Annotated in this window: 39 protein-coding genes (1 of these 39 cut by a window edge); 25 read left to right on the top strand and 14 right to left on the bottom strand. The window is 66.0% G+C overall.

The genetic code is table 11. The features are described 5' to 3' along the window. Both U5A58_RS28205 and U5A58_RS28200 read right to left on the bottom strand, forming a co-directional pair. On the bottom strand, nucleotides 1-845 hold the 5' portion of the coding sequence (locus tag U5A58_RS28205) for a CmpA/NrtA family ABC transporter substrate-binding protein (protein WP_321963864.1). Its footprint begins 277 nt before the window's first position; 845 of the gene's 1,122 nt are visible here — the first part of the coding sequence; its start codon is at nucleotides 843-845; the stop codon falls past the left edge of the window. Further along, the gene (locus U5A58_RS28200) at nucleotides 842-1,423 is read right to left on the bottom strand and encodes an ANTAR domain-containing response regulator (RefSeq protein WP_321914124.1); all 582 of its coding nucleotides are present in this window, start codon (nucleotides 1,421-1,423) and stop codon (nucleotides 842-844) included. Before U5A58_RS28200 ends, U5A58_RS28205 begins: the two co-directional genes overlap by 4 nt. 400 nt (nucleotides 1,424-1,823) lie before the next feature. On the opposite strand from U5A58_RS28200, the gene U5A58_RS28195 reads away from it, so the two are divergent. Beyond that, a complete protein-coding gene (locus tag U5A58_RS28195; protein ID WP_321963863.1) occupies nucleotides 1,824-3,590 on the top strand; it encodes a sulfate permease in 1,767 nt (588 codons plus the stop codon). A 36-nt stretch (nucleotides 3,591-3,626) separates the two neighbouring features. Here the strand turns inward: U5A58_RS28195 and U5A58_RS28190 are convergent, their stop codons facing one another. Beyond that, a complete protein-coding gene (locus U5A58_RS28190) occupies nucleotides 3,627-4,646 on the bottom strand; it encodes an alcohol dehydrogenase (RefSeq protein ID WP_321963862.1) in 1,020 nt (339 codons plus the stop codon). Nucleotides 4,647-4,862: 216 nt separating this feature from the next. Here U5A58_RS28190 and U5A58_RS28185 point away from each other — a divergent pair, with 216 nt between their 5' ends. Continuing rightward, entirely contained in the window at nucleotides 4,863-5,300 is a 438-nt protein-coding gene (locus U5A58_RS28185; RefSeq protein WP_321963861.1) for a GNAT family N-acetyltransferase, read from the top strand. A 13-nt stretch (nucleotides 5,301-5,313) separates the two neighbouring features. On the opposite strand, the gene U5A58_RS28180 is transcribed toward U5A58_RS28185, so the two are convergent. Together U5A58_RS28180 and U5A58_RS28175 are read right to left on the bottom strand one after the other, a co-directional pair. Then, on the bottom strand, nucleotides 5,314-8,124 hold the full coding sequence (locus U5A58_RS28180; RefSeq protein WP_321963860.1) for a helix-turn-helix transcriptional regulator: 2,811 nt from the start codon (nucleotides 8,122-8,124) through the stop codon (nucleotides 5,314-5,316). 143 nt (nucleotides 8,125-8,267) lie between these two features. Beyond that, nucleotides 8,268-10,145, bottom strand: coding sequence for an AMP-binding protein (locus U5A58_RS28175; protein WP_321963859.1), 1,878 nt, complete (start codon nucleotides 10,143-10,145; stop codon nucleotides 8,268-8,270). An 820-nt stretch (nucleotides 10,146-10,965) separates the two neighbouring features. Here U5A58_RS28175 and U5A58_RS28170 point away from each other — a divergent pair. The 6 genes from U5A58_RS28170 to U5A58_RS28145 all read left to right on the top strand — a co-directional run bounded on the left by U5A58_RS28170 (nucleotide 10,966) and on the right by U5A58_RS28145 (nucleotide 25,371). Beyond that, complete coding sequence (locus U5A58_RS28170) at nucleotides 10,966-20,943, top strand: hemagglutinin repeat-containing protein (protein WP_321963858.1); 9,978 nt, start codon at nucleotides 10,966-10,968, stop codon at nucleotides 20,941-20,943. A gap of 11 nt (nucleotides 20,944-20,954) precedes the next feature. Next, nucleotides 20,955-21,263, top strand: coding sequence for a hypothetical protein (locus tag U5A58_RS28165; RefSeq protein ID WP_321963857.1), 309 nt, complete (start codon nucleotides 20,955-20,957; stop codon nucleotides 21,261-21,263). Between the two features lie 246 nt (nucleotides 21,264-21,509). Then, nucleotides 21,510-23,282: a ShlB/FhaC/HecB family hemolysin secretion/activation protein gene (locus tag U5A58_RS28160; protein ID WP_321963856.1), complete on the top strand. Its 1,773-nt coding sequence runs from the start codon at nucleotides 21,510-21,512 to the stop codon at nucleotides 23,280-23,282. A gap of 259 nt (nucleotides 23,283-23,541) precedes the next feature. Continuing rightward, nucleotides 23,542-24,018 (top strand): carboxymuconolactone decarboxylase family protein, encoded by a 477-nt coding sequence (locus tag U5A58_RS28155; protein ID WP_321963855.1) that lies wholly within the window; start codon nucleotides 23,542-23,544, stop codon nucleotides 24,016-24,018. Continuing rightward, entirely contained in the window at nucleotides 24,015-24,872 is an 858-nt protein-coding gene (locus U5A58_RS28150) for a sigma-70 family RNA polymerase sigma factor (protein ID WP_321963854.1), read from the top strand. The genes U5A58_RS28155 and U5A58_RS28150 overlap by 4 nt, the downstream gene beginning before the upstream one ends. Before the next feature lie 91 nt (nucleotides 24,873-24,963). Then, nucleotides 24,964-25,371, top strand: coding sequence for a DUF2000 domain-containing protein (locus tag U5A58_RS28145; RefSeq protein ID WP_321963853.1), 408 nt, complete (start codon nucleotides 24,964-24,966; stop codon nucleotides 25,369-25,371). Nucleotides 25,372-25,494: 123 nt separating this feature from the next. Here U5A58_RS28145 and U5A58_RS28140 read toward each other — a convergent pair whose 3' ends face one another. The 4 genes from U5A58_RS28140 to U5A58_RS28125 all read right to left on the bottom strand — a co-directional run bounded on the left by U5A58_RS28140 (nucleotide 25,495) and on the right by U5A58_RS28125 (nucleotide 29,843). Further along, nucleotides 25,495-27,297: a chloride channel protein gene (locus tag U5A58_RS28140; protein ID WP_321963852.1), complete on the bottom strand. Its 1,803-nt coding sequence runs from the start codon at nucleotides 27,295-27,297 to the stop codon at nucleotides 25,495-25,497. Nucleotides 27,298-27,302: 5 nt separating this feature from the next. Next, nucleotides 27,303-27,716 (bottom strand): MarR family winged helix-turn-helix transcriptional regulator, encoded by a 414-nt coding sequence (locus U5A58_RS28135; protein ID WP_321914114.1) that lies wholly within the window; start codon nucleotides 27,714-27,716, stop codon nucleotides 27,303-27,305. Between the two features lie 121 nt (nucleotides 27,717-27,837). Then, the gene (locus U5A58_RS28130; protein ID WP_321963851.1) at nucleotides 27,838-28,995 is read right to left on the bottom strand and encodes an HPP family protein; all 1,158 of its coding nucleotides are present in this window, start codon (nucleotides 28,993-28,995) and stop codon (nucleotides 27,838-27,840) included. 263 nt (nucleotides 28,996-29,258) lie between these two features. Then, nucleotides 29,259-29,843, bottom strand: coding sequence for a hypothetical protein (locus tag U5A58_RS28125; RefSeq protein ID WP_321963850.1), 585 nt, complete (start codon nucleotides 29,841-29,843; stop codon nucleotides 29,259-29,261). A 314-nt stretch (nucleotides 29,844-30,157) separates the two neighbouring features. Here U5A58_RS28125 and U5A58_RS28120 point away from each other — a divergent pair, with 314 nt between their 5' ends. Next, nucleotides 30,158-33,748 carry an indolepyruvate ferredoxin oxidoreductase family protein gene (locus U5A58_RS28120; RefSeq protein ID WP_321963849.1) on the top strand — a complete coding sequence of 1,197 codons (3,591 nt, stop codon included), beginning with the start codon at nucleotides 30,158-30,160 and terminating at the stop codon, nucleotides 33,746-33,748. A 15-nt stretch (nucleotides 33,749-33,763) separates the two neighbouring features. Here U5A58_RS28120 and U5A58_RS28115 read toward each other — a convergent pair whose 3' ends face one another. From U5A58_RS28115 to U5A58_RS28105, 3 genes are all read right to left on the bottom strand, one after another. Beyond that, the gene (locus tag U5A58_RS28115) at nucleotides 33,764-34,522 is read right to left on the bottom strand and encodes a glycosyltransferase family 2 protein (RefSeq protein ID WP_321963848.1); all 759 of its coding nucleotides are present in this window, start codon (nucleotides 34,520-34,522) and stop codon (nucleotides 33,764-33,766) included. A gap of 240 nt (nucleotides 34,523-34,762) precedes the next feature. Then, complete coding sequence (gene fabG, locus U5A58_RS28110) at nucleotides 34,763-35,479, bottom strand: 3-oxoacyl-ACP reductase FabG (protein ID WP_321963847.1); 717 nt, start codon at nucleotides 35,477-35,479, stop codon at nucleotides 34,763-34,765. A 41-nt stretch (nucleotides 35,480-35,520) separates the two neighbouring features. Further along, on the bottom strand, nucleotides 35,521-35,781 hold the full coding sequence (locus U5A58_RS28105) for a phosphopantetheine-binding protein (protein ID WP_321914160.1): 261 nt from the start codon (nucleotides 35,779-35,781) through the stop codon (nucleotides 35,521-35,523). Nucleotides 35,782-36,297: 516 nt separating this feature from the next. On the opposite strand from U5A58_RS28105, the gene U5A58_RS28100 reads away from it, so the two are divergent. The 12 genes from U5A58_RS28100 to U5A58_RS28045 all read left to right on the top strand — a co-directional run bounded on the left by U5A58_RS28100 (nucleotide 36,298) and on the right by U5A58_RS28045 (nucleotide 50,594). Continuing rightward, on the top strand, nucleotides 36,298-36,966 hold the full coding sequence (locus tag U5A58_RS28100; protein WP_321963846.1) for a hypothetical protein: 669 nt from the start codon (nucleotides 36,298-36,300) through the stop codon (nucleotides 36,964-36,966). 92 nt (nucleotides 36,967-37,058) lie between these two features. Continuing rightward, nucleotides 37,059-38,861, top strand: a complete 1,803-nt coding sequence (locus tag U5A58_RS28095) for an AMP-binding protein (protein WP_321963889.1) — start codon at nucleotides 37,059-37,061, stop codon at nucleotides 38,859-38,861. After that, nucleotides 38,858-39,901, top strand: a complete 1,044-nt coding sequence (locus U5A58_RS28090) for an acyl-CoA synthetase (protein WP_415774303.1) — start codon at nucleotides 38,858-38,860, stop codon at nucleotides 39,899-39,901. The genes U5A58_RS28095 and U5A58_RS28090 overlap by 4 nt, the downstream gene beginning before the upstream one ends. After that, complete coding sequence (locus tag U5A58_RS28085; RefSeq protein WP_321963845.1) at nucleotides 39,898-40,551, top strand: outer membrane lipoprotein carrier protein LolA; 654 nt, start codon at nucleotides 39,898-39,900, stop codon at nucleotides 40,549-40,551. Before U5A58_RS28090 ends, U5A58_RS28085 begins: the two co-directional genes overlap by 4 nt. Beyond that, the gene (locus U5A58_RS28080) at nucleotides 40,551-43,112 is read left to right on the top strand and encodes an MMPL family transporter (protein ID WP_321963844.1); all 2,562 of its coding nucleotides are present in this window, start codon (nucleotides 40,551-40,553) and stop codon (nucleotides 43,110-43,112) included. Before U5A58_RS28085 ends, U5A58_RS28080 begins: the two co-directional genes overlap by 1 nt. After that, the gene (locus tag U5A58_RS28075) at nucleotides 43,109-44,005 is read left to right on the top strand and encodes a polysaccharide deacetylase family protein (RefSeq protein WP_321963843.1); all 897 of its coding nucleotides are present in this window, start codon (nucleotides 43,109-43,111) and stop codon (nucleotides 44,003-44,005) included. Before U5A58_RS28080 ends, U5A58_RS28075 begins: the two co-directional genes overlap by 4 nt. A 1-nt stretch (nucleotide 44,006) precedes the next feature. After that, the gene (locus U5A58_RS28070; RefSeq protein ID WP_321963842.1) at nucleotides 44,007-45,212 is read left to right on the top strand and encodes a beta-ketoacyl-[acyl-carrier-protein] synthase family protein; all 1,206 of its coding nucleotides are present in this window, start codon (nucleotides 44,007-44,009) and stop codon (nucleotides 45,210-45,212) included. Between the two features lie 5 nt (nucleotides 45,213-45,217). Then, nucleotides 45,218-46,045 carry a beta-ketoacyl synthase chain length factor gene (locus U5A58_RS28065; RefSeq protein ID WP_321963841.1) on the top strand — a complete coding sequence of 276 codons (828 nt, stop codon included), beginning with the start codon at nucleotides 45,218-45,220 and terminating at the stop codon, nucleotides 46,043-46,045. Continuing rightward, nucleotides 46,042-46,560, top strand: coding sequence for a hotdog family protein (locus tag U5A58_RS28060; protein WP_321963840.1), 519 nt, complete (start codon nucleotides 46,042-46,044; stop codon nucleotides 46,558-46,560). The genes U5A58_RS28065 and U5A58_RS28060 overlap by 4 nt, the downstream gene beginning before the upstream one ends. A 22-nt stretch (nucleotides 46,561-46,582) precedes the next feature. After that, nucleotides 46,583-46,876 (top strand): hypothetical protein, encoded by a 294-nt coding sequence (locus U5A58_RS28055; RefSeq protein WP_321963839.1) that lies wholly within the window; start codon nucleotides 46,583-46,585, stop codon nucleotides 46,874-46,876. Between the two features lie 265 nt (nucleotides 46,877-47,141). After that, the gene (locus U5A58_RS28050) at nucleotides 47,142-49,463 is read left to right on the top strand and encodes an EAL domain-containing protein (protein ID WP_321963838.1); all 2,322 of its coding nucleotides are present in this window, start codon (nucleotides 47,142-47,144) and stop codon (nucleotides 49,461-49,463) included. A gap of 165 nt (nucleotides 49,464-49,628) precedes the next feature. Next, nucleotides 49,629-50,594: a chemotaxis protein gene (locus U5A58_RS28045; protein WP_321914099.1), complete on the top strand. Its 966-nt coding sequence runs from the start codon at nucleotides 49,629-49,631 to the stop codon at nucleotides 50,592-50,594. Nucleotides 50,595-50,610: 16 nt separating this feature from the next. Here U5A58_RS28045 and U5A58_RS28040 read toward each other — a convergent pair whose 3' ends face one another. Together U5A58_RS28040 and U5A58_RS28035 are read right to left on the bottom strand one after the other, a co-directional pair. Beyond that, nucleotides 50,611-51,396: an aspartate/glutamate racemase family protein gene (locus U5A58_RS28040; protein ID WP_321963837.1), complete on the bottom strand. Its 786-nt coding sequence runs from the start codon at nucleotides 51,394-51,396 to the stop codon at nucleotides 50,611-50,613. Then, a complete protein-coding gene (locus U5A58_RS28035) occupies nucleotides 51,393-52,637 on the bottom strand; it encodes a D-amino acid dehydrogenase (protein ID WP_321963836.1) in 1,245 nt (414 codons plus the stop codon). Before U5A58_RS28035 ends, U5A58_RS28040 begins: the two co-directional genes overlap by 4 nt. Before the next feature lie 273 nt (nucleotides 52,638-52,910). Here U5A58_RS28035 and U5A58_RS28030 point away from each other — a divergent pair, with 273 nt between their 5' ends. The 4 genes from U5A58_RS28030 to U5A58_RS28015 are packed head-to-tail and all read left to right on the top strand — an operon-like array spanning nucleotide 52,911 to nucleotide 57,617. Next, nucleotides 52,911-54,077, top strand: coding sequence for a branched-chain amino acid ABC transporter substrate-binding protein (locus U5A58_RS28030; protein ID WP_321914096.1), 1,167 nt, complete (start codon nucleotides 52,911-52,913; stop codon nucleotides 54,075-54,077). Between the two features lie 16 nt (nucleotides 54,078-54,093). After that, on the top strand, nucleotides 54,094-54,993 hold the full coding sequence (locus U5A58_RS28025) for a branched-chain amino acid ABC transporter permease (RefSeq protein WP_321963835.1): 900 nt from the start codon (nucleotides 54,094-54,096) through the stop codon (nucleotides 54,991-54,993). Between the two features lie 3 nt (nucleotides 54,994-54,996). Then, nucleotides 54,997-56,865, top strand: a complete 1,869-nt coding sequence (locus tag U5A58_RS28020) for an ABC transporter permease subunit (protein WP_321963834.1) — start codon at nucleotides 54,997-54,999, stop codon at nucleotides 56,863-56,865. Beyond that, on the top strand, nucleotides 56,856-57,617 hold the full coding sequence (locus U5A58_RS28015; protein WP_321963833.1) for an ABC transporter ATP-binding protein: 762 nt from the start codon (nucleotides 56,856-56,858) through the stop codon (nucleotides 57,615-57,617). The genes U5A58_RS28020 and U5A58_RS28015 overlap by 10 nt, the downstream gene beginning before the upstream one ends. The last annotated feature ends 54 nt before the right edge of the window (nucleotides 57,618-57,671 follow it).

Genomic DNA, 57,671 nt, shown 5'->3' with positions numbered 1-57,671 from the left:
CCGGGCGCGTTCGAAGCCGCATCGGCCTCTAGCCGCGCCGCGATCAGCCTGGCGTCGACGCCCAGCATCTCCGGGCGCGCGAGCCACTGCGCAATCTCGCGCCGATTGCCTTCGCCGTCCAGCCAGCGGCACGCTTCGAGCATCGTCTGCACGAGCGCGCGCGCCGTATTCGGGTGGCGCGCCACGAAATCGCGCCGGCAGGCGAGCACTTTCTCGGGATGATCCGGCCAGATCGCCCCGCTCGCGATGATCGTGCGTCCCACGCCGCGCTGCTCGGCGAGCCCCGCCCACGGCTCGCCCACGCACAGGCCGTCGAGGCGATCTTCGGCCAGGGCGGCCACCATCTGCGGCGGCGGTATCACCACGCTCTCGACGTCGCGCAGCGGATGCACGCCCTGCGAAGCGAGCCAGTAATACAGCCACATCGCGTGCGTGCCGGTGGGAAAGGTCTGAGCGAACACGGGCTTGCGAGCGAGCGTCGCGAGCGCGCGCGGCAGCGAGCCGTGCTCGGCGAGCGCGTCCGCGAGACGGTTCGAAAGCGTGATCGCCTGACCGTTGCGATTGAGCACCATCAGCACGGCCATGTCGGTTTGCGGGCCGCCAAGGCCGAGTTGCACGCCATACACGAGCCCGTAGAGCGAATGCGCGGCGTCGAGTTCGCCGGACAGCAGCTTGTCGCGCAGCGCGGCCCACGAGGGCTGGCGCGAGAGTTCGAGCGTGAGGCCGTGCGCGTGGCCGAACTCGAGCAGCTTCGCGGCGACGAGCGGCGCGGCGTCGGCGAGCGGCACGAAGCCGATCTTCAGATGGGTTTTCTCGGGCGCGCCGAGCGTGGTGGTGGCGTTCATGGTCGGTCCTGCACGTCGCCCGCTGCGACGATCTGGCGGGCGACTTCGGCGAGCTTCACGCTCTGGTTCATCGCGCGCTTGCGCAGCGCCGCGTAGGCGGCGGGCTCGGTGAGCTTCTGTTGCTCCATCAGGATGCGTTTGGCGCGGTCGATCAGCTTGCGCTCGGCCAGCTCGTTCTCCGCCTGCGTGAGACGCTCGCGCAACTGCGCTTCCTGGGCAAAGCGCGCGAGCGCGACTTCGAGGATCGGCGCGAGGCGCTCGCTCGCGAGCCCTTCCACGAGATACGCGGTCACACCCGCGCTCACGGCCGAGCGGATGAGCTGCTGGTTGGCGTCGTGGCTGAACATCAGCACCGGACGCGGCGCGGTGGCGTTCATCACCGCGAGCTGTTCGAGCGTGTCGCGCGAGGGCGATTCGGTATCAATGATGATGACATCGGGCCGCTCGCGCTCGACGACGCGATGCAGCGCCTGCGGTGTCGCAGGCTCGGCGAGCATGTCGTAGCCGAGCTTGGCGAGCGCGTCGCGCAGGTCGCCGATAGGCTTGTCGGTGTCGGTTACGAGCAGTACGCGCAGCATGGGGATTCGGTGGTCGTCGGCATGACGTCTTCGACGGTTAATCGGTGCATTGTGCGCCATCGCTGGGCGCGCATGAGTGTTCAGCAAGGTATGTGCCAGTTGGTCCCCTGGCCGGAGAACCTTGCCGGACGGAACTTTGGGCGCGGCGCAACGCAACGCGGCGCATGATGCGTTGTGCACCGCAGCAGTGCGGACGCCGGTGGGGTGCACCCAGTTGGCGCAGTGGCCTCGGGCGATGCACGAAAAAGTGCGGTCCGCACGGGCGCTCAGGCTTGCGCAGTCAGTGCGGCCAAACTCGCCTTTTGTGACGAAGGCATTTCAACTATTCTTTTTAGCGCACGCAGTCGGCTCCACGATTCCCAGCGCCAGCATTCTCACGACAATTAACCGGCCAATGGAAATGGAAAGACCTGCTTCCACCGATGCACCGCCCGCAAGTGCGACCGCAAGCCGGTCATGGCTGCGCTGGCTACCCGGCGTCACGCTGTTCAAGACCTACCAACGCGCCTGGCTACTGAACGATCTCGCCGCAGGGCTCGTGCTGACCACGATGCTCGTGCCGGTCGGCATTGCCTACGCGGCGGCTTCCGGTGTGCCCGGCGTCTACGGTCTCTACGCGACGATCATTCCGCTGCTGGCGTACGCCATATTCGGGCCTAGCCGCATTCTCGTGCTCGGCCCCGATTCCGCGCTCGCTGCGCCCATACTCGCCGTGGTCGTTCAGGTGGCCGGCGGCGACCCCGCGCGCGCCATCGGCGTGGCGAGCATGATGGCGATCGTTTCCGGTCTCGTCTGCGTCGTCATGGGGCTCTTGCGCCTCGGCTTCATTACCGAGCTGCTGTCCAAGCCCATTCGGTACGGCTACATGAACGGCATCGCGCTGGCCGTGCTCATTAGCCAGTTGCCGAAACTCTTCGGCATCTCCATCGACGAGCAGGGCCCGATGCGCGACCTGCTTAGCCTCGTCCAGGGTGTCGCGCGCGGTGCGGCCAACTGGTACACCTTTGCCGTGGGCGCGGGAAGCCTCGTGTTGATCTTGCTGCTCAAGCGCTTCGACAAAGTGCCCGGCATTCTGATCGCCGTGATCGTGGCCACGCTCTCGGTGAGTCTTTTCCACCTCGACAGCCTCGGCGTTAAAGTGCTGGGCACGATTCCGCAGGGGTTGCCCGGGCTCTCGCTGCCGTGGGTCGCCAACGCGGACCTCGTCAAGATCGTCCTGGGCGGCGCGGCCGTCGCGTTGATCGCCTTCGCCGATACGAGCGTGCTCTCGCGCACCTATGCGGCGCGCTTTCATGCGCGCGTCGATCCCAATCAGGAGATGGTGGGCCTCGGCGTAGCCAACTTCGCGGCGGGCTTGTTCCAGGGCTTTCCGATCAGCAGCAGCGCGTCGCGCACGCCGGTTGCCGAGGCCGCGGGCGCCCGCACGCAGCTCACCGGCGTGGTGGGCGCGCTCGCGGTGGCGGCGCTGCTCATGGTCGCGCCCAATCTGTTGCGCTATTTGCCCAACAGCGCGCTGGCGGCCGTGGTGATCGCCGCCGCACTGGGGCTGTTCGAATTCGCGGATCTCAAGCGCATCTATCGCATTCAGCAATGGGAGTTCTGGCTATCCATTGGCTGCTTCGTGGCCGTCGCGGTGTTCGGGGCGATTCCCGGCATAGGCCTCGCCGTGTTGATCGCCGTGATCGAATTTCTCTGGGACGGCTGGCGGCCCCACTTCGCGGTGCTTGGCCGCGTGGAAGGATTGCGCGGCTATCACGATATCGAGCGCTATCCCGAAGCCGTGCGCACGCCTGGCCTCGTGCTGTTTCGCTGGGATGCGCCGTTGTTCTTCGCGAATGCCGAGCTGTTTGCGCAACGCCTGATGGAGGCGGTGGAGGCGTCGCCCACACCGGTGCGCCGGGTCGTGGTGGCGGCGGAGCCCGTGACGAGCGTGGACGTCACGTCCGCCGACATGCTGCGCGAGCTGACCCACGCGTTGCGCGAGCGCGGCGTCGCGCTGCATTTTGCGGAGATGAAAGATCCGGTGCGCGACAAGCTCAAGCGCTTCGATTTGCTCGAGGACATCGGGCCGGACCGTTTCGATCCGACCGTAAGCAGTGCTGTCGAACGCTATGTCGGCGAAGCCGGCCTCCCGAAGGACGAGGCCGGGCCGCAAGAGGGGCGCTAGTGTGACGGAAGTGCGCCGTTCGCAATGCTTGCCGACTCAGGCGCCGGGCTTGAGCACCACGCGAAAGCGCGCTTTGCCGCTTATCATCCGCTCATAGGCTTCTGCGGCGCGCGACAGCGGATATTCCTCGATCATCGGCTTCACGCCGGAGAGCGCACTGAACGCCAGGGTCTCCTGAGAGTCGGCAGCGGTGCCCGAGGGCCAGCCCTGCACCGAGTGGCGGCCCATGATGAACTGCGTGATCGGCACCTCCACGGGTTCCTGCGAGACGCCGACCATGATCATCTTGCCGTTCAGGCCAAGGCCGCCCAGCGCGGCGCTCATGGCCTTGCCGCTCGTGGCGGTGGCGAGGATCACGCGCGCGCCGCCTAGCGCGAGCAACGCCTGCGCGACGTCCTGCGAGGCGCTGTCGATATAGTGATGCGCGCCGAGCTGCTTCGCGAGCGGCGCCTTGTCCTGCCCGCGCGCGATGGCTACGGTGACGAAGCCCATTTTGCGCGCGTACTGCACGCCGAGATGGCCGAGCCCGCCGATGCCGAGGATCGCTACGACATCGCCCGCGCGCGCGCCGCTGTGGCGCAGCGCGTTGAAGGTGGTGATGCCGGCGCACAGAAGCGGCGCCGCTTCGACGTCGGAGAGGTCGTCGGGCATGCGCGCGAGCGCTTCCTGCGGCGCCACCATGTAATCGGCATAGCCGCCGTCATAGCTGATGCCGGGAATCTGCCCGTTCTTGCAAAGCACGAAGTCGCCGTGGCGGCAGTGTTCGCAATGGCCGCAATGGCCACCATGCCAGCCCACGCCGATGCGCTGCCCGACCTGCCAATCCTCGACGCGCGCGCCTAGCTTTGCGATCACGCCCGCGATCTCGTGGCCTGGCACGCGCGGAAACTGGAGGCCTGGCCAATGGCCTTCTTTCGTGAGCGAATCGCTATGGCAGATCCCGCAAGCGTGCACCTTGACGAGGACGTGTCCTTCGGGCGGCTCCGGAATATCGCGTTCAACCAGTTCGAGCGGGGCGCCCGGTTCTGCTACCTGTACTGCGTGCATCTTTGCCATCGTCTGCTCCTGGGAAAGTGGGGCTTCCGCCGGTGATGTCGTGGCGACGTACGACTACCGCGACATTGTAGGACGATGGCGTGAGCGCTTCGTGTTGCGCGGCGCGGGCGCTCGAGGGGGATGTTTGTTAGCGTTGCGGTTACGCGGGCAGTCGACAGCGTGCTGGCGACCATCAACAATTGCTGGAAGTGCCAAAGTTACGGATGACCGGGACGAATGAACAATCTTGAAGTTACGCTGCGCGCAGCGACGCCTGCCGACGAGCCATTTCTGTTCGATCTGCGTAGAGCGACGATGGACGAACACCTGGCACGCGCTGGCGAGCCGACCGACGAGCGCGCGCATTGGGCGCGTCTTCGTTACCGCTACAACGATGCCTATATCGTTTGCAGCGGGTCCGAAAGACTCGGCCTTTTCAAATTCTTTCGGGACGCGGATGAGTGGACCATCGTGCAAATCCAGATTCTCCCGACCTGGCAGGGTCGCGGCATCGCGGCCCATCTTCTCGATGAGTTTTTGAGGCAGGCGGACGGCGCTGGTGTGCCGGTCAAGCTAAGTGTTCTAAAAGGCAATCGAGCGATCGGCCTTTACCAGCGCTTTGGATTTCAGGTAGTCGATAGTACTGACACGTCATGGCAAATGAGGCGAGGGTGAGCGGCAGCATGCGCTAGGCCGGGCCGTCCGGTGACGGGCCTGCTGCGGCCGACCCAAGGTTGAGGTCTCTGAGCCGTGCGACGGCTTCATCGCGGCTCGACACGCCCAATTTGCCGTAGATGTTCTTCAAGTGCCACTTCACCGTTTCCGGCGAAATGGCGAGTGTGCGTGCTATCCGCTTATTGGGCATGGCCTGGGCGAGCAACTGCACGACGTCCGCTTCGCGCTCGCTCAGCATCATGGCGGGCTTTTGTTGCGCGCCAGTTCCACCATCAACTGACCGCTGTGCCGGATAGACCGAATCCGTCATGCTGTGCGCGGCCTGCAACCGGCCGACATAGAACGAGAGGACCGGGTCCGTCGGCTCGCTCTGCACGACGCGTGTGACTAGTTCCAGCACACCGGGGCCGGCATCCAGCACGCTGCGCACGAGACCGAGCCGGTGCCCGCGCCGCAGTGCTGCCGTCACCGCTGGCGCCACGGCATGAGTCCGTCCGAGGCTGGCATGCGCGAGCGCCCCGAGCAGCTGGAAGTGTGTGGCGTGGCGTTGCCAGCCGCGCGCTTCGCACGCCGGGACCAATCGGTCGATCTGCGCTGAGGCTGCCTCGTGATTCTCATGGGCGAAAGCCCAAAGCATGTTGGCGCGTGCCGCGTGCACCGCCACGTGCCCAAGCGGCCCCGGGCGCTCGACGGAAATGCCTTCGGCAATCCTGTCGAGGCGATCGAGCGCCGCTTGTGCGTCGCTGGTCCGGCCACGTTGCAAATGGCGCTGGACCTGATCGGCGAGGCTGTGCGCGACGAGCCGGTTCAAGCGATATTGCCTGCCGTACTCTTCGAGGCGCTCCAGCCACGCAAAGCTGTCCATCTCGTGTCCGGCGATCCAGTGCACGGACGACAGCGCCGTCAGCACACGCAACACCGCATCGGGAATCGACACGCGTTCGAGCACCTCGATCCGGTCTTCCAGAAGTCGCCGGCAGGCGTCCAGTTCATTGAACTCATAGAGCACTTCGCCGAGTAGCGCCGCCGCAAGCGACGCGGCCTCGGCGGCCTCCCGGCCGCGCCGGTCGGCTTCGGCCATCACGTCGCGGCAGATCCGCTCTGCCTGCAGAAAGCGCCCTTCGAGCGAAAAACTGAGGCCCATGACGCATCTGCCGTACAGCATGCCGGCCGGCGTGCCCATCAGCTCGACACCGTTGACGAGCAGGGCGGGCGAGTCTGTCTGGATGGCGCGCGCCCGCTCGTACTCGCCGGCATGCATATAGAGCCACGACAGGATGTTGTTGCGCCCACCGATGCCCACGCTGTCGATCTCGGCTGGCACGTGCAGCAAGCACGGCTCCACAGCGCTCACGCCGTCACTATCGTCACGCTGGACAGACAGTGTCGCCTGGGTGATCGCGAGCCGATAGCGCGCGCCGTGGTCGTCTGGCGCCACGTCGGCGAGCAGCCCGTCAAGGATGGCCTCGCACGCGTCGAAGTCTCGTGCATAGAGCTTCAAACGCGCATTCCATAGCCGCAGACCGAAGCGCGCTTCGATCTCGGACGCCGGCAGCATGCGAATAATCGCCGCGAGCTTGCGCAGGTCGCCCTGGATCTGCATCTGTTGCGCGACCTGCACGACCTCGTCGGCGGCCGTTGCGGTTTCTCCGGCAAGCAGCGCGTGGCGGATTGCTTCGTCGTGCCGATCGTGCTTGCGAAACCAGCGCCACGCCCTGTGATGCACCTCACGTTGCTGCTCGAGCGGCCATGAGCGAAAGCGCTGCAGCAGCGTCTCGCGAAAGAGCGGATTCAGGCGATACCATTTCTCGCTTCCCGACGACGCGATGGACTCGACAAAAAGGTTGTCGCATTCGAGTCGGCCAGGCATCCGGCCATGCAGCTCCGGATTCGCGCCGAGCGCGGCGCACAGTGAAGCGCAAAAGATCGTGCAGGGCGCGAGCCTGACGAGCAGGTCGAGTTCTTCGGCAGACAGTTGCGGCAGGACTTCGCGCTCGAAATAGTCGGCAACGCCGCGCGCGTCGAGGAAGTGGCTGCGGGTCACACGCCCCGCAAGCGGAGCGCCTTGCTCGCCCCGCTCGCCGCGCCGCAAATGCGCCGCGAGCAGCAGCAAGCCCGCCACCCAGCCATCCGTGAGCTCATGCATTTTTTGCGCGTCGCGCCGCTCCAGATGACTGACCTTCGCTTTCAGAAATGCTTCGGATTCCTCTGCGGTGAACCGCAGGTCGCGCATGCTGAGTTCGAGGGACTGGCCGGCATCGCGCAGCCTGCCAAGCGACACGGGAACGGCGCTGCGCGAGGCCATGACGATGTGCAGGTTGGGCGGCGCGTAGTCGAGCAGCCACTGCACGGTTTCGCGCACCTGAAGATCGACGACGTGGTGTGCGTCGTCGAGCATCAGCATCAAGTGGCGCGGGTGCCGGCCAATACCGCTTACGAGCGCGACGAGGGAGCGCTCGACGGCTTCGTCGTCGGTGCCGCGGCCCGAGAGCAGCGCGGCCTCGTGCGGTATGGCGGGATCGACCTGGGCGAGGCTCGAGGCGAGGTCGTCGAGCCAGCGCGACATGTCATTGTCTTCGGGGGCGAGCGTGAGCCACGCCACGTCGAAGCTGAGCGGCAACAACGCGCGGCGCAAGGCCAGCAAAAGCGCGGTCTTTCCGCAGCCCGCCGGCCCCTCGAGTATGAGGCAGCGGCGCCGGCGCGCTTCGGTCAACTGCGCGAGCAGGCGTTCGCGCGCCAGCACCCGTGCGTCCATACGCGGCGGCTGCAGTCGCGGTTCGGCTTCGCTCAACAGGGAGGCCAACTGTGACTGGGAAGATTCCATGGGGTCACATAAAGCAGAATGTTTGCCCGGCAAATGCCGCGGCGCAACGACGTGCCCGCATTCATGCGCTGGTCGATTGTACAGTGAGGGCCCTGAACGCGGCGTCCGGAAGGTCGGCAGACCTGACGACGCCGCAGCCGCCTTCAGGCCGTGGTTGCGACAAAGGCACGAGGCGTGGGGCGATAGACTTCGTCGATCAGATCGCCGCGCCGCGCGCGGCAGGCTGCCTGATTGACATAGCCCTTGTCGGTGGTCTCGTTCGCGTCGATCGAGGGCGGCTCGGCCATGAGCATCAGGCGCCTGACATGGAGGCTCGCGCCGGACGCCTTCTGCATGCGCAGCCGCGCGTTCAACGCGGCAATGACGACGGGATGCGCAATGAGCGCCTCGACTTCCAGCGCGGCGAGTTCCGGCGCGAGCCGCCGACAGGCCGCCACACTTGGCCACGCGAGCGCCGCCACATAGTCGCGGTCATGGCCGCAGATGACCGCATCGGTCAAGAGCGGGGCGCATTGCTCCAGCAGACCGAGCCTGACACTCCCGGTGCGGACCCACGTTCCATTGGTGAGCTTGAAATCTTCGGCTACACGCCCGGCGAAGCGCAGACCTTCCGAGGGCTTCTCCGCGTTCACGAGGCGAACCGCGTCGCCGAGACACAAATAGCCCTCCTCATCAAAGGCCTTCGCGCTTTGGGACGGGTCCTTCAGGTAGCCACCGAAGATCGCTGCGCCCCGCATGCGGATTTCAAAGCGCCCGTCACCGCCTTCGAGTGGCACCAGCTTGAGTTCCACACCGGGGCCCGGCACGCCGATGTTGCCGAGATCGTCGGACGGCATGGCGAACCAGGTGCCCGTGCCGTTGGTTTCGGTCGCGCCCAGCGAAGTGCAAAACGTCAGGTGCTCGCCGATGGTCTCTGCGGCAACCCGCTGGATGCGCTCCCAGGTGGCTCGCGGAAGGCTCGCGCCTCCGTAACCGAAATTGATAAGCCGTGCGAAGAGCTTTTGCGCCAGCTGCGCATCGTCTTCGAGCGCGTTTGCGAGCATCGTCAACGCTGAGGGGGCGCTGCTGAATGCGGTTGGCGAAACTTCACGCAGGTTGCGCAAGGTGCGCTCGAAGTGGCCCGGTACCGGTCGCCCATCGTCGATGTAATGGCTCGCGCCCGTCACCATCGTGCGACCAAATGCCAGCACCCCGCCCATGGTGTGATGCCACGGCATCCAGTCGAGAAATACCGGTTGCGGCTCGGACAGCGTGCCGTAGATCCGGACGAAATAACGCGTCGCCGCCTTGAAGTTGGCGTAAGTGGAGACGACCCCCTTGGGCGCGCCTGTCGAGCCGGATGTGAACAGGATGCGCAACACATCGGCGGGCTGGATGGCTGCGCGCGCGGAGGCAAGCGCGGCAATGCGCGCTGGCGTCAATTCGAGGCTGGCCAGTGCGTTGAATGCGCATGCTTCGTCCGTTGAACCGTGCACAGCGATGACAGGGACCTCGGGCAAGCCGAGCGCCGCAATCGCGCGCTCAAACGTTTCGCGATCCTGAACGAAGATGGCGGCGGGTTGAACCAGCGCGGCGATGCCCTTCAGACGGGCGAAGTCGCTGCTGATCGTCGAGTAGGCCGGCGACACCGGCGCCGTGGGCACGCCGGCATACTCCGCCGCGAGCAGCAGGATCGCCTGCTCGAGAGAGTTGCCGGACAGCAGCATCAGCGGCCGTTCTTGCCCCAGTCCGAGGTTGAGGAGGCCCGCAGCCACATGTCTGACCTGATTCCAGAGCCCGGACCAGGTGATCGAGCGCCATCCCCCTTGTGCCTCGCGCTCGCAGAATGCCGGCGAGTGAGCGCGGCGTTGCGCCCAGTACGGCAGAAAGTCGACGAAGCCGTTTTGCTCGATAGCAGGGGCTTGCGCAGACGAGAGAATCACAGTGCCGTCTGCGCGGTAAGTCGTGTGGACGTCCCAAGGGGAAATACGCGGGGAGCGATAGGGTAGCGCCTGCGAGCAAGCGGCGGCGGGGGCGGCCATGCGGGTGTCTCCAGAGGGGGCTTGTTATGAGAATGATCAGGCGGCGTGGCCCGAACCTGAGGGAGAAACGATCCGGGCAACGACGCCTGGTCGAGTTTAGGTTCCGTCAGATCAGTCTGACCCCCCCATCCAGGGTGGGTATTCGCTCGCACTTGTAAGGGCGATATACGGGGCAAGAACGGCCGGAGTTGGCAGCGCAAACCGAATGGAGCAATAGGTCGATGTGCCCCATTCGCTTGCGCAGCGATCCACCGTTCCCTCTTCCGGGTGATCGTTTAGCACCAGGATGGCGGGCAGACTCCCGAGCGACCTGCAATGTGAACTCGCTACGGTGCTGCTCATGTGGGTGGGGATTCAAGCACCCGTCGCAAGTGGTCGGAGTTGGCAACGGGCGTCTGCAGGTTCCACCGGCGGCTAGGCGTGGAAACCTGGACGCTGCTTGACCCCGAACGCCCGTACGGCTGCCTTTGTATGTCCGTTGCCTTCGTCAATGGGCGGTATTGTCGGGGTACGTCGTCGGACCTGCCGGTACTGATCCGGCAGCCGGTTTCCTAAACGCCGCAACACCTCCCTTCCGCGGCGATCGCTTATCTCCTTGATTCGTTACCCATAGCGCATCAACTGCGCCGCGTTTTCGCTTTTGTCTGATAGCGGAACGAAGTGGCACATCCGAAGATGGGCGCGATTCGCACGTACGAGTACCGAACGCGCGTGACGCCACATGTTGCGCGAGCGCAGAAACTGACAAAGTTTAAAAGACGTCGCTGATCGTTTCGGCGAGCATTCCGGTCGAGCCGATTTTTAGCAAGCCAAAAGAAGAATGAATAGGAATACATATCGACTGGTGTTCAGCCGTGTGCATCACATGCTGGTGGCTGTCGAGGAGACCGTAACGAGCAATGGGAAGCAGGGGTCGGGAGAGGTCGCAGTAGCCGCGACGATAGCAGCGGCGCTGCTCGTGCCGATGCTCGCCCATGCGCAGATCGTGCCTTCCGGCGCGCATGCGCCGAACGTCATTGCCACGCCAAATGGCCTGCCACAGGTCAACGTGAATCGTCCAAGCGGTGCGGGCGTGTCGGTCAATTCCTATTCGCAGTTTGATGTTCAAAAAAACGGGGTAATTCTTAATAATTCTCCGACGGTCACGAACACGCAACTCGCGGGCTATATCAATGGCAACCCGAACTATGCGCCGGGCCAGTCCGCGAAGATCATCGTCAACCAGGTTAATAGCGCGAACCCGTCGCAGTTCAACGGGCCCGCCGAGATCGCGGGCAATGCCGCGACGTTCGTCCTCGCGAACCCCTCGGGCATATCAGTCAATGGCGGCGCATTTATCAACACGAATCGCGCGGTGCTCACGACGGGCACGCCGAACTATGCACCGGACGGCTCGCTCGCGGGCTATAGCATCAACGGCGGCACCATCACCGTGCAAGGTGCGGGCTTTAACGCTGCGAATGTGGACCAGGTGGATATCCTCGCGAGAGCCGTTCAGGCGAATGCGGCGATCTATGCGGGCAAGAACCTGAACGTCATCGCGGGCGCGAACCAGATCGACCATAACACGCTCGCGGCGACGCCGATCGCTGGCAATGGCCCTGCGCCGTCCGTTGCGATTGACGTCAGCCAGCTGGGCGGGATGTACAGCGGGAAGATATTTTTAGCTTCCAACGAGTACGGGGTGGGTGTCAGCACCCAGGGCGTGATCGCGGCGCAGTCGGGTGATCTTGCGTTGCAGTCCAACGGACAACTCGTGCTGGCGGGCAGGCAGAGCGCGAGCGGCAACGTCGTGCTCAATGCGACGCAGGGCATTAACAATAGCGGCACCACCTACGCGCAGCAGGCGCTCTCGGCCAGCACCGCAGGCACGCTCGCCAATAGCGGCACGCTGGCGGCGCAAGGCGCGGTGAACGCGAGCGCGGGCGCTGTCGCTTCGACAGGCGCCCTTGCTGCGGGCGTGGACAACAACGGCAACGCCACGCAGCCCGGGAGCCTGAACGTCACCGCCTCGGGCGCGCTGAGCGCCACCGGCCAGAACGTCGCGGGCGGGCAGGTGTCGCTCGCCGGCAGCAGCGTCAACCTCGCAGGCAGCCAGACGGCTGCAAACGGCAACCTGACGCTCACAGCGAACGAGGGCGACCTGAACCTCGCAGGCGCGAGGTCGAGCGCGGGCGGTGCGGTCAACGCGAGCGCGACGGGCGCGCTGGTCAACGACCACGGCTCGATGACGGGCGGCAGCGGCGTCACGCTCAACGCAGGCAGTATCTCGAACCAGGCAGGCGCAGTCTCGGCACAGGGGCCACTCGTTGCACAGGCATCCGGCCAGATCGCGAACCAGGGCGGCTCGTTCGTCTCGCAGAACGCGATGCAGGTACGCGGTGGCGCCATAGCGAACAACGCCGGGACGATGCAGGCGGCGCTTGGCTTCCAGGTGTCGGGATCGTCGCTGGACAATACCGCCGGGCATCTTCTCTCGCTCAATGGCGACGGCCTGAACCTCGGCGTGACGGGCACGCTCGTGAACGGCCTGGGCGGCGTGATCGGCGGCAACGGCAACGTCAACGTGAGCGCCTATACGTTCACGAACGCGGGCCAGCTTACCGCAGCCGCAAATGCCGTCTTGCAGGCATGGGGCATCACGAACAGCGGGACGGTCAAGGCGGGCAGCGCGTTGACCGCCACGGCCAGCGGGGCGCTCTCGAACGCAGGCGGCTCGCTCTCGGGCGCGACGACAACGGTTTCGGGCGCGTCGATCGACAACACGAAGGGCGATATCGAGGGGACCACGGTCGCGGTCTCCACGCCGGGCGCGCTCGTCAACCAGGGCGGCTCGATCGAGCAGTCCGGCACGGCTGCGCAGGCGATCACGGCAGGCGGTACGCTCGACAATTCCAGCGGCGGCAAGATCGCGAGCAACGCGACGAGCCTGAGCATTGCCGGCGCTGCGCTCAACAACAATAGCGGCTCGATCCAGCACGCCGGGACGGGTACGCTCGACGTGGGCGCGAGCGGCGCGCTCACAAGTGTGGGCGGCAACATCGCGAGCAACGGCTCGGCGAACCTTCACGGCGCGAGCGTGGACAATACCGGCGGCAGTGCCACCGCGAGCCAGAACCTCTCGGTGCAGGCGCAGGCAATCTCGAACGAGTCCGGCAAGATGGGCGCGGGCAATGCCCTGAACGTGAACGCCACGAGCGCGCTCGACAACCGCAACGGCTCGATGGTCGCGGCGAACGTGACGGCGCAGACCGGCGGTGGATTCGACAACAGCAACGGCAACATCGAGGCGAACCAGCTATCGGTCAGCGCGGCGAACCTGCTCAACCGTGGCGGCTCGATCACGCAGTACGGCGCTTCGCCGATGGGGTTCAATGTCAGCGGCCTGTTCGATAACTCGGCGGGCGGCACCTTCCAGACGAACGCGACGAACGTCACGCTCGCACCGGGCGCACTGATCAACGATAACGGCACCATCACCCATGCCGGCACCGGCAAGCTGACGATCAATGCGGGCGATGGCGCAGGCTCGGCCTCGAACGCGGGCGGCAAGATCCAGGGCAACGGCGACGTCGAGATCGACGCGGGTGCATTGAGCAACACCGCCGGGACGGTCACCGGTCAGACCGGCGTGACGGCGACGGTTGCGGGCGCGCTCGACAACGAGAACGGCAACCTCGTCTCGAACAGGGATCTGAATGTCACGAGCGGCACGCTGAACAACAATGGCGGGCAGCTCGGTGCGGGCGCAAACGCGACGATCCAGAACGGATCGATGACCAACAGCGGCGGCACAGTCGTTGCTCCCAACCTCACGATCAGGACGAGCGGCACGCTCGACGACAGCAACGGCAACATTCAGGCGAACCAGCTATCGATCAGTGCGGCGAACCTGCTCAACCGTGGCGGCTCGATCACGCAATACAGCGCTTCGCCGATGGGATTCAATGTCAGCGGCCTGTTCGATAACTCGGCTGGCGGCACCTTCCAGACGAACGCGACAAACGTCACGCTCGCCCCCGGCGCGCTGGTCAACGATGGCGGGACAATCACCCATGCCGGCACCGGCAAGCTGACGATCAACGCGGGCAACGGCGCGGGCTCGGCCTCGAACTCGGGCGGCACGATCCAGGGCAACGGCGACGTCGAGATCGACGCGGGTGCATTGAACAACACCGCCGGCACGGTCACCGGTCAGACCGGCGTGACGGCGACGGTGGGAGGCGCGCTCGACAACGAGAACGGCAACCTCGTCTCGAACAGGGATCTGAGCGTCACGAGCGGCACGCTGAACAACAACGGCGGGCAGCTCGGCGCGGGCGCAAACGCGACGATCCAGAACGGATCGATGACCAACAGCGGCGGCACGATCGTTGCCCCCAACCTCACGATCAGGACGAGCGGCACGCTCGACGACAGCAACGGCAACATTCAGGCGAACCAGCTCGCGTTGAGCGCGACGGATCTTGTCAATCGCGCGGGGACGATCACGCAATTCGGGACTGGCCCGACCGGGTTTTATGTCAGCGGTACCTATGACAATACCCTGGGTACGTTCCAGACCAACGCGACCAATGTCACGTTCTCGCCCGGCACGCTGATCAATGACTACGGCAAGATCATCGACGCGGGAACGGGCACGCTGACGATTACCCCAGAGGGCGGCGCGGGTGCCTTCTCGAACGTGGGCGGTCAGGTCATCGCTGCTGGCGGCATCTACGCGCAGGCCGCAAGCATGAACAATACGGGCGGCGTGTTCGCGGCGCAGGGCAATATCACGGCGAACATCGCGGGCGACCTGCTCAACGAGGACGGGTCCGTCCGCTCGCTCTCGTCCCTCTCGCTTGCAAGCGGCGGAAAGATCGACAATACGCGCGGCCAGGTCCAGTCGGGCACCGGCACGGCAGGCGACGCAAGTATGCTCGCCATTCACGCCGCGTCGGTTGACGACACGAACGGCCTGATTGGCAACCTCGGCACCGGCGACACGACCGTCCGCGGCGACAGCCAGATCGTCAACAGCGGCGGCGTCGTGACGGGCAACGGCAAGGTGTCGGTTGACACATCGGCCCTCGTCAATACGCAGAACGCGCAATTGAGCGGCGCGAGTGTCGCGATCCAGGCCGATACGGTCGACAACAGCGACAGCAAGATCGGCAGTTTCGCGGGTTCGAACGGCGATGTCTCGATCACGACGACCGGCGCGGTCACGAACACGAGCGGCCAGATTGGCGCAACGCACAATCTGAGCGTGAACGCGGCGGCGCTGACGGGCGGCGGCGCATACAGCGCGACGAATGACGTCGCGGTCAGCGTGCAGGGCGACTTCGCGCCCACGCCGGATCTGCAGTTCGCCGCAGGCAATAACCTTTCCTTTACGCTACCCGGCACGTTCAGCAACAGTGCGCTGGTTGAAGCGGCGAACAACCTGGACGTCAATGCAGGCGCGATCGGGAACAGCGGCGTCATGATGGCGGGCGGCACGCTCACCACGCACTCGGACACGCTCGTCAATACGGGGACGATGGTCGGCGGCAGCGTGTCGCTGAACGCGAACAGCAAGATCGCGAATGTCGGGCCGACCGCGCTCATTGGCGCAACGGACAGCAACGGCACGCTCGAACTGCTTGCGCCCGAGATCGACAACGTCGACAGCACGACCGCGACCGATACGCAGGCGACGACCGCGATCTACGGCCTCGGAAAAGTCGTACTGGCGGGCGGCAAGGATGCGAACGGCAACTACACCAACGCAAACCTGATCTTCAACCAGTCGGGGTTGATCGAGTCGGCGGCAGACATGGAACTCCACGCCAGCCAGGTCACGAATACCCGTACGACGATGACGACGACCGGCCTGAACCAGCCGGTCTCCCAGGCGCTGCTGGACCAGCTCGGCCTCAGTCTGTCGGGGTGCACGGCCATCTACATGGACGCGTGCGGCCCGGGTAATCCGGTGGTCTGGGGCAACGGTGTGACGGGCGACCCTAACATGATCGGTGGCGTCTTCATCGATCCACCACACGGCGGATCGATGAACAGCACGTACCAGTACACGACCTATACGGGTACGGCGCTGGCGAACCTGGTCGCGGGCATCAGTCCGCAGGCGCAGATCATCTCGGGTGGCAACCTCGACGCGTCGAACGTGGGCACATTCCAGAACTACTGGAGCGCGGTCGCGGCGGTCGGCAACGTCGCCGCGCCTGTCTCGCTCGACCAGAACTCGTGGCAGGGGCAGGCGGCCCCGTCCGTCCAGATCACGTACTCGGGGCTTTACCACTATCGCACCTACGACGGCAAGTACTGGACCTACTCGTTCTGCGATGGATCGGGCTGTAACGCGCCTGCCGATATCAAGAGCTACGCGCTGCCTGCCTACGAATCGCCGTTCGTCGCGGGCGGCACGCTTTCGGGTACGGGTATCAGCATCGACAACACGGCGGGTAATGCGGGCATCCCGTCGCTCGGACTCGCGCCCGGCCAGGCGCTAACCGGCGTGACCATCGGCGGGATCAGCGGCAGCGCGGGCGCAAATGCGGGGGCCGCCTCGTCGGTCAGCGGCAGCGCGGGCGCGAATGCGGGGGGCGCCTCGTCGGTCAGCGGCAGCGCGGGCGGCACGAAGGGCGGCGCATCGTCGGTGAATGGCGGCACGATGATCAATCCGGCCATCGCCAGCGCGACCGCACAAACCGTGCTGCAAAACCTCACGATCCCGCAGGGCGGCCTGTTCAGTCCGGCGACCGCGCCGGGAGCCAGCTACCTGATCGAGACGAACCCGGCCTTCACGAACCAGAAGACGTTCATTTCGAGCGATTACTACCTGCAACAGCTTGGGCTGAATCCGCAGACGACCGAGAAGCGCCTTGGCGACGGCTTCTACGAGCAGCAGCTCGTGCGCAACCAGATCACGTCGCTCACCGGCAAGGCGGTACTCGGTCCGTACACGGATCTGCAATCGATGTACCAGTCGCTGCTGGCTGCTGGCGCGTCGCTCTCGAAGTCGCTCGATCTGCCGCTCGGCATGAGCCTCTCGCCCGAACAGGTCGAGCAACTCACGAGCAATGTGATCATCATGCAGACCGAGGTTGTCGACGGCCAGTCGGTGCTGGTGCCGGTCGTCTATCTCGCGAAGACAAGCCAGCAGAACATGAACGGCCCGCTCATTGCCGCGACCGATATCGATCTTCAGAACGCCCAGACCTTCACGAACAGCGGGACCGTGCAGGCCAGCAATACGATGTCGATCCAGGGGCAGCAGATCAACAACGCCTTCGGCGCGCTGCAAAGCGGCGGCCTGATGTCGCTGAATACCACCGGCAATATCGACCTGACTTCGGCCACTGTGAAGGCCGGCAGTCTCGCGCTGAACGCGGGCGGCGATCTGCTGCTCAATACGGCGGCAAAGACTGTCGACCAGATCGGCGCCAACGGTGCCACGCGCAGCACGACCACGCTCGGGCCAGTCGCAAGCGTGAACGTCGCGGATAATGCCGCCATCGTGACGGGGGGCAACTTCGAGCAGAACGGCGCCAACCTGAATGTCGGCGGCAACCTCGGCATGGCCATTGGCGGCAACTATGACATCGGCACGGTGCAGACCGGCGAGCACAAGGTCGTGGCGCGCGCGAACGGCGTATCCGATACGAACGTCAATCAGGCGAATGGCAGTACCGTGAACGTGGGTGGCGTCTCGCAGATCGGCGTCGGTGGCGACCTCACGGCGACGGGCGCGAACATCAACCTCGGCGGGGGCGGCGTCGTTGCGGCGAAAGGCAACGTGACGTTCCAGGCCGCGAAGGCAACCTCGACCGTCGACAGCAACAGTGCGGGCAGCGACAGTCACGGCAGTTATTCGGAATCGCTGCACAAATCCGACGACACGCTCACGGCGACGACGCTCAATGCGGGTAACTCGCTGACCATCGCATCAGGCAAGGATATCAACGTCACCGGCAGTGCGATCACGCTCGACAAGGGCACGGCGACGCTCGCCGCAGCGGGTAACGTGAACATCGGCGCGGCCACGGAAACGCACGTCGACAACTCGCAGGAGCAGCACAGCCACAGTAACGTGGTCAGCGGCAAGGAGGTCAGGAGTTCGAGCGATACGACCGTGACGCTTTCACAGGGTAGTCTTGTTTCTGGCGATGCCGTGCAGATCGCGAGCGGCAAGGATATCAACGTCGCGGGCAGCACGATCGTCGGCACGAACGATGTGGCGCTCAATGCCGCGCATGACGTGAACATCACGACGACGCAGGACGCGATGCAGTCCGCAACGAGCTACCAGGAGAAGCGTACGGGCCTGGGGACCAGCGGCCTGACGGTGACGGTCGGCACCAACAAACTCGCGACGACCGATCAGGAATCGAGCGTCACCAACAACGCGAGCACGGTCGGCTCGGTCAACGGGAACCTCTCGATCCAGGCGGGTAACACGCTGCACGTCACCGGCAGCGATCTCGTCGCGGGTGGCAACGTGACGGGCACGGCGGCGAACGTCGTCATCGACTCGGCGACCGATACCACGCATCAGGCGCAGACGCAAAAACAGAGCAGCAGCGGCCTCACGATCGGCCTCTCGGGTAGCGTGGGTGACGCGATCAACAACGCGTATGCCCAGGGCCAGGCTATCGGCCATTCGGCCAGCAGCGGCAACGACCGGGCTGCGGCGCTGCACGCCATCGCGACGGCGGGCGATGCGGCGATCGCGGGTATGGGCGGCGCGGCGCTCGCGGGCGATGCAGCCGGCCCGACCGCGCCGAGCATCAGCATTCAGGTGAGCGTAGGTTCGAGCAAGAGCCAGAGCCAGTCGTCGGAGGATCAGACGATCCAGCGCGGCTCGAACGTGCAGGCAGGCGGCACGGCAGCGTTCGTCGCGACCAACGGCGACCTGACCATCGCGGGCTCGAACGTGAGCGCGAATGATGTGGTGCTCGCCGCGAAGAATCAGGTGAACGTCATCAATACGACCAGCACCGATTCGACGCGCAGCTCGAACAGTTCGAGCAGCGCGAGCGCGGGCGTCTCGTTTGGCACGCAGGGCTGGGGCGTTTCGGCGTCAATGGCGAACGCGCACGGCGATGCGAACAGCGACGCGTCGATCCAGAACGCTTCGCACGTGACGGGCGGCAACAGCGTCACGGTGATCTCGGGCGGCGATACCAATATCACCGGTTCGCAGATCGCGGGCAAACAGGTGACTGCCGATGTGGGCGGCAACCTGAACGTTGCGAGCGTGCAGGACGTCACGAACAGCGCGGCGCATCAGAGCAGCGCGGGCGGTGGCTTCTCGATCAGCCAGGGCGGCGGCAGTGCGAGTTTCAGCGCACAGAACGGCCACGCCGATTCGAACTATGCGGGCGTGAACGAGCAGGCCGGGATCATGGCGGGCGATGGCGGGTTCAACGTCAACGTGAAGGGCAATACCGGGCTGACGGGCGCGGTGATTTCGAGTGCGGCGGACGCGTCGCAGAACAGCCTGACGACCGGCACGCTCACCTATAGCGATGTCGCGAACCACTCGCACTACGACGCAAACAGCAATGGCATTAGCACAGGTGTGGGTGTTGGCAATACGGGCAAGGCTGTTGGCCCTGGCTCGGTGAGCAATACGGCCAGCGTCGCGCCGATGATGTCGCAGAACGACAACGGCGATTCGAGCGCGACGACGCGCAGTGCAATCAGCGCGGGCACGATCAATATCACCAACCAGGGCGCGCAGACGCAGAACGTGGCGAGCCTGAGCCGCGACACGACGAACACGAACGGCACGGTTGCGAACACGCCGGACGTGAACAACATCCTGAACCAGCAGGCCGACACGATGCAGGCCGCGCAGGCGGCGGGACAGGTCGTGGCGCAGGGAATCGGTCAGTATGCGGATAACAAGCGCGAAGCAGCGGTCAAGGCTGGCGACCAGGCAACCGCTGCGGCATGGGATGAAGGCGGCGACAACCGCACGGCACTGCATATCGCGGGCGGCGCGCTCATTGGTGGTCTCGGCGGCGGAACCGCGTTCAGTACGATAGGCGGCGCGGCGGGTGCAGGTCTTGCCTCGCACTTCGCGAACCAGTTGGACAGCCTTTCGAAGGGGGTAGCATCCGAAACAGGTTCGGATCTGATTGGCAACCTGGCAGGAAACGTCGCGGCGGGCCTCGGTGGAGCGGTCGTAGGCGGCACGGCGGGCTCGGCGACGGGCTCGGCGGTAGAGTTGTATAACCAACAACTCGATCCGAAGAAGAAGGATATGGTGGCGAAGATTTGCGGAGCGGGAGCGCAATGCAGTGATGCGACACTGAATGCCGCAATTCAGGCACAAGGACAACTCAATGACGTTGCGCAGAACAATGTAGCGGATACTAGTTACGCGACAGCCGCTGCCGCTGGAGTTGTTGCTGGGACGGTGCTTGGGCCGGAGGCTTTCGCGGCCTACAAAGCAGCTCAGGCGGGATATTCATTGGTAACTGCGGCATTGACAGGATCAATAGGGTCGGGCGTGCTTTACACGGCTACCGCTGTGGGTCAAGCGGGCTTCCAATCGATGATGAACGGAGCGAATTTTGGAGAAGAATTCTCGAATCGCTTTTCCCTTGCTGGCTTGGCTGTGACCTCCGCATACGGCGCCGCCGGAAATATGTTCGGGACACAAATGTACAATTGGGCAGGTGTTCCTAATAGTCTTGCGAATATCATGACAACCCCCGGGATCGTCACGCGACTCAATACGCTTGCTCTAGGTCAGACTCTTGGGCGAGCAGTAAAAAGCACAAATTCAAATGCGAATGGCAACTGAGAGTTACAGCTATGGGAGATTTTCTTGGTGCGATGTTGATTGGATTGTTCGGCCCGACGGTCGCCGAGTATCTGTCCAAATATAAGTATCGCTACATATTTTCTGGAGTCGTGATTTCGTTTTACGTCGTCGTATTTATATCGATGTCGTACAAACTTGGCCTGCGTTTGGCATGTACTACGTTTGTCGATCGCCTCTGGACTCCGGTGGGCATCCTTGTTCCAGTTGGGCTCGGCTGTTCAGCCGTAGTCGTTGCATTCATCGGTTCAGTAAGTGTCGCGAATAATAAGGCTAAGAATGGCAAGCAGGGAGACGCATGAAAGAAGTTGCATTGTCCTGCGGTATCTGGCCATTGATCGAGCACGGCATCAGGCAGTACGAGCGCGAGCATGGGCGTAAGCCCGTCGCACTTGTACTGAATCCCGTGCGCATTGACGAATTCACTCGCGGCTCCGAGAGTAATCCGGCGGCTCAATGGTGTCTCTGTAATCGTGAACTCACTATTTGTAATGGCCGCTCTCATCGACGATAGCGGCACCCAACACGAGCCGTAATTCCTAACCAACATGAAAATCAGAAAGAGGCTGGCGGCGCTGCCGCTCACAGCCCTGGTCACGCTTGCTTCCAACGCGCAGCAGATACCTACACCTGCCGACGAAGCCGCCGCCGCGCGCGCGAACGCCGAGCAGCAACAGCAGCTTCAGCGCCAGCGCGAAGCGCAAGAGCGCGAGAATGCAGTCTCGACGCCCTCGGTGCGCTCGGAAGTGTCGAAGGTCGAGACATATCCCGAGTTACCGAACGAAACGCCGTGCTTTCGCATTGACCACTTTACGCTCGACGTACCGGCCACGCTTCCCGACGCAGTACGCGCGAAGGGTGCGTCCGCGCTGCCCCTTGATCCGTTCGCCTTTGCCCGCGAATGGCTCGACCACTACCGGGGCCAGTGCGTCGGCAAGACGGGCCTTGACGTGCTCACAAAGGGCTTGCAGCAGGCGATCCTCAGCCGCGGCTACGTCACCACGCGCGTACTCGTCGGCCAGCAGGACCTGTCGACCGGCACGCTCGCTTTCGCGCTCGTGCCGGGCGTCTTACGTCAGGTTCGCTTTGCTGATCCGGCAACATGGGGAACAGTGAAAACCGCGTTCCCGGTAAGCGGTGGCGATCTGCTGAACCTGCGCGATCTCGAACAGGGCCTCGAGCAGATGAAGCGCGTATCGAACCAGGACGCGGACATGCAGATCGTGCCGACTGACGTCCCCGGCGTGAGCGACGTAGTGGTCACGGTCAAGCGTTCAAAACCGTGGACGTTCGTCGTCTCGGCGGATAACTCGGGCACGGACGCCACCGGCAAGTGGCAAGGCAACGCAAGCCTTGGCCTGAACAACCCTCTCGGCCTGAACGATATCCTCTCGCTCGGTGCGAACCAGGATCTCTCATTTGGCAACAAGTCGCTCGGCTCGCACGGCTTCAATGGTTCGTACTCCGTGCCGTGGGGCTACTGGACGGCGACGCTCTCGGGCAACACGAACACCTACTATCAACCCATCGCGGGCACCGGCGGTCAGGTGTTCGTCTCAAGCGGCAACCAGCAGACGGCGGCGCTGCGCATCGCACGCGTACTCGCTCGCAGCCAGAATGACGTACTCGGCGCGTACGTCCAGCTATCGAAGCGCTTTGGCCAGAGCTTCATCGAAGATACGACGATCCCGATCCAGAGCCGCAACAATACGTTCCTCGAGATGGGCGCGACGGATCGTCATTACTTCGGCGGCGCGCAGTTCGACGGCTCACTCGCTTATCGTCAGGGCATCGGCGGTCTTGGTGCGAAACCGGACCCGGTGAACGACAACGGCACGCCAATGGCTGCCACCTACCGCTTTCACATGGCCGTGCTCGATGCGAACCTCTCGGTGCCGTTCGCAGTGGGTAACCAGCAATTCGCCTATGTCGGAACCGTTCACGGCCAGTTCACGGACAACACCCTGTTCTACATCGATGACCTGACCATCGGCAGCCGCTACACGGTGCGCGGCTTCGACGGCAACACGATGCTCGCAGGGGAGAAGGGTTTCTACTGGCGCAACGAATTGCAATGGCCGCTCTTCCAGACAGGCCAGATGCTTTACGTGGGCGTCGATTACGGCCATGTGTTCGGGCCGGGAACGACCGGTCAGGCGGGCACCCAGCTCGCGGGCGCGGTGATCGGTATCCGGGGTGGCGTACCGGCGAAGTATGTGGGCTTCAGTTACGACCTCTTCGTCGGGACGCCGATCTACAAACCGAGCGGATTTCCGACTGCGCGATTCACGGTCGGGGTGCAGGCCACCGCGCAGTTCTGATGCAGAGCAGTCTCTAGCGCAACAAAGAGAGGTGTTGTGGATGTACCGGGCGGCCCGAGCATCCTCGTCGGCCATAGCTATGGTGGCGCGGTAGTGACCGCCGATCTCGAACGCTTCATGACCGAGCGAGCGGGCAGCAATACGGTCGCCACCTTCGGCCGCGATACCGTTCGAGGCAGCAAAAATTTTCCCCCGATGTCACACACGGCCCAGGCTATCTCGTCATGTCATGGCAACCCAACCGAAAGGAGATGACACCATGACTGCCAAGCTCGACCTGTTTGCCGCTGCTCCGACCCTGATGAAGTCCTGGATGGGCACCTCGCTCGCCGTGTCCGGCAGCCTCGAACCGAGCCTCATTGCGCTGGTGGAGGTGCGCGCGTCGCAAATCAACGGCTGCGCGAATTGTCTTAACATGCATACCGCCCACGCACGCGAGGAAGGCGAGACCGAACAGCGTCTCTACCTGCTTTCGGCCTGGAAAGAGGCGCCGTGTTACACGGACCGCGAGCGCGCGGCACTCGGCTGGACCGACGCCCTCACGCGCCTTTCCGAAGGCCATTCGCTGGAGCAGGCGCGCACGGCGCTCGCCGACCACTTTACCGAGGAGGAGCAGGTGAAGCTCACGCTGATGATCAACGTGATCAACGGCTGGAACCGCCTTGCGGTCGGCTTTGGCCTGTGGGTCGATCCGGCGGCGGCCAAGGCTGTGGCCAGCAAGATGGTCGCCGCATGACGGACCCGGCACTCAAGGATGCCGCGGCGAGTTTCGACCCGTTGCGGCGCAAGCTGATCCGCGTGGCGTACCGCATGCTCGGCTCGGTCGCCGACGCCGAAGACATCGTGCAGGACGCATTTATCCGCTGGGCGGACGTGGAACGCGACGAGGTGCGCGTGCCCGAGGCCTTCCTGCGCCGCATGGTGATGCGCATGTGCCTGGACCAGCTCAAGTCGGCGCGGCATCAGCGTGAGACCTATATCGGCCCGTGGCTGCCGGACCCGGTCGTCGAAGAAGACGAGCAGGAGGACGTCACGCTGCCGCTCATGCTCGCGCTCGAACGCCTTTCGCCGCTCGAGCGCGCGGCGTTCCTGCTGCACGACGTGTTCGGACTGGAGTTCGACGAGGTCGCCGCCACGATCGGACGTGAAAGTGCCGCATGCCGCCAGCTCGCGGCGCGCGCCCGGAGTCACGTGAGGCAGGCGCGCCCGCGTTTTCACGTGGAGAAGGCGCGCGGCCTCGAACTGGCGCAGGCGTTTTTCGCGGCGTCGCGCAGCGGCGACATGAGCGCGCTCGGCGCCATGCTCGCCGACGATGTGAGCCTGCATGCGGACGGCGGCGGCAAGCGCCCGGCGATCGGTCACCCGGTGTTCGGCTTCGAGAGCGTGATGAAGCTGCACGCCCAGCTGGCCGACCTGTTCCGCAGGAATGGTTCGACGCTCGTGCGCGCGGGCTTCATCAACGGGCTGCCCGGCTTCGTCACGCGCGAGGCCGATGGCGAGTTGCAGACCACCGCGCTCGAGATCGAGGGCGGCAAGGTCACGGCCATTTACGTCATGCGCAATCCGGACAAGCTGCGGCATCTGCACTGAGTGTGCGGGGTGCGACGGCGTTGCACAAACGTTCCAGACTTGCCGCCGCGTCTCGCGGATCATGAGTGCCTCGAAAAAGGAGGCAGCAAGCATGTTCGATACGAAAGTGGCGCTGGTCGTGCGGGAGAATCTCGCGGTCTGGCAGAAGCTCAATGTGACCGCGTTTCTCGCAACGGGCATCGCGGCGGCGGTGCCCGAAGCGCTGGGCGAGCCCTACGAAGACGCGCGCGGGCAGCGTTACGGCAGGATGCTGGGCCAGCCGATGATGATCTATGGCGCGGATGTTGGCGGTTTGCAGGCGGCGCTGCGACGCGGCGTGTCGCGCGAGCTGACGATCGTGCCGTATGTGCACGCCATGTTTTCGACGGGGCACGACGCGGCCAACCGCGAGGTATTTCGCGCCGAGGACCCGGAAAATCCCGATCTGGTGGGAATCGCGCTATACGGCCCGAAGAACGCCGTGGACAAAGCCGTGAAGGGGCTGGCGCAGCATCAGTAAGCGTCCGGGCGTATCGCAACTAACTGCCGAGTCGGCAGAAGCACCGCGAGCGCAACGGCCTGCGGCACACGCGGCGATGGCGAGCGAACCAGGCGCCCGCCATCGCCGCAAGCATTGCTTTCTTTAGCTGGCCTTGCGCACCGGCGGAAAGCGCCGCTTGCTGTTCCCCATGGGAATACGGCGGAAGCGCTCCTTCTTGTGCTCTTCCTCGAAGTGCGAGAGCGAGAGCTTGACGAGGTCACTGCGCGAGACGATGCCCACGAGCCGCCGCGATTCGCGGTCGGCCACCACGGGCAGGCGTTCGAGCCCATGAATCGCGAGACGCGTGGCGATCTGGCGGCAGGTTTCCTCGGGTAGCGCCATGTCGGGAGAACGTTGCGTGAGCAACGAACCGAGTGGCGTATCCAGTGCTTCGGTTGCCGCGCTCGCGCGCACGGCGTCGAGCATCGAGCGATCCGCCACACCCAGAACCGCGCCGTCGCGCAGCACCGGGAAGGCGCGGCGCTGCTGCGTCGAACCGAAGTAACGGTCGAGGGCGTCGCGCACGGTAACGTTCGCGTCGATCGTATCGACATTGCGCGTCATCACTTCATCGACGTAATGGCGCTCGAGCGGATCGACGCCGTACTCGCGATAGATGTGATAGCCACGGCGCGCGATCTTCTCGGTCATGATCGAGCGCTTCATGACGACGGTTGCGAAGCCGTGCGCGACCAGCGTGGCCGTGAGGAGCGGCAACAGCGCGTTGGTGTCGTGCGTGAGGCCGAACGCGAACACGATGGCCGTGAGCGGCGCGCCGAGCGTGGCGCCGAGCGTCGCCGCCATGCACACGAGTGGCCACAGCGCCGGGTCGCTGCCGGGCAGCACATGGCTCAGTACCGAGCCAAGCCCCGCGCCAAGCATGAGCAGCGGCGCGAGCACGCCGCCCGAGGTGCCGGAGCCCAGCGCCACGACCCAGATCACGGCCTTGACCACCAGAATGGCAATGGCGACCTGAAGCACGATGTGCCGATGCAGCAGGTCGCCGATCACGTCGTAACCCACGCCAAGCGCGCGCGGCTCGATGAAGCCGCCAATGCCCACCACGAGCCCGCCGATCGCCGGCCACCACGACCAGTGCAGCGGCAGATGGCCGAACAGGTCCTCGACCTTGTAGAGCGCCGCGGATAGCCCCGATGCGAGCGCGCCCGCCAGCAGCCCGGCAACGACGCACGAGAAGAGCGCCATGGCGTGCGGCGGCAGCGTCTGCATGGGAAAGAGCGGCGCCGTGCCGAAGAACACGGAGCGCGCGAAGCCCGCCACCGCGCACGCAAGCGCCACGGGCAGGAAGCTGCGCGGCCGCCATTCGAACAGCAGCAATTCCACGGCGAGCAGCACGGCGGCAACCGGCGTGCCGAACACGGCCGTCATGCCCGCGGCCGCGCCCGCCACGAGCAGCGTCTTGCGCTCGGCAGAGGTGACGCGCACGCACTGCGCGAGCAGCGACCCGAGCGCGCCGCCCGTCATGATGATCGGGCCTTCCGCGCCAAACGGGCCGCCGCTGCCGATCACGATGCCCGACGAGAGCGGCTTGAGCACGGCCACCTTGGGCGACATCTTACTCTTGCCGAAGAGAATGGCTTCGATGGCCTCGGGAATGCCGTGGCCGCGAATCTTCTCGGAGCCGAAGCGCGCCATCATCCCGACGATCAACCCGCCTGCCACCGGCACGGCGATGACCCACGGTCCCAGCGTGTTGAGTGCCGGCGAGCGGTCGGCGAACGAGAACTGGCCGAAGAAGAACAGGTTCGTGAACCAGTGGATCAGGCTCAGCAGCACGAACGCCGCGAGCGTGGCCAGTACGCCAATTACGGCGGCCAGCGCGCTGATGCCGGGCAGGCGCGCGTTCGCCGAAAAATCGCGCTTGTGGGAATCGTCGGAATGCATGGTCTCTATAAATCGATACGCGGAACGGTGAATGCGCCGTCGAGCGACTTCAACTCGGCGCGATGCAGTTCGGCCAGGCGCGCGAGCAGCTTTTCTCCGGCGGCGAGCAGGTGCACTTCCACCTGGCGGCGGTCGCGCTCGCTCACGCGCCGTTCGACGAGCTCGATCGCCTCGCAGCGCGAGACAAGCGCGACCACGCCGTGATGCTGCGCCTGCAAACGCTCGGCCAGCTCGCCAATGGTTGCCCACGTGCGGCCGGGATAGCCCTTCACATGCAGCAGCAGCAGGTATTGCAGCGGCGTAATGCCCTCGGCCTGCGCGGCCTGCTCCGAGAAGCGCTCGAAGCGGCGCATCTGGTAGCGGAATTCGGAGAGCTGTTCGAAGTCGGCCTTGTCGAGATCGCGCGCGCTTTTTTTCATTGGAAGTCCATGGAACGGTTCAGTCTCCTAATTTATCACGATATGATATTTTTCTCCGAAAGCGTCCGTTACAGCGGCATCGCGACCAGATCGATTGGCGCGAACCCGCGCGCAAACGCGCTCAGGCCGGCGCCTGCTGCGGCGTCTTTGCCTGGTGGTAGAGCCCGGAGATCAAATCGGCCTGCGTGATGATGCCCGCGAGCCGGTGCTCGTGATCGACCACCGGCACGTGATGGTGCCCGCGGCCCGCGAAGATGCGTACGAGTTCGACGATCGGCGTCGTGTGCGCAACGGTCAGCACATGCGTGGTCATCAGCGAGCCGACGTTCTGGCCGGACTCTGCATTCGGCCGCACGAGCCGCGAAATCGCATGGAGCATGAGACGCAGCGGATGCCGCTCACGCCCCTCGTCGGCGAGGTCGGCGCGCGTGACGATTCCCTTCACCTGGCGCTGCGCGTCGACCACGGGCAGCGCCTTCACGTCGTGGCGCTTGAGCAGCGAGCGTGCTTCGCCCACGGTCGTGGCGGCCGTGATGCTCACTACATTGGCCGACATGACGTCCGCGCAGGTCAGCTCGCCGAAGCTGCGCGCGTACGCGCGGATCTCGGCGTCCTGCAGCACGGCTTCGAGGTCGTCGGTGTCGATGTCGAGCATTTCGTCGCGATCGCGCAGCACGGCTTCGAGGTCGGCGCGGGTGAAACCGGCTTGCGCGGGCGCCGGCGTGGCCACGCTCGGGCGTCGCGCGGCATGCGGGTAGCGATGCCCCGTGGCGGCGTGATAAACGAGCGCGCCGCCGAGCAACAGGAACGACTGCAGCGCGACGGGCAGGAACACGAACTCATAACCGAGCGCATGCACGGCCGGACCGCCCAGCACGGCGGTGAGCGCGACCGCCCCCGAAGGCGGATGCACGCAGCGCAGCGTGAACATCGCGACGATGGCCACAGCAACGGCCACGGCGGCGGCGGCCACGGGGTCGTGTATCCACATTGCAGCGCTCACGCCGACGGTGGCGGAAACGAGGTTGCCGCCGATGATCGACCACGGCTGCGCGAGCGGGCTCGCGGGCACGCCGAAGAGCAGCACGGCCGAGGCGCCCATGGGCGCGATCAGATACGGAATGGCCGGATCGCCGCCGAGCAGCCGGTGCGTCACTGCGCCGGTGAGGGCGATGCCGACCAGCGCGCCGCCGCCCGAGCGCAGGCGCTCGCGCCATGTGATGGTGACCCCGGAGGGGATGAAGCGGGTGAGCCAGCGAAGGACCTTGAAGCGGGACACGATTCGGAGCGGGTTTGAAACGGATAGGGAGCGCAGACGGCTCGGCACCGCCCAAAGAAGCGCAATTATATCTCAACGTGATATATATCGCGACACTTCGTCGCTTCGGGTTGTCCCGAAGATGCGGCACGGTTGGGAGATTTTGAGGGACGCAACGAGAGCCGCGCAGCGTGTGGCGGCGGTTGCGGCAGCGGTAGAAGCGCCGCCGCGGGCGCGGCGACGCTTTTTATCAGACTTGCGGCCGGTTCGACCTGACGCCTGTATTAGCTGGCATTACCGGCATGCGGCGGCTGACCCGCGAGACGTGGTGCAGGCGCGGCGTTGGGATGGCCGTCGGGGTGGCGGTGGTGGCCGGCATTCGCGCTGGCGTTCGCGCTGGCGTTCGCGTTCTGGTTGCGGTTCGGCGCGGGCGGCGGGCGACGGGCAGCGGTGTGCACCGACGCATGCCCGCCCGGCTGTGGCCGGTTGCCATGTGGCGGCATGCCATGCGGCGGCGCGCCGTGCGGCTGCATCGTCACGTGCACGCGCTGGGATTCGGGCACGCGCGCGTGTTGCATCGGCAGATGGCCTTCGTTGCGGGCCATCACCACGCGCAATTCCGCGCGGCGGTGCAGGACTTCGCCGCGCAGGTCGCCGTGGCCGTACAGGCGGCGCTGGCGGTGGCCGTCCGGCCCCACGATCCAGATATATGTGCTGCCGCCGGCGTAGACCACGTCGCGATCGAGCACGACCGAAACATACGCGTCGTAGGGCTGCGGCACATACACGGGTTGGGCGACGACGACAGGCGGGGGAGGCGGCGGGGGCGCGGCAACCACGACGGTGGGGTGCGCGGGTGCGGTGGCCACGCGGGGGCTGCTGACGCAGCCGCTAATCAGCAGGGTTCCGGCCAGGGATGCGAACAGGACAAATGCAGACGGCAGAGCGCGCGGTTTCGCGTTCAAGCGGGACTCCGGAATGAGGGGTTGTTGGTCCCGTGTGTTAACGGCAAATGCCCGAGGGGCTTGAGAAAGCGCTCGCCGACGAATGGCTTGCTCCACACCCAGCCATCCGTTTTTCGCATACCAGCGTTTCCAATTTGTGATTTTACGATGGCATATCGGCTTCCTATACTCGGCCGCGAAACGTCAGATTTCGCACCGATTCCGGAGACAGCCCCGCCATGAACGCCCCCGACCGTGCCGCCGTAGAAGCCGCATCGCTAGCCGCATCCGTTTCGCTCGACGACAAATACACGCTGGAAAAAGGCCGCGTATACATCAGCGGCACGCAGGCGCTGGTGCGCCTGCCCATGCTGCAAAAGGCGCGCGATCGCAAGGCCGGGTTGAATACCGCGGGCTTCGTCTCCGGCTATCGCGGCTCGCCGCTAGGCGCGCTCGACCAGTCGCTATGGAAGGCGAAGAAGCACCTCCAGGCGCACGACGTCGTGTTCCAGCCCGGCGTGAACGAGGACCTCGCCGCCACGGCCGTGTGGGGCACGCAGCAGATCAATCTCTGGCCCGGCGCGCAGCGCGACGGCGTGTTCGGCATGTGGTACGGCAAGGGTCCGGGCGTCGACCGCACCGGCGACGTGTTCAAGCACGCCAACTCGGCGGGCAGCGACGCGCGCGGCGGCGTGCTTGTGCTCGCGGGCGACGACCATGCGGCGAAGTCGTCTTCGGTGGCGCACCAGTCGGAGCACGCGCTCATCGCTGCGGGCATTCCCGTGCTGTATCCCGCGAACGTGCAGGAATATCTCGACTACGGTTTGCACGGCTGGGCCATGAGCCGCTACTCGGGCCTTTGGGTCGCCATGAAATGCGTGACCGATGTGATCGAATCGACCGCGTCGATCGATCTCGACCCGGATCGCGTGGAGATCGTCACGCCCGCCGACTACACCATGCCCGAAGGCGGCCTCAATATCCGCTGGCCGGACACCCCACTCGCCCAGGAAGCGCGTCTGCTCGACGAGAAGTGGTACGCCGCGCTCGCCTACGTGCGCGCGAACCGCCTGAACCGCGTGGTGATCGATTCGCCGCGCGCACGCTTTGGCATCATGACCGCGGGCAAGGCGTATCTCGACGTGCGCCAGGCGCTCACCGACCTCGGCCTCGACGACGAAACCTGTGCGCAGATCGGCGTGCGCGTGCTCAAGGTAGGCTGCGTGTGGCCGCTCGACGCGCAAGACGCGCGCGGCTTCGCCACGGGGCTCGAAGAAATTCTTGTGGTGGAGGAGAAGCGCCAGATTCTCGAATACGCGCTCAAGGAAGAGCTATACAACTGGCGCGAAGACGTGCGCCCCAAGATCTACGGCAAGTTCGACGAGCGCGACAACGAAGGCGGCGAATGGTCGGTGCCGCGCGGCAACTGGCTGTTGCCGGCGCACTACGAACTCTCGCCCGCGCTGATCGCCAAGGCCATCGCGCGGCGTCTCGCGCGCGCGGATTTGACCAATGCGGTGCCCGAGGAAGTGCGCGCGCGCATGCTCGCGCGCGTGGCGATCATCGAGGCGAAGGAGCGCGAGGCAGCGAAGCCGCGCGTGACGGTGGAGCGCAAGCCGTGGTTCTGCTCGGGGTGTCCGCACAACACGTCGACCAACGTGCCCGAAGGGTCGCGCGCGCTGGCGGGCATTGGCTGCCACTACATGTCGATGTGGATGGACCGCAAGACCGAAACGTTCAGCCAGATGGGCGGCGAAGGCGTGGCGTGGATCGGACAGATGCACTTCTCGGGCGACAAGCACGTGTTCGCGAATCTCGGCGACGGCACGTACTTTCACTCAGGACTGCTGGCGATTCGCGCGGCCATCGCGTCGAACGCCAACATCACCTACAAGATTCTCTACAACGACGCCGTGGCGATGACGGGCGGCCAGCCCGTGGACGGCGTGCTCACCGTGCCGCAGATCGCGCACCAGGTGCATGCGGAAGGTGCGAAGCGCATCGTTATCGTGACGGATGAGCCGGAAAAATACGACTCCACTATCGTGTTGCCCGCCGGTGTGGACGTCCATCATCGCGACCAGCTCGATAGCGTGCAGCGCACTTTGCGCGACACCGCCGGCACCACCGTGCTGATCTACGATCAGACCTGCGCCACGGAAAAGCGCCGCCGCCGCAAGCGCGGCGCGTATCCGGACCCGGCCCGCCGCGCGTTTATCAACGACGCCGTGTGCGAAGGCTGCGGCGACTGCTCGGTGCAGTCGAACTGCCTTTCCGTCGAGCCGCTCGACACGCCGCTCGGCACGAAGCGCAAGATCAACCAATCGTCGTGCAACAAGGACTTCTCGTGCGTCAAGGGCTTTTGCCCGAGCTTCGTGACGGCCGAAGGTACGCAGTTGCGCAAGCCGCGCGCGGCGAATGCGTCGAGCGCCGCATCGATCGATTTCGACGCGTTGCCCATGCCTCTTCTCCCTCAGCTGGCGAAGCCTTACGGCATTCTCGTGACGGGCGTGGGCGGCACGGGTGTCGTGACCATCGGCGGGCTGATCGGCATGGCCGCGCATCTCGCGGGCAAGGGCGTAACCGTGCTCGATATGGCTGGCCTCGCACAAAAGGGCGGCGCGGTGCTGAGCCACGTGCAGGTGGCGGCCACGCCGGCCGCCTTGCATGCCACGCGCATCGCCACGGGCGAGGCGCGCCTCGTGATCGGCTGCGACGCGATCGTCTCTGCTTCGGGCGACGTGCTTTCGCGCACCCAGCATGGCGTGACGGTCGCGGCGATCAACAGCGGCGCGACGCCTACTGCGGAATTCGTCAAGAATCCTAAGTGGACGTTCCCGGGCGCGCAAACCGAAGCGGAGCTGCGCGCGAGCATCGGCGAGGGTTGTGCGTTCGTGGATGCCAACGCGCTCGCGCTCGCCTTGCTTGGCGACACGATCTACAGCAATCCGCTTTTGCTCGGCTACGCGTGGCAAATGGGCTGGCTGCCGCTCGAACTCGGGCATCTGCGGCGCGCGATCGAACTCAACGCCGTGGCCGTCGAAAAGAACCAGCAGGCGTTCAACTGGGGGCGCTACGTCGCGCACCATGGCGAGGCGGCCGTGCGCGCGTTCACGAAAACGCCCGCGGAGCCGCAGGCCGTCGTTCTGCGCATGCCCGAATCGCTGGACAAGGTGATCGCCGCGCGCGAAGCGTTGCTCACGGCGTATCAGAACACCGCTTATGCGCAGCACTATCGCCGTGTGGTCGAGCGCATTCGCGTGAAAGAGACAGCGCTTGGCGGCGACGCGAAGCTGCCGCTCACGCGCGCCGTCGCCGTGAATCTCGCGAAGCTCATGGCTTACAAGGACGAATACGAGGTCGCGCGTCTTTATGCCGACCCGGCGTATCTGCAGAAACTGCGCGAGCAGTTCGAAGGCGAGCCGGGCCGCGACTACAAGCTGAACTTCTGGCTCGCGCCGCCGCTACTTGCGAAGCGCGACGAGCACGGCCATCTCGTGAAGCGCCGCTTCGGTCCGTGGGTGCTGCCGGTGTTGCGCACGCTGGCCCGCATGAAGGGGCTGCGCGGCACGGCGTTCGACGTGTTCGGCAAGACCGAAGAGCGTCGCGACGAACGCCGCTCGATCGTGGAATACGTGGCGCTCGTGGACGAATTCTGCGCGAGCCTCGACACGCAGCGCCTGTCCGCCGCGCTCCAGCTTGCAGCGCTGCCCGACGAGATTCGCGGCTTCGGCCACGTCAAGGCGCGCAATCTCGCTGCGGTGGAGAAAAAGAAGGAACGTTTGCTCGCGGACTACCGCACGCCCGCGGCGCAGCGCGCCACGGCGTGAGAGGCGTAAAAGCGATCAGGGAAGCAGGCGCCTGCCGATCAAGCGTGGCAGGCGAAGCGCAAACCCACTCACGAGCCGCAGATGCATGCCCGCGAGCAGCAGGTTGTCGCGCACGTAGTTGAAATGCGAAACGCCGCCTTCATCGGCGCCGAAGTAGCGCACCGGCGCTTCGATCTGGATGGGCCGCACCCCGGCCCAGCACAGGCGCACGGCGGCTTCGGGATCGAAGTCGAAGCGGCGCATCCACGTCTGGCGCTCCATGATCGCCTTGAGCGGCGCGATGGGGTACACGCGAAAGCCGTACAGCGAATCGCCGATACCGGCCCACAACGTTTCGAAGTCGGCGAAGAAGTTCGAGACGCGCCGTCCCTGCACGCGCAGTTGCGGCGCGCTTGCGTCGAACTTCGGCCGACCCAGCACCATGGCTTCAGGCGCGGCCTGCGAGGCGGCCATGAATTCGGGAATCAACGCGGTGGGGTGCTGGCCGTCCGAATCCATCGTCAGCACGTGAGTGAAACCGCGCGCGGCGGCGGCTTCGAGCCCGGCGAGCACCGCGCCGCCCTTGCCACGGTTGGTGGGCAGCACGATGACGTGCAGGCCAGGGTCGTCGTTGGCCATGGCTTGCAGGCGCGCGGCGCTGCCGTCGGTGCTGCCGTCCACCACGACCCATACGGGGTTCCATTGCGCGCGTGCGCCGCGCACCGTCTCTTCGAGCTTGGCACCGGGGTTGTAGCTCGGGATCAGGACAAGATGCGTGGACGAAGGCGTGGACATGGCAGCGGGTGCCTCTACAGCGTGAGACCCTGAAAAAATTTTAGGTCGCGCCGCTGCGCGTGCATAACCGCTGTGGCGGACGTCCGGCGCATCGTGCGCGGGGACTTCGTAACCGGATGCTTCGGCGCTCGAGCCCGTGCTTGTGCCGGGCGCGGAGCGCGACTGCCGCTTTGCGTCGAAGGGTTGCACAGACACTCGTATTTCCTCAGAGGATGCAGCGGCGGAATACGCGCCGCGTGTTCAGGCCAGGCCGCCGTTGATCGAGAGCACTTGCCCCGTCACGTAGGCGGCCGCGTCGGACACCAGGTACGCCACCATGGCCGCGACTTCCGCGGGTTGGCCGGCGCGCTGCGCGGGCACGAGCTGCTTGATGCGCTCGGCGGGAAACGCGCGCTCCGCCATGGGCGAAGCGATGATGCCGGGCGCCACGGCGTTCACGGTGATGCCGCGCGAGGCCAGCTCCAGCGAAAGCGATTTCGTTGCGCCGATCAGCCCGGCCTTCGCGGCCGCATAGTTCGCCTGGCCGCGATTGCCCATCACGCCAGCGATCGAAGCGATGTTGACGATGCGCCCGCGGCGCGTGCGGATCATCGGCATGAGCAGCGGCTGCGTGACATTGAAAAAGCCGTTGAGCGAGACGTCGATCACGCTGCGCCACTGTTCGCGCCGCATGCCCACCAGCGGCGCGTCGTCATGAATGCCCGCGTTGTTCACCAGGATCTGCACGGGCGCGTCTTCCACGAGGCGCGTAAGCGCGGCCTCGGTCGCGTCGGCGTCGGTCACGTCGAAGGCAATGGCGTGCGCGCTGCCGCCCGCCGCGACGATGCGCTGCGCAACCGCTTCGGCCTCTGCCAGACGCCGGTTCGCATGCACCCAGACCTCGTGGCCCGCTTGCGCGAGCGCAACGCTGATGGCCTGGCCGAGTGCGCCGCTGCCGCCCGTCACGAGTGCACGCATGCGTTTTTCTCCATCAATCCTGGCTGGCGCCGGCAATGACGTTACCGCACGCGGTGCGCCGCGACATAGGCGGCCAGCGAGCCGAGCGTCGCGAAGATTTTCTCGTTTTCCGGATTGTCCGAGCGCAGCTCGAAGCCGTACTTCTTCGAGATCAGCAGCGCGATTTCGAGGATGTCGATCGAGTCGAGCCCGAAGCCTTCGCCGTACAGCGGGGTGTCGGCGCTCACTTCGTCGAGCGAGACATCTTCCAGATTCAGCTCTTTCACGATCTGCGCGGCGAGCTCGTGTTCCAGTTCGTTCATCATGCGTGGGCTCTCCGGGCATGCGGGCCGTAGCGGCGGCTGCCCGTTTTTAGGGTTCGTTGGATGTAAAAGTTACCAGGATTCTAAGTGAAGGGTATCGGTGCGTATACGGTGCTCCCCGGCGAAAGGGTTACAGAGGGTCGGTGCCAGGCGGCGCGCATTTTTGGGATCGGAACGCGCGAGATGCTTGCGCGGCTTCGGGCCTGTCTGGATTGGACAAAAGCCTTACCTGGCGCGATTCCGAACATTCAGTTACAAACCGGCAGCCGGCAGGACAGGTGATCGGGTCCCGCCAATCTTAAAATGTGCGTGCTTGCAAGAAACCGGCCCGATACTTGCATTTCCTATGATGATTCGTGGCGCTTGCCACGCCCTACGATTGACTTACAGCGCCATTTGCGATAGTTGCCAGATGCCTTGTCCGCTTAGCCATTGCGCCTCGGGTTGCACCGGGGCCGCCCGCCGGCCGGCGCCATGCGCACGGCAGGGCGGCGCGCGCCTTTGCGGAGGCAAGCGATGAGCGCGCTGGCAGCGGCGGCGCGCGCGGCGCTTGGGGTGGCGGCGGTGGCCGCCTGGCAAATCGGCGCGCACTACGCGGTGGCGACGCCGGGTGCGCACGGCTTCGGCCTTGCCATGGCGCTCGTGCCGCCGCTCGCCATTGCGCTGGCCGCGGCCGCCCGCTCGCCGCGCCGCGTGTGGCTGTTGCCGCTCTGGACACTCGTGGCGCTCGCGCTGTGGTCCATGCGCACGCCGCTTGCTCTGCATTTTGAATGGGGGCTGTATCTGGAGCATGTGAGCTTCAACCTCGCGATGGCGCTGCTGTTCGGGCGCACGCTCGCGGCGGGGCGCGTGCCGCTGTGCACGCAGTTCGCGACGATGATCCATGGCGGCACGCTCCCGCCGGCCGTCGCGCGCTATACGCGGCGCATCACGCTCGCATGGACGCTCTTTTTCGTCGCGATTGCCGGCGTTTCGACGCTGCTGTTCGCGGTTGCACCGATCGTCGCGTGGTCGACGTTCGCCAACTATCTGGCGTTGCCGCTCGTGGCGGTGATGTTCGTCGCCGAACATGCTTGCCGGCGTTTCGCGCTGCCGGGCGAGCCGAATGCGGGCATGCTCGACGCGATTCGCGCCTACCGGCAGACGACGCGGCACACGACCCCGGCGCACGCGGAGCATTCCTGACCATGGGTGCCGCTCGCCCGCCCGAGTCGAAGCAGGGCCAAACACAGGACTCCGCACAGGAATCCGCACAGGAATTCGTATCGACCGAAGTTATGCAGACTCATCCGCTCGTTTTTCATACGTCGCCCGAACAGGTCATTGCCTGGCGCGACGGCGCGCCCGTCACGGTGCGCGCTTTCCTCGCCGATGTCACGCGTGTGGCCGCGGCGCTGCCGGCGGGCGGCCACGTGTTCAACGTTTGCCGCGACCGCTACCGTTTTACCGTGGGCCTGTGCGCGGCGCTCGTCTCGGGCCGCGTCAGCCTGTTGCCCTCGACGCAGACGCCGGAGACGGTGCGCCAGCTCGCCTCCTTCGCGCCCGACGCGTTCTGCCTGCACGACGCGCCCGACTGCGCGATCGACCTGCCGCGTTTCGCCTGGCCCGAAGCGCAGCAAGAAGCCGCTGGGGACGCGCCGTTCGCCGTCCCGCAGATCGACGCCTCGCGCATCGTGGCTTACGTGTTCACGTCGGGCTCCACCGGCGCGCCGGTGCCGCACGTCAAGACCTGGGGCGCGCTCGTGGCGGGCGTGCGCGCGTCGGCCGAGCGCCACGGTCTCCTCAGCGCGCACGACTGCACGATCGTCGGCACCGTGCCGCCGCAGCACATGTACGGTTTCGAAGTGACCGTGCTGCTCCCGTTGATCGGCGGTTTCGCGTTCAGCAACCGGCTGCCGTTCTATCCCGTCGATATCCGCAGTGAACTCGAAGCGGTGCCGCATCCGCGCGTGCTCGTGACCTCGCCGATCCATTTGCGCGCGCTGCTCGCTACCGGTCACGCGCTGCCGCCGGCCGAACTGGTGCTCTCCGCTACGGCTCCGCTCTCGGAAAAGCTCGCGCTCGAAGCGGAAGCGCGCCTGAAGGCGCCGCTCGTCGAAATCTACGGCAGCACCGAAACCGGCCAGATCGCGACGCGCCGCACCGCGAAGGGCGCGACGTGGCAACTGTTCCCGAAGGTCCGTTTCGAAGCGCGCGAAAGCGCGGCACAGGACGACGAAGGCCCGACGATGTGGGTCTCGGGCGGCCACGTGCAAGAGCCGGTGCCAATGGGCGACGCCATCGAACTGCTCGATGCCGAGCGATTCCTGCTGCACGGGCGCAAGGCGGACCTCATCAACATCGCCGGCAAGCGGACTTCGCTTGCCTACCTCAACCATCAGCTCAATGCGATTGCGGGCGTAGAGGACGGCGTGTTCTTCATGCCTGCCCACCTCGAGCACGATGCGCTCACAGGCCACGACGTCGTGCAGCGGCTCGTCGCGCTGGTGGTCGCGCCCACGCTGCCGCTCGCCGATCTGCAGCGCGCGCTGCGCGAGCGCATCGATCGTGCGTTCCTGCCGCGTCCGCTCGTGTTCGTCGATGCGCTGCCGCGCAATGACACCGGCAAGCTGCCCCACGACGTGCTCGCGGCGTTCGTCGCGCTGCATATGCGCGGCGGCCTCGCGAGCGCCGCGAAGCGCGCGCCCGAGGCGACGGAGGGGGGCGCCGCTGCGTCGACACCCGCGTCTACGCTTTCGTTTGCGATTCCCGCCGATCATCCCGCGCTGCCCGGCCATTTTCCGGGCCACCCGATCGTGCCCGGCGTCGTGCTGCTCGATCACGCCATCGACGCGATCGGCACGGCGTTGAACCGGCCATTCGCCACGTGGAAGCTCAGCAGCGCGAAATTCCTGAGCCCGGCCGCGCCTGGCGAAACACTCGACCTTGCCTGGGACGCAGCGGCGAGCGGCGCAATCCGCTTCACGCTGCGCGCGGGCGCGCGCGATGTCGCGAGCGGCGTGCTCAGTGACGCAATGAGCGACGTACTCCGCGCCGGGCCGCTTGCGCCCACAAGCGCGCAAACCGGAGCGCGACCATGACGAAGCGCACCGACTGGGCGAACCAGCAGGAGCGCAGCAATACGCTGCTCCTGCGCATCATGACGTGGCTTTCGCTGCGCCTCGGCCGCCGCGCGGGCCGCGCGCTGCTGCACCTGATCGCGCTGTATTTCGTACTGTTTTCGCCGCGCGCGTGCGCGGCCTCGCGCGACTACCTGCGCCGCGTGCTAGGCCGCCCGGCGCACTGGCGCGACGTGTACCGCCACGTGTTCACGTTTGCCTCGACGATCCACGACCGCGTTTATCTGGCCAACGCGCGCTTCGACCTGTTCGACATTCGCCCGCACGGCCATACGCTCGTGGACGAGACGCTCGCCAAGGGGCGCGGCGTGTTCCTCATGGGCGCGCACCTCGGCAGCTTCGAGGTCGTGCGCGCGCTCGGCCGCACGCGGCCCGATCTGCGCGTGGTCGTGACGATGTACGAAGAGAACGCGCAGAAGATCAACGCGACGCTCGCCGCCGTGAATCCCGCGGCCAAGCCCGAAGTGATCGGGCTAGGCCAGGTCGGCTCGATGCTGAAGGTGCACGAGCGGCTCGACCAGAACTGCATGGTGGGCATGCTCGCGGACCGCACGCTGCTTGCCGACGACACGGCCACCATGCGGCGCATGGGTTTTCTCGGCGAGCCGGCGGCGTTCCCGCTCGGACCGCTCTATATGGCCGCAATGCTCAAGCGCCCGGTGCTCTTCATGACCGGTTTGTACCGTGGCGGCAATCGCTACGACGTGCACTTCGAAACGCTGGCGGACTTCACCGACGTGCCGCGCGAAGCGCGCCAGCGCGCGATCGACGCCGCGCTCGTACGCTACGTCACGCTGCTCGACCGCTATTGCCGCATGGCGCCGTACAACTGGTTCAATTACTACGACTTCTGGCAGGGCGGCAAGCAGGGCGCGAGTGTCGGCGCGCCGCTATCCACAACGGTGGCGGCAACTGCGGCATCCCGCGCGCCGGCCCCGGTGCGCCGCCGCGAGACGCGACCCCACGCCGAGCTTCCCGTGCACGAGGTGACCGACGCATGAGCGCGATCCACCTTTCCCCAACGTTACGCGCGCGCTGCCTGCGCGCGCTGGCGAGCGCCGCTTTCCTCAGCGGTTTCATCGTGACGGCGGGCGCGCCGGTCGTGCAGGCGCAGGCTGCGGAATCGGCGCAACCGGCATGGACGCTCGACCGCCTGATGTCCACGCTGGCGCAGCGCAAGTCCGGCCGCGCAACCTTCACGGAGACGAAATATCTTTCGATCGCCACGCAGCCTGTGGAATCGTCAGGAGAACTCGTGTTCGTCGCGCCCGACCATCTGGAAAAGATCACGCAGAACCCGAAGCCCGAACACCTCGTGGTGGACGGCGACATGCTGACCGTGCAGCGCGAGAACCACAAATACACGCTCGCGCTTGCGCGCTATCCGGAGCTGGGCGCGTTCATCGAAAGCATTCGTGCGACGCTCGCGGGCAACCGCTTCGCGCTGGAACAGGTCTACAAGGTCGCGCTCGCGGGCGAGGGCGACGACTGGACGCTCACGCTCACGCCGCTCGACTCGCGCATGCGCAAGGTGGTGAGCACGATCACGATAGACGGCACGCGTGACGCGATGCGCAGCGTCGCGATCCAGCAGGCCGACGGCGACCATTCGGTGATGCGCCTGCACGCCCTTTCCGCGGACACGAACTGATGAACCCGCGCGCCCATCCGCTCCTCGCACGCGGCTTCGCGCTCGCGCAGCGCCGTGCCGTCGCGGTGTGGCTGCTGTGCCTCGTCGCGTGCGCGGTGGCGATCGGGCGCGCGAATTTCACCGCCGATCTCTCGGCGTTCCTGCCGCGCTCGCCGACCCCCACGCAGCAAGTGCTCGTCGATCAACTGCGCGACGGTCTCGCTTCGCGGCTCATTCTCATCGGCATCGACGGCGGCTACGAGAGCACGCGCGCCGCGCTCTCGCGCCGCGTGGCGGCGACCTTGCGTGCGGACCCGCAGTTCGTGGCGATTCACAACGGCTCCGGCCAGAACGACGCGCGCGACGAGCAGTTCATGTTCTCGCACCGCTACGTGCTGAGCCCGGCGGTCACGCCGCAACATTTCACGCAACAGGGGCTGCACGAAGCGCTGGGCGAGAGCCTCGACTTGCTGACGTCCTCGGCGGGACTCGTCGCCAAGGACCTGCTGCCGCGCGATCCCACCGGCGAAGTGGCGGCGATGCTCGGCCAGCTCGACAGCGCGTCGCAGCCCGAGAGCCGCGGCGGCGTATGGGCCTCGCGCGACGGCCGGCGCGCCGTGCTCGTGGCGCAAACCGCCGCTGCCGGCTCCGACACCGACGCGCAGGCCCACGCCATAGACGCCGTGCGCGCGGCCTTTGCCGCCGCCACGCGCACCTTGCCCAATGCTTCGGCCTACCAGGTATTGCTGACGGGGCCGGGCGTGTTCGGGGTCGACACGCGCGACGCCATCCGCCACGACGTGGAGCGCCTCTCCACCTTGAGCCTCGTGCTGATCGTCGCATTGCTGCTCACGCTTTACCGCTCGCCGCGCACGCTGGCGCTCGGCCTGTTGCCGGTGCTTTCGGGCGTGGCGGCGGGTATTGCCACGGTATCGCTCGTGTTCGGCACGGTGCATGGTTTGACGCTCGGCTTCGGCACGACGCTGATGGGCGAGGCGGTGGACTACTCGATCTATCTGTTCGTGCAGTCGTCGCAGGGCGGCCCGCGTGGCGTGCCGCAGAGCCGCGACACCATGCGTGCATGGCTCGCCGCCTACTGGCCGACCATTCGCCTTGGCGTGCTCACTTCGGTGTGCGGCTTCGCGACGATGCTGTTCTCGGGCTTTCCGGGCCTCGTGCAACTCGGGCTCTATTCGATCGCGGGCCTCGTGAGCGCCGCGCTCGTGACGCGCTTCGTGCTGCCGCAGCTGTGTGGCGGCGCCGTGGCGATTCGCGACGTTTCGCGCATCGGCGCGGTGCTCGCCCGGTTTGCGTACGCAGCACCCCGGCTGCGCTGGCCGCTCGCGGCGCTCGTGCTCGCCGCGGTGGCCTCGCTCTGGCTGCATCGTGACGATCTCTGGAGCCACGAGCTTGCCTCCCTGAGCCCCGTGCCCGCCGCGAGCCAGGCGCTCGACACGCGCCTTCGAGCGGACGTGGGCGCACCCGACGTGCGCTATCTCGTGGTGATTCCGGCCGCGAGCGAACAGGCCGCGCTCGAAGGCGCGGAGAAGGTCGGGGCGCAACTGCAGCCGCTTGTCGAGCGTGGCTTGCTGGGCGGTTTCGAGAGCCCAGCGCGTTACCTGCCGAGCGACGCCACGCAGCGTGCGCGCCTGGCGAGCCTGCCGGAGAAGGACGTGCTCGCAGCACGCATGCAGGAGGCGATCAAGAACCAGCCAGTGGACGTGAGGCCCGACGCCTTCGCGCCTTTCCTCGCCGATGTCGAGGCGGCGCGCAACGCGCCGCTCGTCACGCGCGCGGACCTCAAAGGCACGTCGATGGCACTGGCCGTCGACGCGCTCCTGACCCAGCGCGACGGCCAGTGGAACGCCATGCTCGCCTTGCGCGCGCCGCGCCATTCACAGGGCGCACAGGCCACGCAGGCCACGCAGGCCGCGAACACGCCGAGCCTCGACGCCAGCACCGTGAGCGACGCCGTCGCGCGTGCGAACGTGCCGGGCGCACTCTTCGTCGACTTGAAGACCGAAGCCGACCGCATGTACCTCGACTACGTGCACGAAGACATCCGCCTCTCGCTCGCGGGCTTCGTCGTCATTGTCGTGCTGCTGGCGCTCGCGCTGCGCTCGTTCTCGCGCGCGGCGCGTGCGCTCGCGCCGCTCGTCGCGGCGGTGCTGGTCGTGGCGGCGGGATTCGCGCTGGCGGGCGTATCGCTCACCATCCTGCACCTGATCGGCATGCTGCTCATCGTCGCGGTGGGCTCGAACTATGCGTTGTTCTTCTGCAAGCGCGACGACGAAGCGGGCATCACGCCGCGCACGCTCGTCTCGCTGCTCGTTGCCAATCTCGCGACGGTAGCGGGTTTTGGCCTCCTCGCGCTCTCGCATGTGCCGCTGCTCGAAACGTTCGGGCTCACGGTTGGGCCGGGCGCGATGCTCGCGCTGATATTCGCAGCGATTCTCGCGCCGCCGCTCGTACGCGGGAGCGACGAGGCGCTTGGGGCCGCCGATAGCCCCGAAGAGCGGCAGGCAGCCAGCCCGCGCACCGAACGCACGCACATGAGCCACCCGCACGGAGGCCGCGCATGAACTCGGCTTCGTTACCCTCTACGCGCGTGAAGGCCGCGACCGCTACGGCGCGCCGCTGGAAGCCTTCGCCGTTCATTGGCGCAGCGGCAGCGGTGCACGCGGGCGCGGCCGCCGCCCTGGTTGCGCATCCGGGTGTGTGGCCGTGGGCCGCGGGTGGCGTAGTCGCCTCGCATCTCGCGCTGACTGCCGCGGGCCTGTGGCCGCGCAGCGCATTGCTCGGCCCGAACTGGACGCGACTGCCCGAGCACGCGGGGCAGCGTATCGCGCTCACGATCGACGATGGTCCGGACCCCGAAGTGACGCCGCGTGTGCTCGATCTGCTCGACCAGTTTGATGCGCGCGCAACGTTCTTCTGCATCGGCGAGCTGGCGCAACGCTACCCGCATCTGGTGGAAGCGATCGTGGCGCGCGGCCATGCCGTCGAGAATCATAGCCATCGCCATCGGCATACATTCTCCCTCTCGGGGCCGCTCGCGATGAAGCGCGAGATCGAGGCGGCGCAGCGCACGCTCACCGAAATCGCGGGCACGCCGCCGCGCTTCTTCCGTGCACCGGCGGGTCTGCGCAATCCGTTCCTCGAGCCGGTGCTGTGCGGCCTCGGCCTGCACCTCGCAAGCTGGACGCGGCGCGGCTTCGACACCTGCGCGAAGGACGCCGGCACGGTCACGCACCGCCTGCTCGATGGCCTCGCGGCCCGCGACATCCTGCTCGTGCACGACGGCCACGCGGCGCGCGACGCGCGTGGCGAGCCGCTCGTGCTCGACGTGTTGCCGCCGCTGCTGCGCGCCGCCGCCGAGCGCCAGCTGCAGTGGACCACACTGCGCGCGTGCCTCGACAGCGAGGCCGGTCAACCCAGATTCCACCGCAGCGACCACGGACAACGGACCGACTGACGTGAAACCCCTCATCCTTTCGCATTTCACCGCTACCAGCTGCCTCGGGCGTGGGCTCGACGCGACGCTCGACGCGCTGCGCGGCAAGCGCGGGGGGCTCGCGCGCTGCGACTTCGCGCGCGCGGACCTCGATACGTGGATCGGCGCGGTCGCGGACCTGGAGAGCGAGACCCTGCGTGGCGATCTCGCGGACTACGCGTGCCGCAACCACCGCCTCGCGCAAATCGGCTTCACGCAGGACGGGTTTGCCGAGCACGTTCAGGCCGCGATTGCACGCTACGGCGCGGATCGTGTGGGCGTGTTCGTCGGCACCAGCACCTCGGGCATTCTCGAAACCGAAAACGCGTACCGGCAGCGGGACCTGGAAAGCGGCGCGCTCAAACCGGGCTTCCATTACGCACAAACGCACAACCCATTCGCGCTGGCTTCTTTCGTGCGCGCGTATTTCGGCCTGCGCGGACCGGCAACCTCGATTTCTTCTGCCTGCTCTTCGGGCGCGAAGGTGTTCGGGTCCGCGCGCCGCATGATCGAAGCGGGGCTGATCGACGCGGCGGTGGTGGGCGGCGTCGATTCGCTCTGCTTGACAACCTTGTATGGCTTCAATTCGCTCGAACTGCTTTCGCGCGACCCGTGCCGCCCGTTCGACGTGAATCGCAACGGCATTTCGATTGGCGAGGCCGCGGCGTTCGCTTTCCTCGAACGTACGCCCGCCACGCTGGACGACGACGCCATCCTGCTGCTTGGCGTGGGCGAATCGAGCGATGCGCACCACATGTCGTCGCCGCATCCCGAAGGACTCGGCGCGCGCGCCGCAATGACGCAGGCGCTTTCCACAGCAGGCGTGGCCGCAAGCGAGGTCGGCTACATCAATCTGCATGGCACGGCCACGCCGAGCAACGACGCCGCCGAGAGCCGCGCGGTCAACGCCCTTTTCGAGCGCACGCCGTGCAGTTCGACCAAGGGCGCGACGGGGCACACGCTCGGTGCGGCGGGCACGCTCGAAGCGGTGATCTCGGCGCTTGCGCTGCGCCATCGCTTCGTGCCCGCCGGTGTCAACACTACGCAGCCCGACGCGGCGCTCGGCCTCGACTACGTGCTCGAAAGCCGCGAGTCGCAAGTGGGTGCCGCGCTCAGCAACTCATTCGGTTTTGGCGGCACGAACTGCAGCCTCCTGTTCGGCCGCGCGGACCGCGCACATCACGGATGACCGCCATGAGACTTTGCGCATTCATTGAAAGCGTCGGCGTGATTGGCCCGGGTCTTGCCAACTGGCCGCAGGCCGCGGACGTGCTCGCCGCGCGCACGCCCTACGCGAGCGCACGCACGGTGCTGCCGCCGCCGGAAGGTCTGCCGGCGGCAGAGCGCCGCCGCACCGGCGCGGTCGTCAAGACCGCGCTGGCCGTGGGCCACGAAGCCGTCGCGGCGAGCGGCCGCGACGCCACCACGCTGGCCACCGTGTTCGCCGCCTCGGGCGGAGATGGTCAGAACTGCCACATAATCTGCGACGCGCTTGCCGGCGAGGATCGTCTGCTTTCGCCCACGCGCTTTCACAACTCGGTGCACAACGCGCCGGCTGGCTACTGGAGCATTGCGACACGCGACCAGGCCACGTCGAACGTACTGTGTGCGCACGACGGCAGCTTCGCAGCGGGACTGATCGAAAGCGCGTGCCAGGTGGCCGTGGACGGCGTGCCTACCTTGCTGATCGCCTACGACGCCGACTATCCCGAACCGCTGCACGCGCTGCGTCCCGTGGCCGATGCATTTGGCGTGGCGCTCGTGCTCGCGCCGCAGGCGAGCGCATCGACGATTGCGCGGCTCGATGTGACGCTCACCGAAGCGCTCGCCACGCCGCTTGCCTCGCCGGAACTCGAAGCGCTGCGCGCGAATAATCCCGCCGCGCGTGCGCTGCCGTTGCTCGAAGCGCTCGCGTGCATGGAGAAGTCCGGCCAGCCGGCAAGCGTGGTCATCGACTATTTGCCCGAATTGCGCGTGCAAATCGACGTGGCGCCCCCGGGTGCGTTTGGAGAGGGCGCATGACGACGCAAGCCGCCCTGCCCGGTACCCTTGCGGATGTGATTGCGAGCGCCGCGACCATTGCGCCGATCGACCGCGCATGGATCGCGGCGCGCATACCGCATAGCGGCGCGATGTGCCTGCTCGATGGCGTGCAAGCGTGGGACGAAACACATATCCGTTGTACGGCAACGAGCCATCGCGACCCGCACAACCCGCTGCGCTCGCGCGGCCGTCTCGCGGCGGTGTGCGGCGTGGAATATGCCGCGCAGGCGATGGCGGTGCATGGCGCGTTGCTTGGCGCAATAGATGGTGCAGCGGCGGACCGCCCGCGCGTGGGTTTTCTTGCTAGCGTGCGTAACGTGATTGCGCACGTTGACCGCCTCGATACGCTCGCCACGCCGCTCGCGATCGAAGCCGAGCGCGTGAGCGGCAGCGGCAACACGATCCTCTATGGTTTTACGCTGCGCGGCGAGGGCCGCGTGCTGTTGACGGGACGCGCGGCGGTTATGCTCGACGCGTCCGCAGTGATTCGATGACAATACAAAAAGGAGCCCGACGATGAAATCCAAACGGTTCATACTTGCCGCGCTCGTGCTGGGCCTGGCCAGCACGATGGCGCACGCCGACCTTCACGAAGTGAAGGAGAACATCAAGCACGACTCGAAGGAAGCGGCCACGAAAACCGGCCACGCCGCGCGCGACTTCGGCCACGCCACCGCGAATGCGGCGAAGACAGTGGGCCACGGCATCGCGCATGTGTCACGCGAAGGCTACGAGGCCACGAAGCGTGCGACCAAGCGCGTGTTCCATAAGGACGGCAGCAGCGAAAGCAGCGAAAAGAGCCAGGCGTAAGGCGGTTTTCAGCTACGCGTCATCGTAGGCGTTTACCCTCGCGCGCCTCGGTCCACTCGGCGCGCCTTCCCGTCTGCGCCCTGTAATCCGCCTCGCGGCGTTCCCACTCAACACTTCAAGATACCGCCGCCCCTGCCGTTAATGCAGGGGCGGCGTCATCGCTCGCCTCGCGGCGAACGGTGCGCCTCACACCACAACAAAGATCGGGCCGGCCGCGGGCGCGACGTGCAACACACGCACTGCGGCAAGAAGAGGGGAAGAAGGTATGGTCTATTCCCAGGCGGCGGGAGCGTTCGGCGCAGCGGGATCACGGGGCGGTCAGTCGGAGGTGTCGAAAGAATCGAGCGAGGCCGTGAGCGGAGCGGATGCGGCGCTCGCTGAAGAGCGAAACGTACTCAGGCTGGTGTCGCGCAGCATGCCGCTGCCGGAACTGCTGGCGGAGGTCTGCTGCCGCGCCGAACGGCTGCTGGGCGAGGGCGCGAACTGCGCGATCCTGCAACTGGACGGCGACGGCCGGCGCCTGCGCATCGGCAGCGCGCCGTCCTTGCCGGCGCAGTATCACGCCGCGTTCGACGGCACGCCGGTCGGTTCCGGCACGAGCCCGTCCGGCACGGCAATCCACGAGCGGCGCACGGTTTGCGTCGACGACTTCGAACGCGCAGACGAATGGGGCGAGTACCGCCGCATCGCGCTCGACAGCGGCCTGCGCGCAGTCTGGACCACACCGCTCGACGACGACAGCGGCGGCGTGATGGGTGCGCTCGCCGTGTACCAGAGCCGGCCCTGGCGGCCCACGGCGGCAGAGGAGGCGCTGCTGTGCGATATCGCCAGCAGCGTCGCGGCCATGCTCAACCAGCAGACCATTGCCGAGCGTCTCGCGCTGAGCGAAGAGCATCATCGCCTCGTGGTGGATCACCTCAACGAAGGCATCGTGATGCAGGCCCGCGACGACACCGTGCTCGCCTGCAACCGCAGCGCGCGGCGTATGCTGCGGCTGCCCGAGCACGCCGTCGGCCTGAGCATCATGAAGGTGATTCCACGTGTGCTCGACGAGAGCGGCAAGCCGCTGCCCATCTCGAAGCGCCCGAGCATGAAGGCGCTCAAGACGGGCAAGCCGGTGCTCGGCGAGACGGTTGGCCTCGAACTCGCGGATGGCGAGATCGTGTGGGTGAGCGAGAACGTGCTGCCGATTTTCCGGCCCGGCGAAAGCGAGCCGGTTTCCGTGGTGGTTTCGTTCACCGACATCGGGCCCGTGCGCGAAGCGCAGCAGCAACTGCGCTATCTCGCCACGCGCGACCCGCTCACGGGACTCTATAACCGCACGTTCCTCGCCGAGCGCATGCACACGCTGCTCGAAACGGCGAGTTGCTCGGCGCGGCCCGCGCTCCTCTTCGTCGATCTCGACGGCTTCAAGAAGGTCAACGACACCGGGGGCCACGAAGCGGGAGACTCGCTGCTGCGCGACGTGGGGCGGCGGCTCGCCGCTTGCGTGAGCGACGCGGATACGCTCGCGCGCGTGGGCGGCGACGAATTCGTGATCGCCGTGTGCTGCTACGAGAGCGTGGACGAACTCGTCGCGCTGGCGCAGCGCGTGCTCGCCGCGATCGCTGCGCCGTTCGCGGTGGCGGGCAACGAGTACTACCTGGGCGCGTCGATTGGCATCAGTCTGTATCCCGACGACGGCCGCAGCGCCGCCGCGCTCATCCGCAACGCCGACTCGGCCATGTACGCGGCCAAGCAGCGCGGCACCAACCAGTTCCAGTTCTTCACGACCGAATTGCGCCAGCGCCTGCAGCGCCGTTTCCAGATCGAGCGGGGGCTGCGCCGCGCGCTCGCTTCGGGCGAGCTGCGCCTCGTGTATCAGCCGATCGTGGATGGTGAAAGCGGCCGCATGATCGGCGCGGAGGCGCTGCTGCGCTGGGAGAGCGAGGAGCTGGGGCAGGTCTCGCCCGTGGAGTTCATTCCCGTGGCCGAGGACACCGGCATGATCATCCCGATCGGCCAGTGGGTGCTCGAGCATGCGTGCCGCCAGGCCGCGCAGTGGCGGCGCCTCTTTGCGCCCGACTTCGTCATGGCGGTCAACTTTTCGCCGCGCCAGATTGCAGACGGGCTGGTCGAACAGGTCGAGGACTGTCTTGCGCGTACCGGACTTGCGCCCGACGCGCTCGAAGTGGAGATCACCGAAGGCATTCTCATGAGCGACAGCCAGAGCGTGCTGCCTCTGCTGCACGCGCTCAACGACATTGGCGTGCGCATTTCGGTGGACGACTTCGGCACCGGCTATTCGTCGCTCTCGTATCTGAAGCGTTTTCCGCTGCACCATCTGAAGGTCGATCGCACGTTCGTGGCGGGCTTGCCGGGCAACCGCGATTCCGTGGCGATCACCCAGGCCGTCGTGGCGATGGCGCATTCGCTCGGCATGCGCGTGACCGCCGAAGGCGTGGAAACGCCCGAGCAGTCCTCGTTTCTCCGCTCTCTGCGCTGCGAGCGGCAGCAGGGTTACCTGTTCGGCCGTCCGGTGAGCGCCCAGGCCTGCGCGGCGCTGCTGCGCGAGCATGCCGCCGGCCACGTGCGGGAGGGCGCGTGAGGGCGCGTGGATGTGCCCGGATACGGCACGGTCGTGCGGAAGTAACAGGTTGAAAGCTGGCTCAAGAATTCCCGCGCGAGGCCGTAGACGGAAGACAGGGAAGCGATGCCACGAGCATCGGTTCGCACCGGACAAAGCGGCACACGATAAGGACACGAGAGAATCATGGACAGCGGCTTCGCAATCGACGAACGAACGCGCCTGACAAGCACGAACCAGTTCGAACTCTTGCTATTCCGTCTCGGCGCGGCGCCGGGCAGCGAGGTGGGCGAAGTCTTCGGCATCAACGTTTTCAAGGTACGGGAAATCCTGAGCATGCCGGCGATCACGCCGATCGCGGCGTCGTCGCCCTACGTGCTGGGCGCGGCGAACATTCGCGGCCAGGTGATGCCCGTGATCGACCTGCCGCGGCTCATGGGATGCGAGCCGGCCACGGGACTGAACATCCTGCTCGTGACCGAATTCGCGCGCTCCACGCAGGGCTTCGCGCTCGAAAGCGTGGACGAGATCGTGCGGCTCGAATGGAGCCAGGTGCTGACCGCCGACGTCACGATGGGCAACCGCGTGACGAGCATCGCGCGGCTCGAGAACGACCCCGAGAGCAAGCGGCTCGTGCAGGTGGTGGACGTGGAGCAGGTGCTGCGCGACGTGTTCCCGGCGCAGCACGGCGCGGTCGTGGCGGAGGACGTGGGCGAGCCCGCGATGATTCCGGCGGGCGCGAAGGTGCTGGCCGCCGACGACTCGGGATTCGCGCGCGAGTTGATCGGCCAGAGCCTCAAGGCGCTCGGCGTGGAATACACGATGGCGAAGACGGGCCTCGAAGCGTGGAAACAGCTCGACGCGATCGCGACGAGTGCGGAGCGCGACGGCGTGCGTGCGAAGGATCGCATTGCGCTCGTGCTGACCGACCTCGAAATGCCGGAGATGGATGGCTTCACGCTCACGCGCAAGATCAAGGCGGACCCGCGTACCGTGGATATTCCCGTGGTGATCCATTCGTCGCTTACGGGCACCGCGAATGAAGCGCACGTGAAGAACGCTGGCGCGAGCGGTTATGTGGCCAAGTTCGCCGCTGGCGATCTGGCGGGGGCGATTCGCAGCGCGCTTGCCGGGAAGCCGGTTTACGCGTGATTCGCTTTAACTCTCGCTAACGCGCAAACAACCTCCCCAACTGCGGCTCGCTATCTTGCACCCCCGCGAGCCGCAGCGCGTGCCAGGCCATCGCGTAGTTGCTCGACAGCACGGGCTTGCCGGTCTGCGCTTCGATCTCCGGCACGATCGCGGCCACGCGCAGACTCGTGCACGAAACGAACACCGCATCGGCATCGTCGTGGCGCGCGAGCCTGTCTATCGCACTGCGAATCGAACTCGCGTCGATGCGCGCCACCTCGTTGTCGTCCGCATGCTCGAACGAGGCTATGCGCGTGACGGCCACGCCGCGCGCCTCGATGTAATCGCGCATGAAGTCGTTGATCGTTCGGACGTAGGGCGTCAGCAGCGCCACGCGGCGCACGTCGAGTGCACGCAGCGCGGCGAGCGCCGCCGTGATCGGCGTGGTGCATTCGATGCCGGGCCGCGCCTCGCGAATGCGCGAAGCGACTTTCTCTTCGCCTATCACCATCGAAGCCGAGGTGCAGCCGAACGCCACCACGTCAAGGCGCTCGCCGGGCAAGAGCAGGCTCACGGCCGGGGCGATGCGCGCCGCGATTTCCGCCAGACGCGGCGGCGTGATGTCCGGCGAATTCTCCACGCGACTCTCGTAGAACGCCACGCCCGGCTGGCGCAACAAGTCGCGCCATTCGTGTTCGATCGTATGGTCGGTGGCCAGCACGACGAGGCCAATCGCGGCGCGGCGGGCAATGCCGCCGTCGAGCGCGAAATCGAGCTTCGTGTAAACGTCCTCGTGATCTTGCGGCGGTGCGGTGGTGTTCATCTCAGCGTCAGTCCCGTCATGTCGAGTTCGGGTTCGCGCCCGGCCATGATGTCCGCGAGCAGTTTCGCGGTGCCGCACGACATGGTCCAGCCCATGTGCCCGTGCCCCGTGTTCAGAAAGAAGTTGCGATGGCGCGTGCGGCCGATCAGCGGCGTGCCTTCGGGCGTCATCGGGCGCAACCCGGCCCAGTAGGTCGGCTGCGTGTAGTCGGCGCCCTGAGGAAAGAGTTCGTGTGCCGTCTGCATCATGGACGTGTAATCCGAGGGCGTATGGCGCGTGTCGTAGCCCGCGAATTCCGCGGTGGCGGTGAAGCGCAGGCGCGCGCCGAATCGCGCCCACGCCACGAGGTGATTCTCGTCCACGCCGCCCATGTCGGGCGGCCGATGTTCGGGCCCGCAGGGGAACGTCGCCGAATAGCCCTTCACGGGATAGATCGCGATGCGGTAGCCGAGCGGCCGCGCGAGGATCGGCGACCAGGAGCCGAGCGCGAGCACGTAGTCGTCGCCCTCGATCACGCCGGCGCGCGTATGCACGCCGGCAATGCGGTCGCCGGCGGCTTCGATGGCGTCGATCGGGGCGTCGAACACGAAGCGCACGCCCATACGTTCGCAAACCTCTTTGAGCGCGCGCGTGAAGCGGTGCGCGTCGCCGCTCTCGTCGCTCGGACAGTAAATCGCGCCGGCAATGCGCTCGCGCGCGTGGGCGAGCGCGGGTTCGCGTGCGGCGACGGCAGCGGCGTCGAGCGTTTCGAGCGGCAGGCCGTTTTCGACGAGGATCGACATGTGTGCGCGGCCGCGTTCGAACGAGGCGGCGTCGCGATAGAGATAGAGCAGGCCGCGGCTGATGCGGTCGTATTCGAGCTGTTCGCGCGCCGTGACCTCTTGCAGTTGATGCTGCGCATAGCGGCATAACCGCACCTTGCGCGAGGTATTTTCGCGCGAGCGCGCCTCGGTGCAGTTGAGCAGGAATTGCGCGCACCATGCCCACATGTGCGGATCGGCCCTGAGGTGCAGGCGCAGCGCCTGGCCCTCGACGAACAGCGATTTGAGCAGAATTTTCGGCGCGCGGGGCGAGGCCCACGTGTATGAATGGCCAGGCGCGACGAGCCCCGCGTTGGCGAAACTGGTTTCGAGCGCAACGCCCCCGCGCCGCTCGACCACGGTGACCTCGCGGCCGTCGCGCGCGAGGTAGTACGCGCTCGTGACGCCTGCTATGCCGCCGCCCAGCACGATGGTCTTCATTCGCGCCCCTCCATGCGTGTATACAAAGTACCTTCACGCCGCCCCAAGCGCACGCGATTTGTATACGCGCATACCCTATAGCAGTTAAACGCTGGCATGCATCTATCATGGATAAGTCGTTATGCGCCGGTCCCCATGCAAGCTGCGCGCCATGAGCGAGCGAGTCTTGCAGGGCATCGCACCGGACGAATTATTTCGTTTCGCTAACTGACCGCGCGGGCTCGCCTGCGTTGCGGCATCGCCCGGTCGGGTCCACGCTCAGGAGCCGCTCACATGAATCCTCAGAACAATGGCACGCTGCACGCAACCCTCGCGCTCACCTTCCTTTCGCTTGCCGCGCTCGCGCCTGGCTTCGCACAAGCCCAGACGATCAAGATCGGCGTGCCGGTGCCGCTTTCGGGCAGCAGCGCCGCAGCGGGCACGGATATCCTGAACGGCGCGAAGCTCGCGGCCGCGAAGATCAACGCGGCAGGCGGGGTGCTCGGCAAGCAGATCGAACTGGTACCCGAAGACGACGCCTGCGATGCGCAAACGGCGGTTCAGGCTGCGCAAAAGCTCGTGGATGCAGGCGTGGTCGCCGTGGCGGGTGGCTACTGCTCGAGCGCCGCGTTGCCCGAGTTGACCGCGTTCCACCGGGCCGGCATTCCCTACGTGCTCGATGCCTCGACCAATCCGAAGCTCACGGAAATGGGCTACGACAACGTGTTTCGCACGATTGGCCGTGACGACGAGCAAGGGCCGTTTGCGGCCAGCTTCATGAAGAATTCGCTGCACGTGAAGCGCGCGGCGGTGATCGACGACAACACGACCTACGCGAAGGGTCTCGCGCAGAACACGGTCGAATCGCTCAAAAAGATGGGCGTAGACGTGGTGTATGCCGACTCGATCACGCCGGGCCAGATGGATTATTCGCCGACGCTCACCAAGGTGTCCTCACTGAACCCGGACGTGATCTATTACACGGGCTATTTCTCGGAGGCGGGTCTGCTCGTGAAGGAAGCGCGCCAGGTGGGCCTGAAGATGACCTTCATGGGCGGCGATGGCACCAATGATCCGACGCTCATGAAGACGGCGGGGCCGGCCGCCGACGGCATGATCATCACGACCGCGCCGCTCGCGCAGTTCCTTGCGGGCGCGCACGACTACGTGGATCAGTACAACAAGTCCTATGGTCAAGGGCCGGGGCCGTACTCCGTGTATGAATACGACGCCGTGGGCGTGACGGCCAAGGCCATGGCCGATGCGAAATCGGCCAAGCCCGCGGACATCAGCGCGGCGCTGCACAAGATCGCGAACTATCCGGGCGCCACGGGGACGATCGGTTTCAATCCGAAGGGCGATCGCAGCCGCGCCGTGTACATCACGGTCGTCGTGCACAACGATCAGTTCGAGCCTTACCAGCGCCAGGATGCAAACGGCAAGTGGGTGACCATGAAGTAAGCGCCCCGGGCCGCTCATGAGCACCTTTTTCCAGTTCGTCGTCGAGGGGCTGACGATCGGCTCGTTCTACGCGCTCGTCGCCCTCGGCTACACGATGGTCTACGGCATCATCCGGCTCATCAACTTCGCACACGGGGATCTCTTCATGGTGGGCGCGTTCATGGGCTGGACCGCGCTCGCCGCCCTCGCGGCCGCGCGCCTGCCGCTCGCGCTCGCACTGTTCGTGGCCTTCGCGGTGTCCATGCTCGCGACCGGCCTGCTCGGCGTGGCGATCGCGCGCGTGGCCTACCAGCCGTTACTGCGCGCGCCGCGCCTTTCCATTCTGATTACGGCGCTCGCCGTTTCGCTGCTGCTGGAGAACGGCGTGCTGATCGCCTACGGCGCGGGCTTTCGCACGTATCCGCACCTGCTCACGCATACCGGCTTCGATATTGCGAACGTGCACATTACGTTCGCGCAGATCGGCATTGTTGCGGCCAGCTTCGCGCTGATGAGCGCGCTGTATTTGTTCGTACACCATACGTTTATCGGCACGGCCATGCGCGCGCTCGCTATCGACCAGGATGCGGCGCGCCTCATGGGCATCGACGTCGAGCGGCTCATCCAGCTCACGTTTTTCATCGGTTCGGCGCTCGCTGCGGTCGCCGGCGTGATGGAAGGGCTTTTCTACACGCAGATCAACTTCTTCATGGGCTTCGTGCTCGGCCTGCGCGCATTCACGGCGGCGGTGCTCGGCGGTATCGGCAATATTCCCGGTGCGATGGTGGGCGGCTTCCTGATCGGCTTGCTGGAAGCGTTCGGCGCGGGGTATGTGTCCTCCCAGTGGACCGACGTGTTCGTGTTCGGCGTGCTGATTGCCGTGCTCGTGGTGAAGCCGACAGGGTTGTTCGGCGAACGCGTTGTCGAGAGGATGTGAGGCATGCGCGCACAGGCTGGGCAATCCCGGCAAACCACATGGGTCGCCGCCGTCGTGCTGATCGCGGCGGCGACCGCGTTGCCGGCCTTTGCAAGCGGCTATATCGTCGACGTCGGGCTCACCATCATCACGTATGCGATCCTCGGCCTCGGGTTGAACATCGTCGTGGGCTACGCCGGCTTGCTCGACCTCGGCTACGCGGCGTTCTTTGCCATTGGCGCCTATACCACGGCGCTGCTCGAAACCCTGCTGCATTTCTCGTTCTGGGCGACGCTGCCGTTCAGCCTCGCGTTCGCAGGCGCTTCCGGCGTCGTGATCGGCTATCCCACGTTGCGCCTGCGTAGCGACTATCTCGCCATCGTCACGCTCGGCTTTGGCGAGATCACGCGCATCGTCGCCACCAACCTCGACATTACCGGCGGCCCGAACGGCATCTACGGTATCGAGCCGCCGAACCTGTTTGGCTTCGAGTTCAGTTCGCCGCGCTCGGTGTACGTGCTGGGCATGGTGTTCTTCATCGTCGTGCTCGTGTTCGCCGTGCGGCTCGGGCGTTCGCGCCTTGGGCGCGCGTGGACCAGCATCCGCGAGGATGAAGCCGCTGCCGAAGCGGTGGGCGTTGCGACCTTGCGCGTGAAGATGCTCGCCTACGTGTTAGGCGCGCTGATCGGTGGCCTGGCGGGCAGTCTGTTCGCCGCACGCTTCGGCACGATCGATCCCACGGCGTTCACGTATCTGCAGTCGGTGACGATCCTCATCGTCGTCGTGATGGGGGGGCGCGGCAGCATTCCCGGCGTGATACTGGGCGCGCTGATCGTTGCGGGCCTGCCGGAAATGCTGCGCTTCCTGAACCTCTGGCGCATTTTCGGCTTTGCCGTGGCGCTCGTCGTGCTCATGTTGTTGCGTCCGCAAGGATTGTGGCCCGCGCGCGTGAGGCGCGCCGCGCCGAGACCCGAGGAAGCGACGGTGGCGCACGAAGCGGAAGCCGCAGAAGCGGCGGGCAAGGAAACCACGGCGGCCGTTTCTCTCGCCGATAGCGGCGGCCTCGAAGCCGCCGCCGCGCGCGAAACCCTGCTTGAGGTGCATGACCTCGAGCGTCGCTTTGGCGGCGTGCGCGCGATCGGCGGGATCAGCTTCCAGGTGCGCAGCGGCGAGATTCTCGCGCTGATCGGCCCGAACGGCGCGGGCAAGACCACGGTGTTCAACTGCCTGACGGGTGTGATCCGCCCAAGCGGCGGACGCCTCGTCTGGCGCGGCGAACCGCTTGCCGGTGGCGCGCCCCATCGCAACGTGCATCGCGGCATAGCGCGCACGTTTCAGGGCATCCGGCTCTTTAACCACATGAGCGCGTTCGAGAACGTGCTGATCGGCATGGATCATCGTCTGCACACGGCCCTCGTGGCGGAGTTGCTGGGCACGCGCGCCGCGCGCGCCGAGGCTGCGGAGCACGGCGCGCTCGGGCAGCGCTGGCTCGATCTCGTAGGGCTCGGCGCGCGCGCGAGCGAATATGCCTCGGACCTTCCGTATGGCGATCAGCGCAGGCTGGAAATCGCCCGTGCGCTGGCGAGCCAGCCGCGCCTCCTGCTGCTCGACGAGCCCGCCGCCGGCATGAACCCCACCGAAAAACACGCGTTGATGGCGCAGATCCGCCGCATACGCGACCTGGGCGTGACAGTGCTGCTGATCGAGCACGACATGGCGCTGGTGATGGGCGTGTCGGACCGCATCATCGTAATGGATCATGGCGAGATCATTGCCGAGGGCACGCCTGTGCAAATCCAGAACAACCCCGTGGTGATCGACGCCTATCTCGGCACGGCCGAAGATGACGACGGACCGGACGCCGCGGACGGGGAGAAGTCGTTATGGAGTTAGGCACGGCCGGCAAACTTCTCGACGTTCGCGACCTGCGCGTGAACTACGGCAACATCGAAGCGCTGCACGGCGTTTCGCTCGACGTCGAGCCGGGCGAGATCGTTGCGCTGCTCGGGGCCAACGGCGCGGGCAAGACCACGACGCTGCGCACCATCTCCGGGCTGCTGCGTCCGCGCGGCGGAAGCGTTGCGTTCGAGGGGCAGGCGCTCGTCGGGCTGCCGTCGCATCGTATCGTTGCGCTTGGAATCGGGCATGTGCCTGAAGGGCGGCGTATTTTCGGCGGCCTGACCGTCGAGGAGAATTTGCGCCTTGGCGGTTACCTCTTGCGGCACGACGCCGGCGCGCTCGATCAAGGCATTGCTCAGGCTTACGAAACATTCAGCAGACTGCGCGAGCGCAAGGAGCAACTCGCGGGCACGCTAAGCGGCGGCGAGCAGCAGATGCTGGCGATTGCGCGCGCGCTCATGCTCAAGCCGAAACTCGTGCTGCTCGACGAGCCTTCAATGGGGCTTGCGCCCAAGCTCGTACGCGCGATCTTCGAAGTGATCGCGCGTATCAGCCACGCAGGCACGGCGGTACTGCTGGTGGAGCAGAACGCGCGCCAGGCGCTGCGCATTGCGAATCGGGCGTATGTGCTGGAAGGCGGCCGCGTAGCGCTCGCGGGTCCGGCCCACGAACTGGCCGACGACAACCGGGTGCGCGCCACCTATCTTGGCGGCGGCGCAGCGGCGCAGGAGGGTGGGGGGGCATAGGTGGTCTGCCAAAACATCCGTGTTGCATAAAGTGCAAATCATTCTCGTTTGCAT

This window comes from Paraburkholderia sp. J7 (assembly GCF_905220155.1).
Lineage (GTDB): Bacteria > Pseudomonadota > Gammaproteobacteria > Burkholderiales > Burkholderiaceae > Paraburkholderia.
The sequence above is the reverse complement of the archived record's forward strand: the minus strand, read 5'-3'. Positions and strand labels throughout refer to the sequence as shown.

Bases quoted from the DNA above. Each gene is read 5' to 3' on its own strand.
- U5A58_RS28040 (WP_321963837.1), bottom strand. From the start codon at position 51,396: ATGAACACCACCGCACCGCCGCAAGATCACGAGGACGTTTACACGAAG.
- U5A58_RS28050 (WP_321963838.1), top strand. From the start codon at position 47,142: ATGGTCTATTCCCAGGCGGCGGGAGCGTTCGGCGCAGCGGGATCACGG.
- U5A58_RS28160 (WP_321963856.1), top strand. From the start codon at position 21,510: ATGAAAATCAGAAAGAGGCTGGCGGCGCTGCCGCTCACAGCCCTGGTC.
- U5A58_RS28165 (WP_321963857.1), top strand. From the start codon at position 20,955: ATGGGAGATTTTCTTGGTGCGATGTTGATTGGATTGTTCGGCCCGACG.
- U5A58_RS28065 (WP_321963841.1), top strand. From the start codon at position 45,218: ATGAGACTTTGCGCATTCATTGAAAGCGTCGGCGTGATTGGCCCGGGT.
- U5A58_RS28190 (WP_321963862.1), bottom strand. From the start codon at position 4,646: ATGGCAAAGATGCACGCAGTACAGGTAGCAGAACCGGGCGCCCCGCTC.
- U5A58_RS28045 (WP_321914099.1), top strand. From the start codon at position 49,629: ATGGACAGCGGCTTCGCAATCGACGAACGAACGCGCCTGACAAGCACG.
- U5A58_RS28195 (WP_321963863.1), top strand. From the start codon at position 1,824: ATGGAAAGACCTGCTTCCACCGATGCACCGCCCGCAAGTGCGACCGCA.
- U5A58_RS28145 (WP_321963853.1), top strand. From the start codon at position 24,964: ATGTTCGATACGAAAGTGGCGCTGGTCGTGCGGGAGAATCTCGCGGTC.
- U5A58_RS28020 (WP_321963834.1), top strand. From the start codon at position 54,997: ATGCGCGCACAGGCTGGGCAATCCCGGCAAACCACATGGGTCGCCGCC.
- U5A58_RS28155 (WP_321963855.1), top strand. From the start codon at position 23,542: ATGACTGCCAAGCTCGACCTGTTTGCCGCTGCTCCGACCCTGATGAAG.
- U5A58_RS28170 (WP_321963858.1), top strand. From the start codon at position 10,966: ATGAATAGGAATACATATCGACTGGTGTTCAGCCGTGTGCATCACATG.
- U5A58_RS28185 (WP_321963861.1), top strand. From the start codon at position 4,863: ATGAACAATCTTGAAGTTACGCTGCGCGCAGCGACGCCTGCCGACGAG.
- U5A58_RS28055 (WP_321963839.1), top strand. From the start codon at position 46,583: ATGAAATCCAAACGGTTCATACTTGCCGCGCTCGTGCTGGGCCTGGCC.
- U5A58_RS28025 (WP_321963835.1), top strand. From the start codon at position 54,094: ATGAGCACCTTTTTCCAGTTCGTCGTCGAGGGGCTGACGATCGGCTCG.
- fabG (WP_321963847.1), bottom strand. From the start codon at position 35,479: ATGCGTGCACTCGTGACGGGCGGCAGCGGCGCACTCGGCCAGGCCATC.
- U5A58_RS28090 (WP_415774303.1), top strand. From the start codon at position 38,858: ATGACGAAGCGCACCGACTGGGCGAACCAGCAGGAGCGCAGCAATACG.
- U5A58_RS28180 (WP_321963860.1), bottom strand. From the start codon at position 8,124: ATGGAATCTTCCCAGTCACAGTTGGCCTCCCTGTTGAGCGAAGCCGAA.
- U5A58_RS28080 (WP_321963844.1), top strand. From the start codon at position 40,551: ATGAACCCGCGCGCCCATCCGCTCCTCGCACGCGGCTTCGCGCTCGCG.
- U5A58_RS28120 (WP_321963849.1), top strand. From the start codon at position 30,158: ATGAACGCCCCCGACCGTGCCGCCGTAGAAGCCGCATCGCTAGCCGCA.
- U5A58_RS28100 (WP_321963846.1), top strand. From the start codon at position 36,298: ATGAGCGCGCTGGCAGCGGCGGCGCGCGCGGCGCTTGGGGTGGCGGCG.
- U5A58_RS28035 (WP_321963836.1), bottom strand. From the start codon at position 52,637: ATGAAGACCATCGTGCTGGGCGGCGGCATAGCAGGCGTCACGAGCGCG.
- U5A58_RS28030 (WP_321914096.1), top strand. From the start codon at position 52,911: ATGAATCCTCAGAACAATGGCACGCTGCACGCAACCCTCGCGCTCACC.
- U5A58_RS28060 (WP_321963840.1), top strand. From the start codon at position 46,042: ATGACGACGCAAGCCGCCCTGCCCGGTACCCTTGCGGATGTGATTGCG.
- U5A58_RS28075 (WP_321963843.1), top strand. From the start codon at position 43,109: ATGAACTCGGCTTCGTTACCCTCTACGCGCGTGAAGGCCGCGACCGCT.
- U5A58_RS28135 (WP_321914114.1), bottom strand. From the start codon at position 27,716: ATGAAAAAAAGCGCGCGCGATCTCGACAAGGCCGACTTCGAACAGCTC.
- U5A58_RS28015 (WP_321963833.1), top strand. From the start codon at position 56,856: ATGGAGTTAGGCACGGCCGGCAAACTTCTCGACGTTCGCGACCTGCGC.
- U5A58_RS28175 (WP_321963859.1), bottom strand. From the start codon at position 10,145: ATGGCCGCCCCCGCCGCCGCTTGCTCGCAGGCGCTACCCTATCGCTCC.
- U5A58_RS28085 (WP_321963845.1), top strand. From the start codon at position 39,898: ATGAGCGCGATCCACCTTTCCCCAACGTTACGCGCGCGCTGCCTGCGC.
- U5A58_RS28140 (WP_321963852.1), bottom strand. From the start codon at position 27,297: ATGCATTCCGACGATTCCCACAAGCGCGATTTTTCGGCGAACGCGCGC.
- U5A58_RS28200 (WP_321914124.1), bottom strand. From the start codon at position 1,423: ATGCTGCGCGTACTGCTCGTAACCGACACCGACAAGCCTATCGGCGAC.
- U5A58_RS28150 (WP_321963854.1), top strand. From the start codon at position 24,015: ATGACGGACCCGGCACTCAAGGATGCCGCGGCGAGTTTCGACCCGTTG.
- U5A58_RS28115 (WP_321963848.1), bottom strand. From the start codon at position 34,522: ATGTCCACGCCTTCGTCCACGCATCTTGTCCTGATCCCGAGCTACAAC.
- U5A58_RS28105 (WP_321914160.1), bottom strand. From the start codon at position 35,781: ATGAACGAACTGGAACACGAGCTCGCCGCGCAGATCGTGAAAGAGCTG.
- U5A58_RS28095 (WP_321963889.1), top strand. From the start codon at position 37,059: ATGCAGACTCATCCGCTCGTTTTTCATACGTCGCCCGAACAGGTCATT.